The organism is Pseudomonas sp. VE 267-6A, assembly GCF_024126555.1.
Taxonomy (GTDB): domain Bacteria; phylum Pseudomonadota; class Gammaproteobacteria; order Pseudomonadales; family Pseudomonadaceae; genus Aquipseudomonas; species Aquipseudomonas palmensis.
In genome coordinates this window covers 55,693-110,984 of the sequence record NZ_JAMYBY010000007.1, presented here as the reverse complement: position 1 = coordinate 110,984, position 55,292 = coordinate 55,693, and the positions used below count along the sequence as shown (strand labels likewise).

Here is a 55,292-nt window from a genome sequence, read left to right as displayed (position 1 = left end):
AGCACATCACCCTGATCGAAAAGTCGCAACGGATCGGCGGTCGGCACATGACCATCGTCGACCCTGGCCCAGGCGACAGGGAGCCTTCGACGCCGTTCGAAATGGGCGCCATGCGCATGCCGTTGTTCAATCGCAGTGGCGAAGCGCCGAAAGAGGGGCGCTCGTTGATGGCGTACTACGCCAGTCAGTTCGATCTGCGCTTGTCCGACTTTCCCAACCCGGGTACGCCTGCCGTACGCTCGACAGGCATCTACCTGCGTGAAGGCCTGCTGGACGGCGAGGGCGAGCCGACGCTGTTGATCTGGGACAACGCTGACGGCCGGACACCGCCACCTACGGCCACCTTGCAACAGGTACATGAAAAGTGGCGGGTGTTTGCCGACCGGATGACCGAAACCGTGGCGCAAGCCTATGGCGGCGAGCAGTGGGAAGACCTGTGGGCCGCCATTGTTGAACGCTATCAGGCAATGTCGTTTCGGGACCTGGTCAGGTTGCCGGCAATTGATGTGTGGAACCCCGAAACGCCCGGCGACTTCGGCGGCCTGGGCATGAGCGCGGCAGAGTCCGCGTTGTTCTATGCCATCGGTATCGGCGACGGCAGTTGGGGGGCTTTCTATGATGTCTGCAGCCTGTATCCGCTGCGAACGGCGATCTTCGGCTTCAGCAGCCACCTGCAACTGGTGCATGGCCGCGTGGACGAGCAGGGTGACCCGCTGGACGCGCCGCTGGTTGCCAATCAGCCTGTATACGACAGCAGAGGTCTGCCGTTCGCGTCACCTACCTACCTGGGGCTGGCCGCTCTGGATGAATGCCTGTTGTTCATGCCGGTGGCGCCAACCGGTGCATCTCCCTACCAGCACCTCAGTGCCCTGCCCAACGGGCTGCTTACCGACAGCCCGGTTACTGGCCTGCGCAAGCTGGCGAACCAGCAGATTCGCGTGCAGTACCAGTGGCATGCCAGCGACCTGCAGTCGAGCACGTTGCAGAGCGAAGACTTCGACGCAGTGATCGTCACCTTGCCTTCCTGGCTGATCGAGACATCGGTGCGTCTTGAAGGCTTCACTGCGGCAATGCTGCCTCAGCAGATCATCGATGCATACAAGACGGCGCACTGGGAAACCAGCTGCAAGGTGTATGCGCCATTGCAGAAAAGTTTTTTGCAACGTAATCAGGCCATCCCGCAAATTCTCGTTACTGACAGCTTTATCCACGATGTTTATGCCTATCGCTACAACGACCGCTATGCCAGCGACTGCATCCTGCTCAGCTACACCTGGGAGGACGACGCGACCAAGCTGGCCGCGTTCAGCGATGAGCAACTGGTGGAAAAGTGCGTGCAGGAGCTGGACCGGATCCTGTTGCGGTGCAGCAATGTGCAGGCACCGCTATCGCCGTATGTCGATACCCGCAATGCGCGGGTGCAGCGTTGGGTCACCGACCGCAATGCCCTGGGCTGCGCCAGGCTCTACCGGGCCGGCACCTACTACGATGCGCTGAGCCTGATGCGATACAGCCGTGAGCATGCCCGTCACAGCGGGTTGTACCTGGCAGGCGAGTCGTTCTCGGTGGATGCAGGCTGGACCGAGCCCTGCCTGCGTACCGCGATCGATGCCGTGATCAACCTGTGCAACGACACCGGGGCGCTGTTCAACGGCGGTTTCAGCATGGCGGTCTATCCGCACTATCGCATTCAGCCCCAGGCGTCCCGGTAGGCCTTTCCTACAGGCGCAGAGCGGCCTTGCAGCATTGTCGGAAGGGGCCGACTTGTCCCTCTTGAGGGTTGTTTTGTCCACTGGAAAGCCTCCAAACGACAACTCGAACAACAAAAAGGACACTTCCATGCCTGCACCCTCTGTCCCGGTCAGCCCCGTGCGTATTGCCGTGATCCAGTTCGACCCGCAGGTCGGGCTGGACCAGTGCGACAACAACTTGTGCAAAGGTCTGCAGCTCGCCGAAGAGGCGGTGCATGACGGCGCCAACCTGATCGTGCTGCCCGAGCTTGCCAACACCGGCTACACCTTCGAGACCCGAGCAGAAGCCTATGCGCATGCCGAAACCCTCGATGAAGGTCCCAGCATCAAGACCTGGCGCGCCTTCGCCCGGGAGCATCAGGTATACCTGGTGGCAGGATTTGCCGAGCGCGATGGCCTCAAGCTGTATGACAGCGCGGTGCTGTTCGGCCCCGACGGGGTGCTGGGGCATTACCGCAAGGCACACCTGTGGAACCAGGAAAAGCTCTGGTTCAGCCCCGGTGATCTGGGCTTTCCGGTGTTTGAAACCCCGATCGGCCGGATCGGCCTGATGATCTGCTGGGACGTATGGTTTCCCGAGGTGCCACGCCTGCTTGCGTTGCAGGGTGCAGACATCATCTGCAGCCTGAACAACTGGGTGTGGACACCGCCCCCGCTGTTCGATGCCAGCGGCAGGTGCATGGCCTCGTACCTCACCATCACCGCGGCCCACGTCAACAATGTCTACATTGCCGCCGCCAACCGCATCGGCAGCGAGCGTGGCGGGCGTTTTCTGGGGTGTTCGCTGATCGCGGGCACCAATGGCTGGCCGTTGGGCAAGGTGGGGGGCGCCGAGGACGAGTGCATCCTGTATGCCGATGTCGACCTCAGCACTGCACGCAGCGCGCCGGTCTGGAACAGCCTGAATGACCTGCCACGGGACCGTCGCACCGATTGCTATGGCGCGATGCTGGGTTATGACCAGCATCCAGCGCTGCCGCGCTGAGGAGTCGCCATGGACAAGTCAATCGACAAGGTAGAGGCGAGCTTTCTGCCTTTGCTGCTGATGTGCGTGTGTGTGTCGCTGGGCACCGGGGTGTTCATCGAGGTCATCAGCGGGCGTGCGGCATCCTGGGTCGGGGTATGGCCCGATTACGCGCACATGGTCGCCAACCTGCACGAGCCGCTGGCGCGGTTGCGCTGGATCGTCGGCGATATCAGCGAGGTAGCGTTCTACAAGCATGAGCTGCCGGCGATCGGGTTGCTGCTGGGCGCCGCGCTGGCCCATTGGGCGCACCGCACGGGCCGGGCATGGCAGGGCTTTGCGATCTGCTATGGCACCGGGTTGTGGCCCTGGCTGGTGACCAGTTCGCTGCTGGGGCTGGTGTTCAGCCATGTGCTGTGGGGCTGGACGCTCAGCGCCAGCACCTGGCAACCCACCTTCGTCGCGTTCGTCTCGCTGCCGGCGGCGATGGTGCTGCTGTTCGGCGGCGGCTGGAAGGTCGCGATCAATGGCGCGTTGCTGGGGGCACTGCTGGTGACGCCAGCGAGCCTGCTGCTGGTCAATTACCTGTGCTACCCACTGGGCTTGCCGGTGGTGATCGGCAATGTTGGCGGCATGGCCGTGGCGAGTGTGCTGGCGTTCATGCTGTGCCAGCGGTTTGCAGGCCTGGTGCGCTCGACGCCGCCTGTCGATGCGCCGCCACCGGCACCGGTCGTCGAGAGAGCGACACCGCACCACGGCGTTGGCTGGACGCTGCGACGGGTGCTGGCCGACTTCAGCGAGGCGCCGTTCTTCGGCAATGAGCTGGCCAGCCTGGGCTTGTTGCTCGGCGTGCTGGCGGCCTACCTGCTGTCGCCGGCCGGGCCGGCCTACGGCTCCCAGCTGGTGCTGGAGATGGTGGGCGGGCAGGCGCTGGCGTCGCTGATCGGCGTGCTGTTGTGGCGCAGGCAATGGATGCAGAGGGGGTGGTACCCGACCTATATCCCGATCGTGTCCGTGGTGCCGGCGGCGGTGCTGACATTGGGTGGCACGTGGGAGGTAGTGGTGCTCAGCGCCGGCCTGGGCGCGGTGATGGCCCCGCCATTGGCGGTCGCAATCAGCCAGCGCCTGCCCAGCCATCTGCATGGGTACATTGGCAACGTGCTGTCGATGGCTGCCTGCACGCTGATGATCCTGCCATTTGTGGGGTGGCTGACGGGCGCCGGGTAAGCGCTGAAGGGCGGGGTGATGTAGTGTTACGGCAGGATCCCGCCTTGAGGCTATGCCATGACAGCTTTTGTACAGCCTTTGAACGATAAGGAAATGACCCGTCTTGATGGTTTTCTGCTCAAGTACGGTAACGATGAAGCCATCCTCACGCTCTCGGAGCTGGATGGCTTTCTGGTGGCGCTGGCCAGTTCGCCCGTGTTGTTGACGCCCAACGAATGGCTGCCCGAAGTGACCGGCGGCAGAGCGCCGCGGTTCAAGAAGCCGGCCGAGGCCGAGGCGTTTTCGGCGTTGTTGATGCGCTACATGAACAACGTGGCGGGCGAGCTCAGTGAGGCGTGTGATGCCTTCGAACCGTTGTTTCTCGAAGACGAGTCCGAGCCTGATCCGCAGGTGGTGGTGGAGGAGTGGTGCTTCGGCTATTTGCGGGGTGTGCAGGTAGCGCGCTGGCCGGCGCTGCCGCCGGTGCAGGTGCGGCACCTGGAGGCGATTGCGCTGCATGGGCTGGACGAGAACATCGAAAAAGTCGAGGCGTTGCAGCCGCAGGAGCATGCGGCTTCGGTCGAGGCCGTCGTGATCGGTTTGCGGGCGTTGTATCGGTTTTTCGATTCGCAACGCGGGTAGCCATCGCGCGACCCTCTGATTTGCCGACGCCATCGCGGGTCAAGCCCGCTCCCACAAAGTGTTTGCGCCCTCCTGTGGGAGCGGGCTTGCCCCGCGATGGGCTGTCTGCCAACCCTAATCTTGTTGTAATTCCAGGTAATCAATGACACTGCATGTACTGTTCGTGTGTACTCAGAACCGCTTGCGCAGCCCCACGGCTGAACAGGTGTTTGCCGACTGGCCGGGGGTGGAGACGGCCTCTGCCGGTGTGGGCAATGATGCGGACGTGCCGGTGGGCAACGAGTTGCTGGCGTGGGCAGACCTGGTGATCGTGATGGAACAGGCGCACCGCAAGAAACTGTCGGCGCGATTCCGCTCGGTGCTGGGCGACAAGCGCATCGTTTGCCTGGGCATCCCGGACGACTATGGGTTCATGGCGCCGGAGTTGGTTGAACTGTTGAAGGCCAGGGTGCCGCAGTTTTTGCCGGATCAACTGTAGTAGTGCGCAAGGTCTGCTGGCCTCTTCGCCAGCAAGGCTGGCTCCTACCGGGTTCCAGCGTGACCCTGGCTGACTGACGCCAGCAGGCGCAGCGACCAACAGCATGCGAAAACCTCTGAAAAAAGCCAGGCACAAAAAAGGCCGCCTTGCGGCAGCCTCTTTTTGCAGCATCCACGCGCGGGAAATCAATCCCAGCTCAACGCGCCGCCAGTCTGATACTCGATAACCCGCGTCTCGAAGAAGTTCTTCTCTTTCTTCAAGTCCATGATTTCGCTCATCCATGGGAACGGGTTGGTGGTACCTGGGTACTCTTCCTTCAGGCCGATCTGCGACAGGCGACGGTTGGCGATGAACTTGAGGTAGTCCTCCATCATCGCCGCGTTCATGCCCAGCACGCCGCGTGGCATGGTGTCGCGTGCGTATTCGATTTCCAGCTGAGTACCCTGCAGGATCATCTGCGAGGCCTCTTCCTTCATCTCGGCATCCCACAGGTGCGGGTTTTCGATCTTGATCTGGTTGATCACGTCGATACCGAAGTTCAGGTGCATCGACTCGTCACGCAGGATGTACTGGAACTGCTCGGCAACGCCGGTCATCTTGTTGCGACGACCCATCGACAGGATCTGGGTGAAGCCGCAGTAGAAGAAGATGCCTTCGAGTACGCAGTAGTAGGCGATCAGGTTGCGCAGCAGCTCCTTGTCGGTCTCGACGGTGCCGGTGTCGAACTCCGGGTCCGAGATGGCACGGGTGTAGCGCAGGCCCCAGGCGGCCTTTTTCGCGACCGAAGGGATCTCGTGGTACATGTTGAAGATCTCGCCTTCATCCATGCCCAGCGATTCGATGCAGTACTGGTACGCGTGGGTGTGGATCGCCTCTTCGAACGCCTGGCGCAGGATGTACTGGCGGCACTCGGGGTTGGTGATCAAGCGGTACACGGCCAGTGCCAGGTTGTTGGCAACCAGCGAGTCGGCGGTGGAGAAGAAGCCCAGGTTGCGCATGACGATGCGACGCTCGTCGTCGGTCAGGCCTTCGGGGGTCTTCCACAGGGCGATGTCCGCGGTCATGTTGACCTCTTGCGGCATCCAGTGGTTGGCACAGCCATCCAGGTACTTCTGCCAGGCCCAGTCGTACTTGAACGGTACCAGCTGGTTGAGGTCGGCGCGGCAGTTGATCATGCGCTTCTCGTCGACCGCTACACGGGCAGCAGAGCCTTCCAGCTCGGCCAGGCCTTCGGCGATGTCGAGATCGTCCAGGGCCGCCTTGGCGCGCTTGACCGCGTCGGAGTCGGCGGCGGTCACTGCACGGGCTTCCTGCGCGGCCACACCGCCAGCGCTGTCGAGCTTGTCGATGCCCGCTTCAGCCACCTGAGAGGCGGTTTGACCTTTGGCGGCGACTTCGCCGTCTTCGTTTTCGAATTCGTCCCAGCTCAGCATGATGGGTCTCCTGCTTGAGGGCCATGAAAGAGTATGGCCGGTTGGATCTAGGGTTGCGCTGCTCGCGGTTAAGGTGTGCACGCAAAATCTTGGAATGCTTCCGGGGGCGCAGCCCCTCGGGGAGGGCGGGGTGACCCGCACCTGGGTGTTCGGCGATAGAGGCCGGTGGTTGTGCCGACCTCTTCGCTGGCAAGGCCAGCGCCTACAGGGTAGGCGCAAGGCACCGCTTGCAAGCGGCGCCTTCAGGCCTTACTGGCAGGCTTCGCAGTCTGGCTCGTCGATCGCGCAGGCTTTTGGCACTGGGGCAGGGCCGGCTGGCGCTGCTGCCTGGACCGGGGCGCTGTCGCCACCGCTGGACACGGCGTTGAGCTTGCCGGTGCTGATGGTCGACTTCTCGGTGCTGGTGGCGGCCAGGGCACGGAGGTAGTAGGTGGTTTTCAGGCCACGGTACCAGGCCATGCGGTAGGTCACGTCCAGCTTCTTGCCCGAAGCGCCGGCAATGTACAGGTTCAGCGACTGGGCCTGGTCGATCCACTTCTGGCGACGGCTGGCTGCATCGACGATCCATTTGGTCTCGACTTCGAACGCGGTGGCGTACAGGTCCTTGAGCTCCTGCGGAATACGCTCGATCTGCTGCACCGAACCATCGTAGTACTTCAGGTCGTTGATCATGACCGAGTCCCACAGGCCGCGGGCCTTCAGGTCGTGGACCAGGTACGGGTTGATCACGGTGAACTCGCCCGACAGGTTCGATTTCACGTACAGGTTCTGGTAGGTCGGCTCGATCGACTGCGAAACGCCGGTGATGTTGGCGATGGTCGCGGTCGGTGCGATGGCCATGATGTTCGAGTTGCGAATGCCTTTCTGCACGCGGGCACGCACCGGTGCCCAGTCCAGGCTCTCGTTCAGGTCGACATCGATGTACTGCTGGCCACGTTGCTCGATCAGGATCTGTTGCGAGTCCAGCGGCAGGATGCCCTTGGACCACAGCGAACCCTGGAACGTCTCGTAGGCGCCACGCTCATCGGCCAGGTCGCAGGAGGCCTGGATCGCGTAGTAGCTGACCGCTTCCATCGACTTGTCGGCGAACTCGACCGCAGCGTCCGAACCGTACGGGATGTGCTGCAGGTACAGCGCGTCCTGGAAGCCCATGATGCCCAGGCCCACAGGGCGGTGCTTGAGGTTCGAGTTGCGCGCCTGCGGCACGGAGTAGTAGTTGATGTCGATCACGTTGTCGAGCATGCGCACGGCAGTGTTCACGGTGCGTTGCAGCTTGGCGGTGTCCAGCTTGCCGTCGACGATGTGGTTCGGCAGGTTGATCGAGCCCAGGTTGCAGACCGCGATCTCGTCCTTGTTGGTGTTCAGGGTGATCTCGGTGCACAGGTTCGAGCTGTGGACCACGCCCACGTGCTGCTGCGGCGAACGCAGGTTGCACGGGTCCTTGAAGGTCAGCCAAGGGTGGCCGGTCTCGAACAGCATCGACAGCATCTTGCGCCACAGGTCTTTGGCCTGGACGGTCTTGAACACCTTGATCTTGTTGTACTCGGTCAGGGCTTCGTAGTACTCGTAGCGCTCTTCGAAGGCCTTGCCGGTCAGGTCGTGCAGGTCTGGTACTTCGCTTGGCGAGAACAGGGTCCACTTGCCGTCATCGAAGACACGCTTCATGAACAGGTCGGGGATCCAGTTGGCGGTGTTCATGTCGTGGGTACGACGACGGTCATCACCGGTGTTCTTGCGCAGCTCGATGAATTCTTCGATATCCAGGTGCCAGGTTTCCAGGTAGGCACAGACCGCGCCCTTGCGCTTGCCGCCCTGGTTGACCGCAACAGCGGTGTCGTTGACCACCTTGAGGAAGGGCACGACGCCCTGGGACTTGCCGTTGGTGCCCTTGATGTAGGAGCCCAGTGCACGCACAGGGGTCCAGTCGTTGCCCAGGCCACCGGCGAATTTCGACAGCATGGCGTTGTCGTGGATCGCGTGGTAGATGCCCGACAGGTCGTCCGGCACGGTGGTCAGGTAGCAGCTCGACAGCTGCGGACGCAGGGTGCCGGCGTTGAACAGGGTCGGGGTCGAGGCCATGTAGTCGAACGACGACAACAGGTTGTAGAACTCGATCGCACGGGCTTCCTTGTCTTTCTCTTCCAGCGCCAGGCCCATGGCCACGCGCATGAAGAACACCTGTGGCAGCTCGAAGCGCACGCCATCCTTGTGGATGAAGTAGCGGTCGTAGAGGGTCTGCAGGCCCAGGTAGGTGAACTGCTGGTCGCGCTCGTGATTGATCGCCTTGCCCAGACGCTCCAGGTCGAAGTCGGCCAGGGCAGGGTTGAGCAGTTCGAACTGCACGCCCTTGGCCACGTAGGCAGGCAGCGCCTTGGCGTACAGCTCGGCCATTTCGTGGTGGGTGGCGCTGTCGGCCACTTCGAGGAAGCTCAGGCCTTCGGCACGCAGGGTGTCCATCAGCAGGCGGGCGGTGACGAACGAGTAGTTCGGCTCGCGCTCTACCAGGGTACGGGCGGTCATCACCAGGGCGGTGTTGACGTCCTTGATGGCCACGCCGTCGTACAGGTTCTTCAGGGTTTCGCGCTGGATCAGCTCGCCATCGACTTCGGCCAGGCCTTCGCAGGCCTCGGTGATGATGGTGTTCAGGCGGTTCATGTCCAGCGGCGCGAAGCTGCCGTCGGCCAGGCTGATGCGGATGCTCGGGTGCGGCTGTACCGAGGCGTCGGCCGGAGTGCGGGTGGCACGCTCCTTGGCACGCTGGTCACGGTAGATCACGTAGTCACGGGCGACTTTCTGCTCGCCGGCGCGCATCAGGGCCAGTTCGACCTGGTCCTGGATCTCTTCGATATGTATGGTGCCGCCCGAAGGCATGCGACGCTTGAAGGTGGCGGTGACCTGCTCGGTCAGGCGGGCGACGGTGTCGTGGATGCGCGACGAGGCGGCAGCGGTACCGCCTTCAACTGCGAGGAACGCTTTGGTGATGGCCACGGTGATCTTGTCGTCGGTGTAGGCGACGACAGTGCCGTTACGCTTGATCACGCGCAGTTGGCCGGGGGCGGTGGCAGCCAGATCCTGGTTCGAATCAGCGGCCTGCGGCGCCAGCGCCTGCGGGTTCTCGCGAGTTGTGTCGGTTTGCATGGGTGTCTCCACGTTCTCTATGTTTGTTCAGATGCCTTTTGGGCACCTACCGTTCCGTCCGAAAGCTCGCCAACTTGCCCACCGGCGCATGCGCGCCTGGCCGGGCAGGGTCTACCGACTTCGGGACAGATCAGGAAAAAAAGGGGCAATCGCTTGCCGCTCCCTGGCCGAAGTCAAAGGTTCTGGGCCACGGCCCAAAAACTGTTGCTGACGGGGTTGCACTTGCAACACCCGTACCCGAAACAAGGCCCATCGCGGGCTTGCACCGGTCGCCTTCCGCAGGAGCGGTTTGGCTGCGAATTTCAATCAAAGTTCAAGCAAAAAAAGCGCCTCTGAAGGCTTGAGTTCTCTGCTCCACTTGTGCTTGGATTTTTGTTCAAAACCCAACATGTAGTGTTTTGTCGCGCTGGGGATACAAGATAATGCGGTATCGGGGGTATTGCAAGGCAGTGGCCTGTGGATAACGTGTGGGTAGATTGTGCGTGATTATGGGCAAAGCCTTGTAGGCCGCGTCCCACCGCCATTCCACCGCTCGTCACTCTTTTTTTGCCCGGGCAAAGCGTCGCAGGGGCATTTTTGAGGGCGCGAACGCTATCACAAAAAACGCACTTGTCCAGCGACTTTGGCGCGGCTTTTTCCGGCGCCCGGCAGTGGTAGTATCGCGGGCCAATGTTGCCCTTTATTGAAGGGCTTCACTCCAACAATAAAAAGCCCAGCCGAGGTGATCCGTGCAGCAGCCCAACAGTCAGGTGTTGATCGTCGAGGATGACGAGCGTCTAGCCGAGCTGACCCGTGACTACCTGCAAGCCAATGGCTTCGACGTGGCGGTGGAGGGCGATGGAGCGAAGGCGGCGGCGCGCATCGTGGCCGAGCAGCCAGACCTGGTGATCCTCGACCTGATGCTGCCCGGCGAGGACGGCCTGAGCATCTGCCGCAAGGTGCGCACGCAGTACAACGGGGTCATCCTGATGCTCACCGCGCGCAGCGAGGACCTGGACCAGGTGCAGGGCCTGGACCTGGGCGCCGACGATTACGTGTGCAAGCCGGTGCGCCCGCGCCTGTTGCTGGCGCGGATCAACGCCTTGCTGCGCCGCACCGAGGTGCCGGCCACCACGGGCGAGCGCCAGAGCCTGCAGTTCGGCCCGCTGCGGGTGGACAACACCCTGCGCGAAGCCTGGCTTGGCGACAACGGCATCGAGCTGACCGCTGCCGAGTTCGACCTGCTGTGGCTGCTGGTGAGCAACGCGGGGCGCATCCTGTCCCGCGAAGAGATCTTTACCTCCCTGCGCGGGGTGGGCTATGACGGCCAGGACCGCTCCATCGATGTGCGCATCTCGCGCATCCGCCCCAAGATAGGCGACGACCCCGACCACCCGCGCATGATCAAGACGGTGCGCAGCAAAGGCTACCTGTTCGTGGGCGAGGCTGCCCAGGCGCTGGGCCTGGTTGAATGAACTCGATATTCCTGCGCATCTACGGCGGCATGCTGGCCGCCCTGGTGCTGGTGGCGTTGCTGGGCGCGCTCAGCCTGCACCTGCTCAACGAGGTGCGTGCCGAGCAGTACCGCGAGCGCCTGGCCCACGGCACCTTTACCCTGATGGCCGACAACCTGGCCCCCATGAGCGATGTGGAGCGTACCCGGGCGCTGGCGATATGGGGGCGCCTGCTGGGCATTCCGCTGGCCCTCGCCTCGATCGATCAGGCCGCCCTCGACGGCAGCCAGCGCACCCGCCTGCAACGCGGGCATGTGCTGGTGCAGCGCACCGGCCCCCATGCGGCGCGGGTGCTGCGCCAGGTGCGCGGGCAGAACCTGTTGCTGACCGGCGAGGTGCAGCAGATCAGCGAGCAACTGGCCCGCGCCACCATCTACCTGCTGGCCGACGAACTGGTGCGTTACCCGGTGGGCGAGCAGCCGCAGCGCCTGGCCGAACTCAAGCAGAGCAAGGGGTTTGGCTTCGACCTGCGCCTGCTCAGCCTCGACCAGACCGACATGGACGGCGACCAGCGCCGTCGCGTCGACGAAGGCGACACCGTGATGGCGCTGGGCAAGGACGGCAACTCGATCCGCGTGTTCGCCGGCATGGTGGCCACGCCCTGGGTGCTGGAGATCGGGCCGCTGTATCAGATGAACCCGTATCCACCGCAGATGCTGCTGGTGATCGCGGCGCTGGGGCTGTGCCTGATCGGCCTGATCGTGTACCTGCTGGTACGCCAGCTGGAGCGGCGTCTGTCGGGCCTGGAGGCGGCAGCCACGCAGATTGCCCAGGGTAGCCTGGACGTGCGGGTGGCAGCGGACGACGCCGACTCGGTGGGGCGCCTGGCCGCGGCGTTCAACCATATGGCCGGGCACCTGCAGCAATCGCTGAACATGCAGCGCGAACTGGTGCGGGCGGTGTCCCATGAGCTGCGCACCCCGGTGGCGCGCCTGCGCTTTGGCCTGGAGATGGTCGAGAACGCCAGCAGCGAGCACGCCCGCGAGAAATACCTGCTGGGCATGGACAACGACATTCAGGACCTCGACCGACTGGTCGACGAGATGCTCACCTACGCACGTCTTGAGCAAGGGGCGCCGGCCCTGAACTTCCAGCGTATCGACCTGGACGCCTTGCTCGACCAGGTGATTGCCGAACTGGCGCCGCTGCGCCGCGAGGTGCGGGTGCTGCGCGGGCCGTGCCAGGGCGGCGAGCAGGGGGCGTGGGTCGAGGCCGAGCCGCGCTACCTGCACCGCGCCCTGCAGAACCTGGTGAGCAATGCGATGCGCCACGCCGAGTCGCAGGTCAGCCTGAGCTATCAACTGGGCGCCCAGCGCTGTCGCATCGACGTCGAGGACGATGGGCCGGGGGTGCCGCAAAGCGCCTGGTCGCGCATCTTCACGCCCTTTACCCGCCTGGACGACAGCCGTACCCGCGCCTCTGGCGGGCACGGGCTGGGCTTGTCGATCGTGCGGCGGATCATCTACTGGCATGCCGGGCGCGCCCTGATCGGCAAGAGCGAGCGCCTGGGTGGTGCCTGCTTCAGCCTGAGCTGGCCACGCGCGCATGACGCGGAGCAGGCGCAGGAGGACGGCCTTGAGGCTCGCTGAGCTGTTGCGCCCCGACGCCTTCGATGCCCTGCTGCTGGGGCTGTACGGCCCCGAGCTGATGCCGGCGCAACGGCCGGTGCTGGTGTCGCAATGGTCCAAGTACTATTTCGCCGTGCTGTGGCGTGCGGCCCTGGTCGGGCGCGCCCCGTTGCAGATTCAGGCGCTGGCGGTGACGCTGGATGGGCGCGGCCTGCCAACCGACCTGTCGACGTCCGCGGCGGTGGGCGGTGTGGTGGCGGTACTGGAACGGCACCTGCCAGCCATCGTCGATCAACTGGCCGTGCTGGGCAGCGTGCCGGCGGCGGTGTTGTGGGGCAATGCCGGTGACTGCCTGGAGCAGATTGCAGGTGAGCGGCCCGAGGTCCAGCGGTTGCTGGATACGCCCGGCAACCCGCTGTACGGCGCGGTGCGCTACACCCCTGACGGGCGGCGGGTCAGGCGCACCTGTTGCCTGAGCTACAAGGTCGAGTGGGTAGGGCGCTGCGCGCAGTGCCCGCTGTAAGCCTGCGGCTCACACGCTGACCAGGCTCAGCAGCTGATCGCCCTGCAGGCTGAACTGCCCCTGGATTTCCCGGCCGTGGCACCACAGCGGCGACAGGTCGGTGAGCAGGCGCAGGCGGGCGTGGCCATCGGCGGACCACTCCAGCAGTTCGGCGTGCTCGAAATAGAAGCGCTTGCGCACTATGGGGTACAGCGCCTTGAACAGGCTTTCCTTGAGGGAGAAGGTCAGCGTGGTGGTCAGGCTCAGCTGGCTGCGGTCCATGCGCTGCAGCTCATCGGCAGTGAGGATTTCGCCCATCAGGCGTTCGGCGCGTTCGGCCTCCAGCAGGTTTTCCTGGTCCAGGCCCAGGCCCTGGCAGTCGCTGCTGCGGGCCACCACGGCGGCCGCCCAGCCCTTGCCGTGGGTGATCGAGCCACTGATGCCGGCCGGCCATAGGGGGGCGCGGTCGTCGCCGGTGGCGGGCAGGTAGTCGCGCCCGTCCAGGCGCTGCAGGGCGGCGCGGGCGCACACGCGGCCGGCCAGATACTCGGCCTGGCGCTTGGCCACCGAGCGTTGCAGGCTGGGGGTGGGTTCGATGGCGGCGCGCCGGAAGTCATCGGCGGCGAGGTTGGCCGGGTCGAAGGCGCAGCTGACCAGCACCGCACCGGGGACCGGGTGGGGCAGGGGCCAGTGGTGCTGGAGCGGGGCGCAGCAGTGCGGGAGTCGATTCATGGGCGCTATTGTGCCGTGGCCCACGAGCCTTCGCCAGCAACGCTGGCACCTACAGGTTCACGCGGCCTGCCGCAGGAGCCAGCGTTGCCGCCAAGCGGGCTTCAGTCAAACACCTTCTTCAAGAACACCTGCAGGTCTGCCCACGAGCTTTCATCGGCGGCCTTGTCATAGCCGATATCCGGCCCGCCGTGCTCGCCGTGGCTCAGGCGGTCGGCATCCGGGTTGGTGAAGCCATGCTTGGCCCCCGGGATGCTCACGAACTTCAGGTCGGCGCCGGCTGCCTCCATCTCCTTCCTGAACGCAGCCACCTGCTCGGGCGTGACCATGCTGTCGCTGGCGCCATGCTCCACCAGCAACGGCGCCTTCACACTGCCGCTGGTTGCCGGCGTGGCCGTCACCAGCGCTCCGTGAAAGCTCGCCACCCCCGCCAGCGGCTCACTGCGCCGCGCAGCGTCCAGCACCACCTTGCCGCCGAAGCAGTAGCCGATGGCGGCGATCTTGTCGGGGTTGGTCTGCGGTTGGATCTTCAGCAACTCGACCCCGGCATCGAAGCGTGTTGCCGCCGTCTTCGGGTCTTTCAGGGCCGCCGCCATGAACGCCTGCGCATCGGCCGGGTGCTCGGTGTTCTTGCCGTCGCCATACATGTCGATGGCCAGCGCGCTGTAGCCCAGCCCGGCCAGGTCGCGGGCACGGCGCTTGGCATAGTCGTTCAGCCCCCACCATTCGTGCACCACCACCACCCCGGGACGTTCGCCCTTCACGGCGTCGTCATAGGCGTAGTAGCCCACCAGGCGCTTGCCGTCGGCGTCCTGGTAGTCGATCTGGCGGGTTTGCACCGAGGCCTGGGCCAGGCCAGTGGCGCCGATCAGGGCAAGTGCGAGCAGGTAACGCATGGTCAGTCTCCTTTTTTCCGTTGATGCCCGCTCGTTCAGCCGGGGTTCAGCCAGCATTCAGCGGCGGTTCAGGGCGCCCTGCTTACTCTAGCTCCCACACAAACACCGCGCATCACTCTGGAGTACACACTCATGAAAAGCCTCAATACCGTACTGATCGCCATCACCATGCTGGGTGCCAGCTCCCTGGTACAGGCTGCCGACACCACCTTCGCCGGCCTCACCTACGGCCAGACCAGCGACAAGATCAAGAAGTCCGGCTTGCTCAGCAGCAACACCGACCACCTCAACACCGACGGCATCATCAGCAAGGACGGCACCTGGGGTGCGCGCATTGGTCAGCAGAACGACCAGGGCCGCTACTACCTCACCTACGACAACGTCTCCAACAACCACAGCGGCCTGAAAATGCGCCAGGAAAACCTGCTGGGCAGCTACGACGTGTTCTATCCGCTGGGTAGCAGCACCAAGGCATTCGGCGGTGCGAGCCTGGGCGTGACCAAGCTCAGCCAGGAATCCTCCGGCTACAGCCGCGACACCGACACCGGCTACGCCTACGGCCTGCAGGCTGGCGTACTGCAACAGGTCAGCAGCAATGCTTCGGTCGAGTTGGGCTACCGCTACCTGCGCAGCAACGCCACCACCGAACTGTCCGAGCACGACGGCGACAAGCTCGGTGCCCTGCGCCTGAAAAGCAGCGCGCAAACCTACCTGTCGGCCAACTACCTGTTCTGAACCCCCGCGCAATACCCGAACCGGCCTTCACTCTGGCCGGTTCGCTGTTATTCTGCCGTTATGTAGCGAGATGCCCGGCCAAGCAGGCCGGGCCTGGTTATGGAGGAGCGTATGAAACTGCTGGTGGTCGAGGATGAAGCCCTGTTGCGGCATCACCTGTTCAGCCGTCTGAGCGAAAGCGGGCATGTGGTCGAAGCGGTGGCCAATGCCGAGGAGGCGCTGTACCAGGCCGAACAGTTCAATCACGACCTGGCCATCGTCGACCTGGGCCTGCCGGGCATGAGCGGGCTGGACCTGATCCGCCAACTGCGCAGCCAGGGCAAGACATTTCCTATCCTGATTCTCACCGCCCGTGGCAACTGGCAGGACAAGGTCGAAGGCCTGGCCGCCGGTGCCGACGACTACGTGGTCAAGCCGTTCCAGTTCGAAGAGCTGGAGGCGCGACTGAATGCGCTGCTGCGCCGCTCCAGCGGCTTCACCCAGTCGACCATCATCGCCGGCCCCCTGCGCCTGGACCTCAACCGCAAGCAGGCGCTGCTCGACGACCAGCCCCTGGCATTGACCGCCTACGAATACCGCATCCTCGAATACCTGATGCGCCATCACCAGCAGGTGGTGGCCAAGGACCGTCTGATGGAGCAGCTGTACCCCGACGACGGCGAGCGTGACCCCAACGTGATAGAAGTGCTGATCGGCCGCCTGCGCCGCAAGCTCGAGGGCGACAACGGCTTCAAGCCCATCGACACGGTACGTGGCCTGGGCTACCTGTTCACCGAGCGCTGCCTGTGATTCGTTCGCTGCGCCTGCGTCTGATGCTGGCCGCAGCGGTGCTGGCGCTGCTGTTCATGCTGGCCCTGTTGCCGGCCCTGCAGAAGGCCTTCAGCCTGGCCCTGCAGGAGTCCATCGAGCAGCGCCTGGCCTCGGACGTGACCACGCTGATCTCGGCGGCGCGCATAGACGGCGGCAAGCTGCAGATGCCAGATCTGCTGCCGGACGAGAAATTCAACCTGCCCGACAGCCGCCTGCTCGGCTACATCTACGACCGCCAGGGCAACCTGGTGTGGCGTTCGCGTGCCACCAACGACGAGAACATCAACTACACACCCCGCTACGACGGACGCGGCAACGAGTTCGCGCGCATCCGCCAGGACCACGGCGAGGAGTTCTTCGTCTATGACGTGGAGGTCAAGCTGCTGGGCGGCAAGAGCGCGGCCTTCAGCATCGTTGCCCTGCAACCGGTGCGCGAGTACCAGCAAACCCTCAACGGCCTGCAAGAGAAGCTCTACCTGGGCTTTGGCGCGGCGCTGCTGGCCCTGATGCTGCTGCTCTGGGCCGGGCTGACCTGGGGCCTGCGCTCGCTGCGGCGCATGAGCGTGGAGCTGGACGACGTGGAGTCCGGCGCCCGCGAGGGCCTCAGTGCCGAACACCCGCGCGAGCTGTTGCGCCTGACCGGCTCGCTCAACCGCCTGCTGCGCAGCGAGCGCGAGCAGCGCGGGCGCTACCGCGACTCGCTGGATGACCTGGCGCATAGCCTCAAGACCCCGCTGGCGGTGCTGCAAGGGGTCAGCGAAAGCATGGCCCAGCGCGAAGGCGAGCGCGAGCAGGCGCGGGTGCTGCAGAGCCAGATCGAGCGCATGAGCCAGCAGATCGACTACCAGTTGCAGCGCGCCAGCCTGCGCAAGAGCGGCCTGGTGCGCCACCAGGTGGCCTTGCACCCGCTGCTCGACAGCCTGTGCAGCACCCTGGCCAAGGTCTACCGCGACAAGCAGGTGCACATCACCTATGCAGTGCCCGACCAGGCACTGGTACCCATGGAGCAGGGCGCATTGCTCGAACTGCTCGGCAACCTGCTGGAAAACGCCTACCGTCTGTGCCTGGGGCAGATCCGCATCAGCCTGCGGGTCAGCGACACGGCGCTGGAGCTGTGTGTCGAGGACGACGGCCCGGGCGTACCGGTGCACCAGCGCGAACGTATCCTGCAGCGGGGCGAGCGCCTCGATCGCCAGTACCCGGGGCAGGGCATCGGCCTGGCGGTGGTCAAGGACATCATCGAGAGCTACGACGCCACCCTCACTCTCGACGATTCGCCCCTGGGCGGCGCAGCCTTCCGTATCCGCTTTCCGCTCGACTGAGCGCCTGTCACATTCCGCCCAGTGGGCGGATTACCGCCATCATCGGGTCTATTCTTTGAGTGCCGGGCGGAAATCCGCCAACTGGCGCGTCCTGCCTTGCTGCCTTGCGGTGCACGAAATGCCCTGAAACAGGGTGTTTGCACCGCCTTGGCACATCCTGGCATCAGCCTTGCTATTGACTCCGCAGAGCATTGCCACGCAGCTCGACACAACAAATCCCTCCAATGCAGGAGGGTTCGCGCTTTAGGTGCCGATCGCCTCCTGGGAAGGATGGGCCGGCACATTGAGGAAAATAGCCATGACGACGCGTCAGCCGCTGTACAAATCGCTGTATATCCAGGTGATCATCGCCATCACCATCGGTATCTTGCTGGGTCACTTCTATCCCGACACCGGTGTGGCGCTCAAGCCGCTGGGTGACGGTTTCGTCAAACTGATCAAGATGGTCATCGCCCCCATCATCTTCTGCACCGTGGTCAGCGGCATCGCCGGCATGCAAAGCATGAAATCGGTCGGCAAGACCGGCGGCTACGCGCTGCTCTACTTCGAAATCGTCTCGACCATCGCGCTGATCATCGGCCTGGTCGTGGTCAACGTGGTAAAGCCGGGTGCCGGCATGCACATCGACGTGACCACCCTCAACGCCAGCAGCGTGGCTGCCTATGCCGCCGCCGGTGCGCAGCAGACCACCGTCGGCTTCCTGCTCAACATCATCCCCAACACCGTGGTCGGTGCCTTCGCCAACGGCGACATCCTGCAGGTGCTGATGTTCTCGGTGATCTTCGGTTTCGCCCTGCACCGCCTGGGTGCCTACGGCAAGCCGCTGCTGGACCTGATCGACCGCTTCGCCCACGTCATGTTCAACATCATCAACATGATCATGAAGCTGGCCCCGATCGGTGCCTTCGGTGCCATGGCCTTCACCATCGGCCAGTACGGCGTGGGTTCGCTGGTGCAGCTGGGCTACCTGATGGCCTGCTTCTACATCACCTGCCTGCTGTTCATCCTGGTGATTCTGGGCGGCATCGCCCGTGCCCACGGTTTCAGCGTACTCAAGCTGATCCGCTACATCCGTGAAGAGCTGATGATCGTGCTCGGCACCTCGTCGTCCGAGTCGGCCCTGCCACGCATGCTGGCCAAGATGGAGCGTCTGGGCGCGAAGAAATCGGTGGTTGGCCTGGTGATCCCGACCGGCTACTCGTTCAACCTGGACGGCACCTCGATCTACCTGACCATGGCTGCGGTGTTCATCGCCCAGGCCACCGACACCACCATGGACATCACCCACCAGATCACCCTGCTGCTGGTGCTGCTGGTGGCCTCCAAGGGTGCTGCAGGCGTTACCGGCAGCGGCTTCATCGTGCTGGCCGCGACCCTGTCGGCGGTCGGCCACCTGCCGGTTGCCGGCCTGGCGCTGATCCTGGGTATCGACCGCTTCATGTCCGAAGCCCGCGCCCTGACCAACCTGATCGGCAACGCGGTGGCAACCGTGGTGGTGGCCAAGTGGGTCAACGAACTGGACGAAGACAAGCTGCAAGCTGAGCTGGCTTCGGGTGGTTCGCCGCTGGTCGACACCCGTCCTACCGACGACCTGGGTGTCGCCGAAGGTGCGGTACGCCAGGGCTGAGGTTAGCCAAACGCAAAAAGCCCATCTTCGGATGGGCTTTTTTTTGTGCCTGTGCAGGCGTCTTCGCCGCAAGGCTGGCTCCTGCAGGGCGCTGGCTTGCCGGCGAAGCGTCTACTCCACCCGCGTCTCGCCGGTGAACACCAGCGTCTGCCGACACCGCCGGCACAGATACCGCCGCCCCTGACGCACCAGCCCGTGGCGCTGCGCCGAGAACGGAAAGTCACTGCCCGCACATGGGCACTTGTAGATGTAGCGGGTCACGCTGCGGCGCTTGACTGCATAGTTGTGGCAGCGGTTGGGTGGCAGCTCGTACACCCCGCGCATGATCAGCTGCCACTCCTCGCCATGGGGCTGGATGCGGTCGCCGAACAGTTGATGCGCCACCAGGTGCGCGACTTCGTGGGGTACGGTCTGGCGCAGGAAGTCTTCACTGTTCTCGCGGTACAGCTGCAGGTTGAAGCGCAGCAGGTTTTCGTGCAGGTGCGCGACACCGGCCTTCTGCCCGCGCAGCTTGAAGCTCACCTCGGGACGCAGGAAGGGGCGCTTGAAAAAACTTTCGGCTTGCTGGTAACAGCTTTCGACGCGGGAATTGAGCAGCTCTGGCATATCGGTTGGACACTCCTGGCCGGCAATTATGCCGCAACCCGGGCGGCGCTGCCGAGACCGCTGGTCCGCACAGCATCAAGCCGCCTTGCGGCGGCCTGATGGGTACAGCCCCTAGGTTGGCGTATTGTCTAGCTGGTATAGACGGGCCCCACGCCCAGTCCCCAGACGATCACGGTGAAGGCCATGATGGCAACCAGCACCACCAGCCCCACCGCCAGCACCGAACTCGAGAACAGAAAGCCCTCGTCGGACGGGATGTTCATGAAGGTCGGCAGGCCCACGTACAGCAGGTACACCGTGTAGCAGATGGCTGCCGTGCCGACGATCATTCCCAGCCACAGGTGCGGGTACAGCGCCGCCAGGCCGCCGATGAACAGCGGGGTGGCGGTGTAGGTGGCGAACGCGATGCATTGGGCCATGCTCGGGGTGGCGTCGTAGGTGCGCGCCATCCAGTGGATGAAGGCGCCCATCACCGCGACGCCGCCCAGCATGGCCAGGTAGGACATCACGGTCATCCAGATCGCACTGTCGACGGTGAGCATGACCGGTGCGCGGTTGCCGATCACCCAGCCCACCTGGGTGGTGCCGATGAACGCGGAAACGGCGGGTATCGCCGCCAGTATCAAGGTGTGGGTCAGGTACATGTGGCTGATGGTTTCGTCTTCGCCACGGATTTCTTTCCATTCCTGGTCAGGATGGGTGAACAGCCCCAGAACGTGATGGATCATGCCAGTCACTCCCTCGTTGTTGCCATCGCCCCCCAGCGGAGCGCTTGCGCGGCCCAGTGGCTGGGCCTGACGGGATCAGGTCACGCTTGCTGTGGCCTTATGACGCAGTATAGGAAGGGGTTCGCTGCACAAATCCGCTTTTTTAGAGCAAATTGCGCTGTAAGCGCGGCGCTTCATTTCCTTGCAGTCTTTATCGGATGGGCTACGCGAGCGTCAGGTTTGTGCGTAAAATGTGCCGCTTTTGTCACACCTTGCGGATTCAATCGCCATGGGCACCCTTTCGGTCAACCAGAACAAACTGCAAAAACGCCTGCGTCGCCTTGCCGGCGAAGCCGTCGCCGACTTCAACATGATCGAAGAGGGCGACAAGGTCATGGTCTGCCTGTCGGGCGGCAAAGACAGCTACACCATGCTCGATGTTCTGCTGCACCTGCAGAAAGTGGCGCCGATCAAGTTCGACATCGTCGCGGTCAACATGGACCAGAAGCAGCCAGGCTTCCCCGAGCACATCCTGCCGGCCTACCTCGCGACCCTGGGCATCGAGTACCACATCGTCGAGAAGGACACCTATTCGGTGGTCAAGGAACTGATCCCGGAAGGCAAGACCACCTGCTCGCTGTGCTCGCGCCTGCGTCGCGGCACGCTGTACACCTTCGCCGACGAGATCGGTGCGACCAAGATGGCCCTGGGGCATCACCGCGACGATATCGTCGAGACCTTCTTTCTCAACATGTTCTTCAACGGCACGCTCAAGGCCATGCCGCCCAAGCTGCGCGCCGACGACGGTCGCAACGTGGTGATCCGTCCGCTGGCCTACTGCGCCGAGAAGGACATCCAGGCCTACTCGGACATGAAGCAATTCCCGATCATCCCGTGCAACCTGTGCGGCTCGCAGGAAAACCTGCAGCGCCAGGTGGTCAAGGACATGCTGGTGGAGTGGGAGCGCAAGACCCCGGGACGCACCGAGAGCATCTTCCGCGGCCTGCAGAACGTGGTGCCGTCGCAGCTGGCGGACCGCAACCTGTTCGACTTCACCAACCTGCGCATCGATGAAACCGCCACCCCACGGTTCGTCGATGTTCTGAACCTCTGACCGGCATGCGCGATTATCAGTGGCTGCATGAATTCTGCCTGAACCGCTTCGGTTCGGCGGCGGCGCTCGAGGCGCACCTGCCCGAGCCGTTGAGCCCGGCGCAGCTGCGCCAGATCAGCGACGACCGCTACCTCTCGACCATGGCCCTGCGGGTGTTTCGCGCCGGGCTCAAGCACAGCCTGGTGGACGCCAAGTGGCCGGCGTTCGAGCAGGTGTTCTTTGGCTTCGACCCAGAGAAGGTGGTGCTGATGGGCGCCGAGCACCTGGAGCGGCTGATGCAGGACACCCGCATCATCCGCTACCTGGGCAAGCTCAAGAGCGTGCCGCGCAATGCGCAGTTCATGCTCGACGTGGCCAGGGAGAAGGGCAGTTTCGGTGCGTTGATCGCCGACTGGCCGGTGACCGACATCGTCGGCCTGTGGAAGTACCTGGCCAAGCAGGGCAACCAGATGGGCGGGCTGTCGGCGCCGCGTTTTCTGCGCATGGTCGGCAAGGACACCTTCGTGCCGAGCAATGACGTGGTGGCGGCGCTGGTGGCGCAGGATGTGATCGACCGGCAGCCGACCAGCCAGCGCGACCTGGCCACCGTGCAGCAGGCGTTCAACCAGTGGCATGCCCAGAGCGGGCGGCCGATGTGCCAGTTGTCGATGATGCTGGCGTATACCGTCAACCATTGAGATCGACGGTGTCGCAATCGCCTGTAGGAGCTGGCCTTGCCAGCGAAGGCCGCAACGCGATTCAGTCTGATGCTACAGGGCTGCGTTGCAGCCCTTCGCCGGCAATGCCGGCTCCTACATTGCCACCCGCCGCTCATACTGAAAGCGCCAGCGCACAAACAGCAGCGCACTCACGAACAGCACCAGGCTGATCCCCACTTCCAGCCACCCCAGCAGCGCCCGCGCCGGGTCGAACGCGGCCAGCACGCCCTTGATGAAGTACAGGTTCACCACGAAGCACGTCCACGCATGGGCCCGTGCACTGCCCATCAGCATGCCCGGCAGCACCAGCAGCAACGGCACCAGCTCGATGGCCAGGATTACCCCCACGCGCGCGCCGTGCAGGTTGGCGAACCACAGGTTGTTCACCGTCAGCAACGCCATCAGGCTGAAAAACGCCACCAGGCTCAGCACCCGGGTAGCGCGCACACGTGGCTCCAGCCACTCCAGCGGCGGCAGCACCTTGGGCTTCTTAGCCACGGCCGTTCTCCAGCAGTTTGGCAGTGCTCGCCAGGCGCTGGCCCAGGGCACGGCACAGGGCGATCTCGTCGGCGTCCAGGTCGCGCTTGCCATCGGCCCCGGCATGGTGGCTGGCGCCATACGGCGTGCCGCCGCCCCGGGTGTCGAGCAACGCCGATTCGCTGTAGGGCAGCCCCATGATCAGCATGCCGTGGTGCATCAGCGGCAGCAGCATCGACAGCAGGGTCGACTCCTGGCCGCCATGCAGGCTGGCCGTGGAGGTGAACGCCGCCGCTGGCTTGCCCACCAGCCCGCCACTCAGCCACAGGCTGCTGGTGCCGTCGATGAAATACTTGAGCGGCGCGGCCATGTTGCCGAAGCGCGTCGGGCTGCCCAGGGCCAGGCCCGAGCAATGGCGCAGGTCGTCGAGGGTGGCATACAGCGCGCCGTTCTCGGGGATGTCGGGGGCCACCGCTTCACACTCGGTGGAAATCGCCGGCACCGTGCGCAGGCGCGCCTCCAGCCCACCCAGTTCGACGCCACGGGCAATCTGCCGGGCCATTTCGCTGGTGGAGCCGTGGCGGCTGTAGAACAGGATCAGGATATAGGGCGCGCTCACGGCAGAATCTCCAGCACCTTCTCGGGCGGCCGGCCAATCACGGCCTTGTTGCCCGCCACCAGGATCGGGCGTTCGATCAGCTTGGGGTGCCGGGCCATGGCGTCGATCAACTGGTCGTCGCTCAGGGCCGGGTCGGCCAGGCCCAGGGTCTTGTATTCGTCTTCGCCACTGCGCAGCAGCTGGCGTGCGCCGATGCCCAGCTTGCCGAGCAGGGCCTTGAGGGTGGCGGCGTCGGGTGGGGTTTCCAGGTAGCGCACCACCTCCGGGGTCAGGCCACGGGCTTCGAGCAATTCCAGCGCGCCACGGGACTTGGAGCAGCGCGGGTTGTGATACAGGGTCAGTTCGGTCATGTTCGGGGTCGCATCCGGCAGGGGGTGGCGGCTATTCTAACCGCAGCGAATTGGCATTTTGCCTGAATCTTGAAGAAGGATTGACCCATGACAAGGCGATTGGCAGCAGCCCTGGCCATCACCGCGAGCCTGTTGCTCGGCGGATGCGGTGTGGACTACGGCCTCGACCAGAACGGCAATGCGGTGAAAGCCGAGCAGATCGAAGGGCGCTGGGTGGTGCTCAACTACTGGGCCGAATGGTGCGGGCCGTGCCGCACCGAGATCCCCGAACTGAACGCAGCCGCCAAGGACTGGCAGGCGCAGGGGATCACCGTACTGGGGGTGAATTTCGACGGCTTGCGCGGCGATGAGCTGAAAAAGGCCAGCCAGGCGCTGGGCATCGACTTCACCGTGCTGGCCGACGACCCGGCCGAGCGCTACGACCTGCCGCGCAGCGAGGCACTGCCGGTGACCTACATCATCGACGACAAGGGCAAGGTGCGTGAGCAGTTGATGGGCGAGCAGACAGCCGAGGGGCTGGCCGAGAAGATCAAGGTGCTAAAGGGCGCCTGATCGGCGGTGCGCCCATCGCGGGTCAAGCCCGCTCCCACAGCGTTGTGGGGGCGGGCCTGGCCCGCGATGCAGGCGATGCGGGCTGTCAGCCTTCCTCAGGCCAGAAGCGCAGCGGCTTGCCCTGTTCGGGCCAGAAGCGCACCTGCTCGATCGGCGAGATGTCCCAGCGCTGCACGGTCTCCAGCGCCTTCAGAAAGCGCTTTTCCTGCTCCATCAGCGCCGGCGCGCACTGCTTGCGCGTGCTGCCCACCGGGCCAAAGCTGAGTTTCTCGCCGTCCAGCGTGTACGGCGCAAACCAGTGGTTGCAGCCGGCATTGCCATACGCCCGGCCATCCTCGGCCAGCGTCAGGGTCAGGTGGCTGTAGTCGATCAGCGGACGTTCGCCAATCCACTCCAGCACGTAGCTCTGTTCCTGTTGCAGCTTCATCGGCTCGGCTGCGCAACCGGCCAGGGTCGCGACCACCGCTGCACAGACCATCACGGGTTTCACTTTGCAGCCTCCTGGCATTTCGGGCACAGGTGCTTGTCGCCCTGTGTGCACCAACCCAATTCGGCGATGCGCGCCACGGCCGCCGGCTTCTGCGCCTTGGTGCCCAGTTTGGCATCCACGGCGAATTCGAAGTCCAGGGTGGCCTGGCAGCCATCGCAGTTGACCTGCCATGCATGAATCGCCAGCTCGCCGAACACCGGGCCCGCCGCTACCGCCACCCACTGGCCGGTGGGGTTGATCAGGTGGCGCACGGTCTCGACCGTCAGGCGCATCGACAGGGTCTTGCTGCCCTTGAGGGTCACCAGCAGTACGTCGCCTTTCTGGATCGAGCCACCGTTGCCGGTGACCTGATAGCGACCGGGTACCAGCGAGCGGCATTCGATCAGGGTGTGTTGCGGATTGAACAGGGTGTAGCGGAAATCGTGTTCGACCATGGGTCCTCCAAATATGGCGCGTATCCTAGCATCATCCCTCGACCAGATTCTGCGGATTGCCTGCCGCCCAGCGGGCAATGTTCTCCAGCGTGGTGGCGGCGATCGCCGCCAGTGCCTCGCGGGTCAGGAAGGCCTGGTGCGCGGTCACGATCACGTTGGGGAAGGTCAGCAGCCGCGCCAGCACGTCGTCCTGCAACGGCAGGTCGGAGCGGTCCTCGAAAAAGATCTGCGCCTCTTCCTCGTACACGTCCAGCCCCAGGTAGCCGAGCTGGCCGCTCTTGAGCGCGTCGATCAGCGCCGGTGTGTCGACCAGCGCGCCGCGCCCGGTATTGATCAGCATGGCGCCCGGCTGCAGGCTGGCCAGGCTCTGCGGGTTGATCAGGTGCCGGGTCTGCGGCGTGAGCGGGCAGTGCAGGCTGATGATGCGCGATTCGCGCAGCAGCTCCGGCAGGTCCAGGTAACGTGCACCCAGCGCCTCCACCTCGGGGTTGGGGTAGGGGTCGTACGCCAGCAGCTGGCAGCCGAAGCCTGCCATGATCCGCGCAAACGCCAGGCCGATCTGGCCGGTGCCGACCACGCCGACGGTCTTGCCGTGCAGGTCGAAACCGGTCAGCCCGTGCAGGCTGAAATCGCCCTCGCGAGTGCGGTTGTAGGCACGGTGCAGGCGGCGATTGAGGGCAAGAATCAGGGCCACGGCGTGTTCGGCCACCGCATGCGGCGAGTAGGCCGGCACCCGCACCACCGTCAGCCCAAGGCGCTTGGCGGCGGCCAGGTCGACATGGTTGTAGCCGGCCGAGCGCAGCGCGATCAGGCGCGTGCCGCCGGCCTTGAGGCGGCTCAGCACCGGCGCCGAGAGGTCGTCGTTGATGAACGCGCACACCACCTCGTAGCCTTCGGCCAGTGCCGCGGTGTCTTCGGTCAGGCGCGCGCCTTGAAAGTGCAGCGCCAGTTGCGTGGCCCCTGGCGCGCTGCTGAAGCTGTCCTGGTCATAGTGTTGGCTGCTGAAGAGCAAGGCTTGCATGGCATGGTTCCCAAGGGTCGGATGCCGTCAGTGTAACCAACCGGCAAGGCCCGGGCCTTGCCAGAGATCAGGCGCTCTGGCGGGCCACGGTCGTCAGGCGGTTGATGGCCTGGTCCAGTTCGTCGAGGGCACGCTGGGCCTCGGGGTCGTCCTGCTTGAGCAGGGTTTCGCTGCGCTGGCAGGCGGCGCGCAGCTGCGGTACGCCGCAATAGCGCGTGGCGCCATTGAGGCGGTGCACGCGCTCGATGGTGGCGTGGCGGTCGTCGGCCTCGCGGGCGCAGCGGATCGCGTCGCGGTCGGCATCCAGCGAAGCCAGCAGCATGGCCAGCATGTCGGCGGCCAGGTCCGGCTTGCCTGCCGCCAGGCGCAGGCCTTCCTCAGGGTCCAGCACCTTCAGGTCGTTGCCGTCGACCGGCAGTTCGGCGCCGCGCTCGTTGGTCGGGCTGCCCAGTTGCAGGCCGGTCCACTTCAGCACCACCTGGGCCAGCTGGCGCTCACTGATCGGCTTGGTCAGGTAGTCGTCCATGCCGCTGTGCAGCAGGGCGCGCTTCTCGTTGGCCATGGCATGCGCGGTCAAGGCCACGATCGGCAAGGCCGGGGCGCTGCGCGTGGCCTCCCACTGGCGGATCTGTTCGGTGCATTCGCGCCCGTCCATCACCGGCATCTGTACGTCCATCAGCACCAGGTCGAAGTGCTCGTCCTGCACTGCGCTGATCGCCGCATGGCCGCTGTCCACCGCCAGCACATCGGCGCCGAGGTCTTCGAGCAGGGTCTGCACCAGCAGCAGGTTGGCCGGGTTGTCGTCCACGCACAGCACGCGGGGTTGGCGCTGGCCGCTGGGCACCTTGTATTCGCCGCTGGTACGCCTGGGCTGCACCAGCTCGAGCAGGGCCCGGCGCACCTTGCGCGTACACGCAGGCTTGGCGTGCAACTGGCCGTGGGCATTGGGCAGGTGCGGGTGGTACAGCGCCTGTTCGGTTGTGGGGCACAGCACCAGGGCCTGACAGGCAAAGTGCTCCAGGCGCTGGATGTACTGGCCCAGGCGCTCGGGCGCCAGCGATTGCAGGTTGACCCCCATGATCGCCAGCTCGAACGGCTGGCCGGCAAGGAAGGCGGCCTCGATGCCCTTGAGCAGCTGCTCGCTGGTGGTGAAGGTGGTCACGTCCAGGCCGCAGTCCTGCATCTGGTGCGCCAATGCCTGGCGGGCCAGTTCGTGGTCGTCCACGATTGCCATGCGCCGGCCTTGCAGCGCCTGGGGTGGCAGGTCCTCGGCGTCGTCGCGGGCCTTGGGCAGGTTGAGGCTGATCCAGAACTGCGACCCCTCGCCCGGGGTACTGTCGACGCCGATCTCGCCGCCCATCTGTTCGATCAGGCGCTTGGAGATCACCAGCCCCAGGCCGGTGCCGCCGGGCTGGCGCGACAGCGAGTTGTCGGCCTGACTGAAGGCCTGGAACAGGGCACGCACATCCTGGCTGGACAGGCCGATGCCGGTGTCCTGCACGCAGATGCGCAATTGCACGCTGTCTTCGGTTTCGTCATCGAGCATGGCGCGGGCAACGATGGTGCCTTCGCGGGTGAACTTGATCGCGTTGCTCACCAGGTTGGTGAGGATCTGCTTGAGCCGCAGCGGGTCGCCCACCAGCGACAGCGGGGTGTCGCGGTACACCAGGCTGACCAGTTCGAGCTGCTTGGCGTGGGCCGCCGGGGCGAGGATGGTCAGGGTGTCCTGGATCAGGTCGCGCAGGTTGAACGGGATGCTGTCGAGCACCAGCTTGCCTGCCTCGATCTTGGAGAAGTCGAGGATCTCGTTGATGATTCCCAGCAGGCTGTCGGCGGATTTTTCGATGGTACCCAGGTAGTCGAGCTGGCGCGGGGTCAGTTCGCTTTTCTGCAGCAGGTGGGTAAAGCCCAGGATGCCGTTGAGCGGCGTGCGGATCTCGTGGCTCATGTTGGCCAGGAATTCGGACTTGATGCGGCTGGCTTCCAGGGCTTCCTTGCGCGCCATGTCCAGCTCGATGTTCTGGATCTCGATGGTCTCAAGGTTCTGGCGCACGTCCTCGGTGGCCTGGTCGATGCTGTGCTGCAGCTCTTCATGGGCGTTGTGCAGGGTTTCGGCCATGCGGTTGATGCCATTGGCCAGTTCATCCAGCTCATGGCTGCCCAGGCTCGGCAGGCGCTGTTCGAGGTTGCCGTCCTTGAGCTGGTTGACCGCGAACTTGATCTGCCCGATGGGGCCGTTGATGGTGCGGCTCATGCGCAGCGCCAGCAGGGCGGTCGCGCCCAGGCCCACCAGAATCAGCAGCAGGCTGGCGAACAGGCTGCGGTAGCCGCGCAGCAGCGTGCCATCGTGGGACAGCTCGATCTCGACCCAGCCCAGCAGGCGGTCGGCTTCACCGGGAACCCGTTCGCCGGCCAGCTCGCGATGGCGGCCGAACACCGGCAACAGGTAGCGCGTGGCATCGTTGCCGCTGCGTTGCAGCAACTGGGTGCCGCCACCGCTGGGCTGCTGGTTGAGCATGCTCGGGCCGGCGTGGGCCAGGTGGCTGCGGTCGGGGTGCAGAAACGACACGGCGCGCACGTCGGCCTGCTCCAGCGCCTCGGCGGCGATGCGCTCGAGCTGCGCCGAATCGTTGCGGGCCAGCACCGGGGCCACCAGGGGCGCCAGTTGCTCGGCGATCATGCGACCGCGTTGCAGCAGCTGGGCCTGCAGTTCGCTTTGCTGCAACCAGGTGAAGTAACCACCCAGCACCAGCGCCATCATGCTGGCCGGGAGCAGGGCGAGCAGCAGTACGCGGCTTCTGATTCCCAATCGATTCAGCACGCCCACTCTCCTGTGCTCGGTTAGCGCTGTAGGACCTTCGTCGGCATGTTCCGACGACCCAACTCTGAAAATTACCGCGACTGTGTATCTAATGCACTCATTTGTATCTGTTTTTGTCGATTGTAGGAGGCGCAGGTGCTTTTGTCGGCGCGTGTTGCTTGCATGGGGGGAATGCTCAATAATCGAGCGATTGAGAATTGCTAGCACCCGCCAATGAATCCCGTCGCCATTAACGCCTCAAACATACTTGCCATCGAGGACGATCCGGTCCTGGGTGCCCACCTGCACGAGCAGCTCGAGCGCAGCGGGTTTCTGGTGACCTGGTGCCGCGATGGCCGCGAAGGGCTGCAGATGGCTCGCCAGCGCAGCTTCGATGTGGTGCTGATGGATATCCTGCTGCCCGGCCTGAACGGGCTGGATGCCCTGGCGCGGCTGCGCGAGAAGAGCTCGATACCGGTGATCCTGATGTCGGCGCTGGGCGCCGAAGGCGATCGCATCACCGGCTTCCAGCGCGGCGCCGACGACTACCTGCCCAAACCGTTCAGCATGGTCGAGCTGCGCGTGCGGATCGAGGCGATCCTGCGGCGGGTGGCGCTGGAGCGCCGGCACCAGCCGGGGGAGGGCACGCCCGCAGGCGAACTGGTGTTCGATGAACTGGCCTGCGATGTGCTCCACGGGCAGCAGCGGGCCGGCCTGACCTTAAGCGAGTACCGCCTGCTCGACACCCTGCACCGCAGCCATGAAGAGGTGTTGAGCAAGGCATTCCTTTATCAGCACGTATTGCAGCGCGGCTATGCCCGGCATGACCGCAGCCTGGACATGCACGTGAGCCAGATCCGCCGCAAGCTCAAGGCCATCGGTTACCTGGAGCGCCAGGTGCGCACGGTGTGGGGCAAGGGCTATGTGCTCAGCGCCAGCGAGGACCTGTAGGTGCTCAGCCGTCATTCCCTGTTCTGGAAGCTGGCCTTGCTGCTGGTGGTGTTCTGCCTGCTGATGATTGCCCTGAGCTGGCAGTGGGGCCGGCACATGGAGATCCGCAACGCCTACCTGTCGCCCAAGGCGCGCGCCACCCTGGAAGACTACGCCCGCGAGGCCGAAAACGCCGTGCGCCGCGGCGGGCAGGCCGGCGTGGATGCGTGGCTGACGCAGATGCACGAGCGCGAGCGCGGTTTCGTGGGCGTGATCGGCAGCGATCTGCAATCGCTGGGCAGCGTGCCGCTGACCGACGCCCAGAGCCAGCGCCTGACGTTTCTGCGCGGCACCGACTGGCCGGTAAGCCGGCATTCGGCGCGCTCGCCGTGGATGCTCGTGCCGTTCCCGGACGACTCCAGCCTGGGCAGCCTGGTGATCGAACTGCCGCAGCGGCTGATGCCGGGGCGCCTGAACATGCTGTTCTGGCGAATGGTCACCAACGGCCTGATCCCCGGCTTGCTGACCCTGGTGTTCTGCGTGGGCCTGTATCGCATGCTGATTCGCCCGCTGAGCCAGTTGCGCGAGCAGGCCAATGCCTGGCGCGCCGACCGGCTCACCGCGCGGGTGGCCAGCGACACCACCAGCCGCAAGGACGAGTTCGGCGAGCTGGGGCGCGCCTTCGACGACATGGCCGAGCGCCTGCAGGGCACGGTGGCCCTGCAGCAGCAGTTGCTGCGCGACCTGTCCCATGAAATGCGCACGCCGCTGAGCCGCCTGCGGGTGGCCAGCGAGGGCGAGACCGACCTGGAGGCGCTGCGCGAACGCCTGGGCCGGGAAGTGGACAACATGCAGCGCCTGGTGGAAGACGCCCTGCAGCTGGCCTGGCTGGACGCCGAGCGCACGCAGTTGGTCAGCGAACCGATCCAGGTGCAGGCGTTGTGGGAGATGCTGGCGGAGGATGCCTGCTTCGAAAGTGGCTGGCCGCGGGAGCAACTGGTGTGCACGCTGGGGGCCGACTGCTGGGTGCAGGGCAACCTCAACAGCCTGGCCCAGGCGTTGGAGAACATTCTGCGCAATGCCATTCGCCACTCGCCGCCGGGCGGGGTGATACGCCTGGCGGGAAGCCGCCAGGGGGGCCAGTGGCTGCTGTGGCTGGAGGACGAAGGCGGAGGCGTGGACGAGGCCCAGCTGGAACACATCTTTGCGCCGTTCACCCGCCTGGACGACTCGCGGCCGGGGAACGGCGGCTTCGGCCTGGGCCTGAGCATTGCGCGCAATGCCCTGCAGCGTCAGAGCGGGCAGCTGTGGGCGCAGAACAATGCCAAGGGCTTGCGGGTGAACATGCAGCTGCCAGCGGTGATCTAGCACCGCTGCGGCTGTAGGCGCCGGCCTTGCCGGCCAATGCACCACCACCGTTTCAAGTTGCTGCGCGCGGGCTGCTTATATCCCTCGGCTATAACCCTCAACCATTGCGTGATATGGGCCAAAGCCGTTTGCCGGTATGATAGGCGCCCCCGCAGTCTGGATTGCGAAATACGCCATGACCTTGCAGTACCCTACCATCGCCGATTGCGTCGGCAACACGCCCCTGGTTCGCCTGCAGCGCATGGCCGGCGAGACCAGCAATACCCTCCTGCTCAAGCTCGAAGGCAACAATCCGGCAGGCTCGGTCAAGGACCGGCCGGCGTTGTCGATGATCACCCGTGCCGAACTGCGCGGGCAGATCAAGCCAGGCGCCACGCTGATCGAGGCAACCTCCGGCAACACCGGTATCGCCCTGGCGATGGCAGCGGCGATCAAGGGCTACAAGATGATCCTGATCATGCCCGACAACTCCAGCGCCGAACGCAAGGCCGCCATGACCGCCTACGGCGCCGAGCTGATCCTGGTCAGCAAGGAAGAAGGCATGGAGGGCGCCCGCGACCTCGCCGAGCGCCTGCAGGCCGAAGGCCGTGGCCAGGTGCTCGATCAGTTCGGCAACGGTGACAACCCCGAAGCCCACTACGTCAGCACCGGCCCGGAAATCTGGCAGCAGACCGGCGGCAGCATCACCCATTTCGTCAGCTCCATGGGCACCACGGGCACCATCATGGGCTGCTCGCGCTACCTCAAGGAGCAGAACCCCAACGTGCAGATCGTCGGCCTGCAACCGATGGAAGGCTCGGCGATCCCCGGGATCCGCCGCTGGCCCCACGAGTACCTGCCGAAGATCTTCGACGCCAGCCGCGTCGACCGTGTGGTCGACATGGCCCAGAGCGAAGCCGAAGAAACCACCCGCCGGCTGGCCCGCGAAGAGGGCATTTTCTGTGGCGTGTCCTCCGGTGGTGCGGTGGCGGCCATGCTGCGCCTGTCGCGCGAGCTGGAAAACGCGGTAATGGTGGCGATCATCTGTGACCGTGGCGACCGTTACCTGTCGACCGGCATCTTCGACGCGGCCAACTGATGTCCAAGGCCAAACGCAATGGCGGTCTGCGCTTCCAGCCGACCGGTGGTACCCGTGCGCCCCAGGTGCCAACGGGCAAGAAGCAGCGCCTGAGCATCGAGCGCCTGGCCGGTGACGGCCGCGGCATCGCCTTCTTCGAAGGGCGCACCTGGTTCGTCAGCGGCGCCCTGGCCGGTGAAGAGGTCGAGGCACGGGTGCTCAATGCCCACGGCAAGGTGGTCGAGGCACGCCTGGAGCGTGTGTTCAGCGCCAGCGAGGCGCGGCGCCCGGCGCCGTGCAAGCACTTCGATCGCTGTGGCGGCTGCAACCTGCAGCACCTGCCCCATGCCGCTCAGCTCGAACTCAAGCAGCGCCTGCTGGCCGAGCAGTTGCAGCGGGTGGCCGGCGTGGTGCCCGAGCAGTGGGCCGCGCCGTTGTCCGGCCCCGAATTCGGTTACCGCCGGCGCGCCCGCGTGGCGGTGCGCTGGGACGCCAAGGCCCGGAAGCTCGACGTGGGCTTTCGCGCCGAAGCCAGCCAGGACATCGTCGCCATCGACGACTGCCCGGTGCTGGTACAACCCTTGCAGTCGATACTGCGTCACCTGCCGCTGCTGTTGCAGAGCCTGAGCAAGCCACAGGTGGTGGGGCACGTGGAGCTGTTCAGCGGTACCGCCCTGGCACTGCTGCTGCGCCATACCGCGCCACTGGTCGAGGCCGACCTGGCACGTTTGCAGGCGTTCTGCAGCGAGGCGGGTGTACAACTCTGGTTACAAGGTGAGGGGCAACCGGCCCCGGCCAATCCAGCGGACACGCTAGGGTTTACCCTGGAACCGTGGAACCTGGAATTGGCCTACAGGCCAGGTGACTTCGTGCAGGTCAATGCCCAGGTCAACACCGCGATGATCGAGCAGGCCCTGGCATGGCTTGCGCCACAGGCCGACGAGCGTGTGCTGGACCTGTTCTGCGGCCTTGGCAACTTTGCCCTGCCGCTGGCCCGGCAGGCCCGCGAAGTGGTGGCGGTGGAAGGGGTGCAGGCCATGGTCGACCGGGCCGCGGCCAATGCCCAACGCAACAAACTGCATAACACGCAGTTTTTTCAGGCCGATTTATCCCAGCCTCTGGCGACTTCAGGCTGGGCGGCAGGAGGCTTTTGTGCGGTACTCTTGGACCCACCGCGCGACGGTGCCTTCGAGGTGGTGCGCAACATCGCCGCACTTGGCGCCCGACGTCTGGTCTACGTGTCGTGCAACCCGGCGACGCTGGCCCGCGACACCGTCGAGCTGGTCAAGCAGGGGTACCGGTTAAAATGTGCCGGGATCCTCGACATGTTTCCGCAGACTGCGCATGTCGAGGCCATGGCGTTATTCGAGGTGGGTTAGCGACGCTGGCCCGCCCGGTGTCGCCCCTTCGATCTGGCAGGGGCGACACCCGTGTTTTCAAGCGCATGAGCATGCGCTGTAGGGAAAGGTAAACAAAGATGGTACAGGTGAGAGTGCACCAGCCGGTCAACACCGACGGCAGTATCAATCTCGAAGCATGGCTGGATCATGTGGTCAGCGTCGACCTGGCGCTGGACCGGGAAGCCCTCAAGGCGGCCTGCGAGTTCGCTCAGGACATAGAGAAAAAAGGTAACCCGGCCAAGCATTCCTGGGCCGACGGTACCTCGAGCTTCCAGGCGGGCCTGGAGATCGCCGAGATTCTCGCCGACCTCAAGCTCGACCAGGACTCCCTCGTGGCGGCGGTCATCTACCGTGCGGTGCGTGAAGGCAAGGTGACCCTGGCCGAGGTGGGCCAGCGTTTCGGCCCGGTGGTGTCCAAGCTGATCGACGGCGTGCTGCGCATGGCGGCCATCAGTGCCAGCCTCAGTCCGCGCCATTCGCTGGTGCTGGGCTCGCAGGCGCAGGTCGAGAACCTGCGCAAGATGCTCGTGGCGATGGTCGACGACGTGCGCGTGGCGCTGATCAAGCTGGCCGAACGAACCTGCGCCATTCGTGCGGTGAAGGGCGCCGACGACGAGAAGCGCAACCGCGTGGCCCGCGAGGTGTTCGACATCTACGCGCCGCTGGCCCACCGCCTGGGCATCGGCCACATCAAGTGGGAGCTTGAAGACCTCTCGTTCCGCTACCTGGAACCCGACCAGTACAAACAGATCGCCAAGCTGCTGCACGAGCGCCGGCTCGACCGCGAGCGCTTCATCAGCGACGTGATGAACCAGCTGCAGAACGAGCTGCTGGCCACGGGCGTCAAGGCCGACATCAGCGGCCGGGCCAAACATATCTATTCGATCTGGCGCAAGATGCAGCGCAAGGGCCTGGAGTTCAGCCAGATCTACGACGTGCGCGCCGTGCGCGTGCTGGTGCCCGAGATGCGCGACTGCTACACCGCGCTGGGCATCGTGCATACCCTGTGGCGGCACATCCCCAAGGAGTTCGACGACTACATCGCCAACCCCAAGGAGAACGGCTACCGCTCGCTGCACACCGCGGTGATCGGCCCCGAGGGCAAGGTGCTGGAGGTGCAGATCCGCACCCATGCCATGCACGAGGAGGCCGAACTGGGCGTTTGCGCGCACTGGCGCTACAAGGGCACCGACGTCAAGCCCAGCTCCAACCACTACGAAGAGAAGATATCGTGGCTGCGCCAGGTGCTGGAATGGCACGAGGAACTGGGGGACATCGGCGGCCTGGCCGAACAGCTGCGCGTGGATATCGAGCCGGACCGGGTGTACGTGTTCACACCCGACGGCCACGCCATCGACCTGCCCAAGGGCGCCACGCCGCTGGACTTCGCCTACCGCGTGCACACCGAGATCGGCCACAACTGCCGGGGCGCCAAGATCAACGGGCGCATCGTGCCGCTCAACTACAGCCTGCAGACCGGCGAGCAGGTGGAGATCATCACCAGCAAGCACGGCAACCCGAGCCGTGACTGGCTGAACTCGAACCTGGGCTACGTCACCACCTCGCGGGCGCGGGCCAAGATCGTGCACTGGTTCAAGCTGCAGGCCCGCGACCAGAACGTCGCCGCCGGCAAGACCTTGCTCGAGCGCGAACTCAACCGCCTGGGCCTGCCGCAGGTGGACTTCGAGCGCCTGGCCGAAAAGGCCAACCTCAAGACTGCCGAAGACATGTTCGCCTCGCTGGGCGCCGGCGACCTGCGCCTGGCGCACCTGGTCAACGCCGCGCAGCAACTGGTGGAGCCGGACCGCATCGACCACATCGAGCTGGTGCCGCGCAAGGCCACCGGCTACAAGCCGGGCAAGCGCGGGGATATCCAGATCCAGGGCGTGGGCAACCTGCTGACGCAGATGGCCGGGTGCTGCCAGCCGCTGCCGGGCGATGCCATCGTCGGCTACATCACCGTGGGCCGTGGGGTGACCATTCACCGCCAGGACTGCGCCTCGGTGCTGCAACTGGCCGGTCGCGAGCCGGAGCGCATCATCCAGGTCAGCTGGGGCCCGGTGCCGGTGCAGACCTACCCGGTGGACATCATCGTGCGTGCGTATGACCGCCCGGGCCTGCTGCGCGACGTGTCGCAGGTGCTGCTCAACGAGCGCATCAACGTGCTGGCGGTGAACACCCGTTCGAACAAGGAGGACAACACTGCGCTGATGTCGCTGACCATCGAGATCCCGGGCCTGGACGCCCTGGGGCGCTTGCTGGGGCGCATTTCGCAGTTGCCCAACATCATCGAGACGCGGCGCAACCGTACGCCTTGAGGGCGCCATTGCGGGCAGGCCCGCTCCTGCAGGATCCTTGTGGGAGCGGGCTTGACCCGCGATGTGGCCAGACCTGCCGAACAGAGAGCACACGATGTACACCCTAGACGACCTGCTCCACCTCATGGCCCGCCTGCGCGACCCGCAGTACGGCTGCCCGTGGGACCTCAGGCAGACCTACGCCACGATCATCCCGCACACCCTCGAAGAAGCCTACGAGGTGGCCGACGCCATCGAGCGCAGCGACTTCGAACACTTGCAGGGCGAACTGGGCGACCTGCTGTTCCAGGTGGTGTATTACGCCCAGCTGGCCCGTGAAGAGGGCCGTTTCGAATTCGCCGGAGTGATCGACAGCATCACCCGCAAGCTGATCCGTCGCCACCCGCACGTGTTCCCCACCGGCGAGCTCCATGCGCCGCTGGATCTGCCACGGCTCGATGAAGAGCAGGTCAAGCAGCGCTGGGAAGAGATCAAGGCCCAGGAGCGCGCCGAAAAGGGCGAGCCCGAACAACTGTCGCTGCTCGACGACGTGCCGGCGGCCTTGCCGGCCCTGTCGCGTGCGGCCAAACTGCAAAAGCGTGCGGCCCAGGTCGGATTCGACTGGGACGACCCGTTGCCGGTGCTGGACAAGGTGCGCGAGGAGCTGGACGAAGTACTCCAGGCCATGGCCGACAACGACCCGGCGGCGCTGGCCGACGAGGTGGGCGATTTGCTGTTCGCCACCGTCAACCTGGCCCGTCACCTCAAGCTGGACCCGGAAAACGCCCTGCGTGGCGCCAATCGCAAGTTCGAACGACGTTTCCGTTTTATCGAACAGGCATTGCGCGACATGGGGCGTCCGATTGAAGATTGCACCCTCGAAGACTTGGACGCGCTCTGGGGCGAAGCCAAACGTCAGGAAAAGAACCTGCCCAGCTGCGGCTGAGCTGTTGCATAAGTGAGTGAACACCGATGAGCCTTTCCCTTCGTGACCAACTGCTCAAAGCCGGCCTGGTCAACCAGAAGCAGGTCAAGCAGGTCAGCAAAGAACAGAAGAAACAGAAACGCCTGGAGCACAAAGGCCAGGTCGAAGTCGACGACACCCAGCAGCGCCTGGCCAAGGAAGCCATGGCCGAGAAGGCCAAGCGTGACCAGGAGCTCAACCGCCAGCAGCAGGAAAAGGCCGAGCAGAAGGCCCGTGCCGCCCAGGTCAAGCAGTTGATCGAGGTGTCGCGCCTGCCCAAGCTGACCACCGAGGACTACTACAACTTCGTCGACGACAAGAAGGTCAAGCGCCTGTCGGTCAACGCGTTGATGCGCAGCAAGCTGAGCAGCGGCTCGCTGGCGATCGTGCAGCATGGCGGTGGCTACGAGGTGATCCCGCGTGAGGCCGCGCTGAAGATCCAGGAGCGCGACCCGCAGCGCATCGTGCTGCTCAACACCCAGGTCGAAGCGCCGGATGCGGACGACCCGTACGCCGCCTACGTCATCCCGGATGACCTGATGTGGTAAGCCTGCTGGGCTAGACACGACAAACCCCGCCTCGGCGGGGTTTGCTGTTTCTGAAGACGGGGAATTACTGGGGTTGGCGCTTGGCTTCGAGGTACTCCAGTTCGATCCGGTAGCTGTGGGCTTCCTGTTCGTTGTGGAACATGCCGACCAGCTGGTCCTGCTGATGCACATCCCAGATACGCACGCCTGCGGCCAGGCCTTCGTGGGACAGTTTCGATTCATCGCGCTCAGTTACTTTGACAGTCATCTGCTAACTCCAAATCCAGTTAACTGCGGCACCGTGTCGCAGGTCTCTTTTATAGAATTTGTTAGCAGCCTAAGTAAATGCTTGGCGCATGAAACATCTTTCATGCCGCACGGTCGAGGCGACTCCTTCGCCAGCAAGGCTGGTGTCTGCAGGGAGGGCCACGCCACAAAAACAAAACCCCGCACAAGGCGGGGTTTCGGGTAATGCACGCTAGCGGCCTGTCAGCTGCCCTTGACCGACTTGCCGTCGACCGTGCCGTCCTGCAGCACGATCACGTACTCCTTGCCGTCGGTCTCGACCTGGCGCAGTTGCACCAGCAGGTAGTCCCAGTCCTTGGCGAACCACAGCTCGGTGACGCGCTTGCTCTGGCTCGGGTCGCGCACGCGCTCGACCTTGATCGCATCGACCTGGCCGGTCTTGGTGCTGACCTTTTCGGTACCCAGCACGCGGAAGTCGTAGGTGTCGATCTCGTCGCCATCCACCACCTGGTAGGTCATGCTCTTCTTGCCGGCTGCCACGTCATGCTGCAGGGCCAGCTGGTAGGACGACTTGTCCAGCACGCCGCGGTTGAGCGGCAGGTTGACCGCGTCGCCACGGTCGGAGCCGGTGATCTTCTTGCTCGACCAGTCGAAGTCCAGGTCGACCTTCTTGGCCTTGCCCAGGCCGCCACGTTCGAAGTGGTAGGTCTGCGGCAGCAGGGTGTCCTTGTCCAGGCGCAGGGTACTTTGTTCGGTCAGGCTGGCAATCATCATCGAGGCCTTGAAGTTGAGGCTCCAGGTCCCGTTGGCGTTCTTGGCCAGGCTGCGCTCGGCGGTGCCGCTCATGGGCAGTTGCTTCCAGTCGGCGGTGTAGCTGGCCGAAAAAGGCTTCAGATCGGCTGCCTGAAGCGGCAGTGCAAGCACGGCAAGTGCGAAGAGCAGGGCACGACGCATAAAATCTCCTAGGGTCGAATCAAGTGGCCGCTGGCCGCCAAGGGCTGGCCATCCAGTAGAGCACCGTGCTCGCCAAGGCGCAAACGGCCTTCGGCGAACCAGCGCACCGCCAGCGGATAAATCAGGTGCTCCTGGCTGTGAACCCTCTGGGCCAGTTGCGCCGGCGTGTCATCCGAGACTACCGGTATCACAGCCTGTACGACCAGTGGCCCGCCATCGAGTTCCTCGGTGACGAAGTGCACACTGCAGCCATGCTCGGCATCCCCGGCTTCCAGCGCCCGCTGGTGGGTATGCAGGCCCTTGTACTTGGGCAGCAGGGAAGGGTGGATATTGAGCAGGCGGCCGTGGTAATGGCGCACGAAACCGGCACTGAGGATACGCATGAAGCCGGCCAGCACCACCAGCTGCGGGGCAAAGCCGTCGATCAGCTCGACCAGCGCCGCGTCGAAGGCCTCGCGGCCGTCGAAGGCCTTGTGGTCGAGCACGGCGGTGTCGATGCCCGCATCGCGGGCGCGCTGCAGGCCGTAGGCATCGGCGCGGTTGGAGATCACCGCGCGGATCCGCACCGGGCTGTCGCCGGTGCGGGTACTGTCGATCAGGGCCTGCAGGTTGCTGCCGGTGCCGGACAGCAGCACCACTACATCACAAGACGTGCTCGGCATCAGTGCGCCTTGAGGTTCTTCAGCTCGACCTGGGCGGCGCCTTCGGCAGCGGTGGCGATCTGGCCGATCACCCAAGGCTGCTCGCCGGCTTCGCGCAGCACGTTCAGGGCGTTGTCGACCTGATCCTGACCCACGCAGATCACCATGCCCACGCCGCAGTTGAGTACGCGGTGCATTTCGGTCTCGTCGACGTTGCCCTGCTGCTGCAGCCAGTCGAATACCGCCGGGCGCTGCCAGCTGGCCACGTCGACCACGGCCTGGGCGCCTTTTGGCAGCACGCGCGGGATGTTGTCGAGCAGGCCGCCACCGGTGATGTGGGCCATGGCCTTGACCGCGCCGGTGTCCTTGATCAGCTTGAGCAGCGGCTTGACGTAGATGCGGGTCGGGGCCATCAGCAGTTCGGTCAGCGGCTTGCCGCCGAGCTGGACGTTCTGGATGTCGGCGCCGGCCACTTCGATGATCTTGCGGATCAGCGAGTAACCGTTGGAGTGCGGGCCCGACGATGGCAGGGCGATCAGGGCGTCACCGGCAGCCACCTTGGAGCCGTCGATGATCTCGGCCTTTTCCACCACGCCGACGCAGAAGCCGGCCAGGTCGTAGTCTTCGCCTTCGTACATGCCCGGCATTTCAGCGGTTTCGCCGCCTACCAGCGAGCAGCCTGCCAGTTCGCAGCCGGCGCCGATGCCGGTGACCACGTCAGCCGCGGTGTCGACGTTGAGCTTGCCGGTGGCGTAGTAGTCGAGGAAGAACAGCGGCTCGGCGCCACACACCACCAGGTCGTTGACGCACATGGCGACCAGGTCCTGGCCGATGGTGTCGTGCTTGTTCAGGTTCAGTGCCAGGCGCAGCTTGGTGCCCACGCCGTCGGTGCCCGAAACCAGCACCGGCTGCTTGTAGCCGGCCGGAATTTCGCAGAGGGCGCCGAAGCCCCCCAGGCCGCCCATGACTTCCGGGCGCGCCGTGCGCTTGGCGACGCCTTTGATGCGTTCGACCAATGCTTCACCGGCGTCGATGTCTACACCGGCGTCCTTGTAGCTCAGGGAGGGTTGCTTGCTCATGATCCAGGCCTTTAGGGGGAGGGATTCGGGGGAATCGACCGGCATCTGCCAGGCATTGCGAGGGTTTTCCTGCTGCCTGAGCGTCGCCGGTCTGCGAAGGCGCGCGATTTTATCAGGGTTACCCGGTAGCGGCCATCCTCAGGCCGACGGGCAGGGCCTCATTCGACATAAAAACATTGATTCGGTATGGCCGCTGGTTGCCGCGCCATGGGCTGTATAAGGTATAGGTAATGAAATTTGACCGCAGGGCTGAATGTTTTACCCGCGGGGGTGGTCAGAGCTTCACTTTTCACTGACCGCGCTTTCTATTTACCTGGACAGGAATCCTCCATGCGTTTGCGTTCATACCTGGCCGTTGGCTGCCTTGCCCTGTTTGGCCTGAGCGTTCAGGCCGAAACCCTCACTGGCCTTTATCAGGTGCGCGAGCCGGTCAGCGGCGAGGGCACCGAAGCCCGCGCCCAGGCCACCCAGAACGCCCTGAGCACCCTGGTGGTGCGCCTCACGGGCGACCCCAAGGCGCCGCAGAGTGCGGGCCTGGCAGGGCTACGCAAGGACCCGCAGCAAATCATCAGCCAGTTCGGTTTCGAGGCCGGCCCGCCGGAAACCGTGCTGGTGGATTTCGACCCCGGCAGCACCGACCGGGCGCTGCGCCAGGCCGGGCTGGCCCTGTGGGGCAGCAACCGGCCGGCCATCCTCGGCTGGTGGTTGAACGACAGCGTGGGCGGTTCGAGCCTGGTGGGCGATGGCCAGAGCAGCGCCGAACCGCTGCGCCGCGCCGCGCAACACCGTGGCTTGCCGCTGCGCCTGCCCATGGGCGACCTGAACGAGCAACTGGTGGCCACTACCAAGAACCTCGAAGGCACCGACCCCGCGCCCCTGCGCGAGGCCTCCGAGCGCTACGCGGCCGATGCGTTGCTGGCGGTGCATGCCACCGAGGGCGAGGGCAAATGGCAGGGTACCTGGCGCCTGTGGCTGGGCGACCAGCGTGAGCAGGGCAAGGTCGAAGGCGCCGATCAGGCCGCCCTGGCCGATGCGGTGATGCTGGCCGTCAGCACGCGCCTGGCGCCGCGCTTTGTCGCGCGGCCGGGCACCGGTGGCGAAAACCAGATACAGGTGCAGGGCATGACCCTGGAGCGCTATGCGCAGCTTTTGCAGACCCTTGAGCCGCTGGGCGGGCGCCTGACCTATGTGGACGGCGATACCCTGACCTACACCGTCAGCGGCACCCCCGAACAGGTGCGTGCGCAACTGGGCCTGGCCAGGCTGCAGGAGGTGCCGGCAGAGGCCGCCGCCCCAGCGCCGGTCGCACCCGCAGCCCCAGGCGAGGCCCAGGTGGCTGCGCCCGCACCGTTCACCGGTTTGCGGTTTCGTTGGCAGGGAGCGTGACTGAATGATGGATACACGCCGTTGGGTATGGGTGTTGGGGGTGCTGGTAATCGGCACGCTGCTGTACTTCTTGCACGGGATCCTCTCGCCCTTCCTCATAGGTATCGGCCTGGCGTACCTGGCCGACCCGCTGGTGGACCGGCTGGAGCGCGCCGGGCTGTCACGCACCTGGGGCGTGGTGGTGGTGTTCGCCCTGTTCACCCTGGTGTTCATGGCGATGCTGCTGGTGCTGATCCCGATGCTGGCCAAGCAGTTGGTGCGCCTGTACGAGCTGGCACCACAGATGCTCGACTGGTTGCAGCACGTGGCGCTGCCGTGGGTGCAGACGCGCCTGGGGCTGGCCGATGGCTTCTGGAAGTTCGACAAGATCAAGTCGGCGATCAGCGAGCACATGGGCCAGACCACCGACATCGTCGGCATCGTGCTCAGCCAGGCTACCGCGTCCGGGCTGGCGCTGATCGGCTGGTTGGCCAACATGGTGCTGATCCCGGTGGTGGGCTTCTACCTGCTGCGCGACTGGGACCTGATGATGGCCAAGCTGCGCCGCCTGTTGCCGCGCCAGCGCGAAGAGCAGGTGGTGTCGCTGGCCCTGGAATGCCACGAGGTGCTCGGTGCGTTCGTGCGCGGGCAGTTGCTGGTGATGCTGGCGCTGGGGGTGATCTACGCCGCCGGGTTGATGCTGGTGGGCCTCGAACTGGGCCTGCTGATCGGTATCATGGCCGGGCTTGCGGCCATCGTGCCGTACATGGGTTTCATCATCGGCATCGGCGCGGCATTGATCGCCGGCATGTTCCAGTTCGGCGGCGACCTGTACCCGATGCTGGGCATCGTCGCGGTGTTCATGGTGGGCCAGGCCCTTGAAGGCATGGTGCTCACGCCGTTGCTGGTGGGCGACCGCATCGGTCTGCACCCGGTGGCGGTGATCTTCGCGATCCTGGCCGGCGGCGAGCTGTTCGGGTTCACCGGGGTGTTGCTGGCGCTGCCGGTGGCGGCGGTGATCATGGTGTTGCTGCGGCACATGCACGACCTCTATAAAGAGTCGGACATGTATGCTGGTGAAATCGACCCGGACCTTTGAAGGACACCCTGAGTGATGGAACATGAAACCGACCACGCCTGTGCATTGGCAGGCGTGATGGATGCATTGCCGCTGCTGGCCGATGACCTCGACGAGGATGAGGTGGCAGCGGCCCTGCAGCAGCAGGGCTACTCGCGGCACGCGGCCGAGAAGCTCACGATGTTCGTACCCTCGGCATTTTCCTGGGTGGTGCTCAAGCGTCTGGGGCTCAAGGCGCTGCCCAGTCATTTCACGGCCTATGACCAGGACGACAATGCGGTGCGGATCCCGGTCGCCAATCAGCACTACTTCACCGCGGCGCTGACCCTGGCCTACAACACCTTCGAGAATGGCTGGAGCGCCGCACTACCGCGCAGCACCTTCCAGCGCGTTGCCGGGCGCAGTTCGGAGATGAACGCGGCCAACCAGGTACTGGATAAGGAAGGCTCGCTCGAAGGGGCGAGCATCAACACCGTGGAGCTGTTTCGCCTGAGTGCAGAGGAACTGCTGGAGGATTGACCCATGCCTGCCCCATATGCCGCGCAAGCCTTTGATTTTGCTAACGCATTGTGCGGTTGGCGTCACGGGTATAGACTTTGCGGACTTTTCACCAAAGGCCCCTTGCGGTTCCTCGGGACTGCCCAGCCAGCATGAAACCGATCCAGTTGCCCCTGGGTGTGCGTCTGCGTGATGACGCCACCTTCATCAACTACTATCCGGGTGCCAACGCCGCCGCATTGGGCTACGTCGAGCGACTCTGCGAAGCCGACGCCGGCTGGACCGAAAGCCTGATCTACCTGTGGGGCAAGCAGGGCGTAGGGCGTACCCACCTGCTGCAGGCCGCGTGCCTGCGCTTCGAGCAACTGGGCGAGCCTGCGGTGTACCTGCCTCTGGCGCAACTGCTCGATCGCGGCGTGGAACTGCTCGACAACCTTGAACAGTACGAACTGGTGTGCCTGGACGACCTGCATGTGATTGCCGGCAAGCCGGACTGGGAAGAGGCCATGTTCCACCTGTTCAATCGCCTGCGCGACAGCGGCCGCCGCTTGCTGCTGGCAGCGTCCAGCTCCCCCCGGGAATTGCCGATCAAGCTGGCCGACCTGAAGTCGCGCCTGACCCTGGCGCTGATCTTCCAGATGCGCGCCCTGTCGGATGAAGACAAGCTGCGTGCCCTGCAATTGCGCGCCTCGCGCCGGGGCCTGCACCTCACCGACGAAGTCGGGCATTTCATCCTGACCCGAGGCACGCGCAGCATGAGCGCACTGTTCGACCTGCTCGAACGCCTCGACCAGGCTTCACTGCAGGCGCAGCGCAAGCTGACCATCCCGTTTTTGAAAGAGACATTGGGCTGGTAGGGCCGGCCCAGAGCCTCGGCACATAAAAGTCACATTTTTTTCGATTGAATTTGCAAATCGATCCGATAGAAGGCATAGTCTCGGCTTCATCAAATTCAAGCCACGGTCGTGCCCATGCTAAATCGCTTCGCACCCCTCGTGCCCCTCGCACTTGTGACCTTGCTGTTCGGCTGCGCGACCACCGGTCCCGTCACCCACCAGCAGGCTCCCGCTCCAGTTGCTGCCCAGGCTGCCGCCAAGCCTTCCACCGCTGCGTCGGTGTTCGAAGAAGAGCTGGCCACCGAGCAGGACCTGGAAGCGTTCTCCTCCAGCACCAAGCCCTACGAACTGCCAGCCCTGGCCGACAACATTCTCGAACGTGGCATGTCCCTGATCGGTACCCGCTACCGTTTCGGCGGCACCTCGGAGAAGTCCGGCTTCGACTGCAGCGGCTTCATCGGCTACCTGTTCCGCGAAGAGGCCGGCATGAACCTGCCGCGCTCCACCCGCGAAATGATCAACGTGAAAGCCCCGCTGGTTGCGCGCAACAAGCTCAAGCCAGGCGACCTGCTGTTCTTCAGCACCAATGGTCGCGGCCGCGTCAGCCACGCCGGCATCTATCTGGGCGACGATCAGTTCATCCACTCCAGCAGCCGCCGCAGCGGTGGCGTGCGCATCGACAATCTCGGTGACCGCTACTGGAGCAAGACCTTCATCGAAGCCAAGCGCGCGCTGGCCATGGCACCGACTACCCTGTCGCGTAACTGAGTCTGCGCGTGATGTCCCGCACGGCGGCGTAGCTGAAAAGCTCGCCGCCGTGCGTGTTTACAGAAAACGTCTAATCTAAATTCTCACCTATTTCCGACTTGGGGTCGGGCGGCTTCAGACAGGATGTTCTGACTATGTCGATACTCGCGCGCGTTGCTGTACTTTCCCTGGCGGCCCTGCTGGGTGCCTGCTCCAGCCATGCCCCGCAGAAACCTCAGGTGGTCGAGCCGAAGGTGATGGCGCCCCAGGTGTATTTCTCGCCAGTGGCCGAGGATGTGCTGTTCCGGGCTCTGGGCCTGGTGGGCACGCCTTACCGCTGGGGCGGCAATACCCCGGACTCGGGGTTCGATTGCAGCGGGCTGATTGGCTACGTGTACCGGGACGCGGCGGGTATCGCCCTGCCGCGCTCAACCCGCGAGATGATCGGCATTCGTGCCCCGGACATCGACAAGGGTGCGTTGCAGTCGGGCGACCTGGTGTTCTTCGCCACCAATGGCGGTACCCAGGTGAGCCATGCCGGTATCTACGTGGGCGAGGGGCGTTTCGTGCATGCACCGTCAACGGGCGGTACGGTGCGCCTGGACTACCTGTCCAACAGCTACTGGCAGAAGACCTACCTCAACGCCAAGCGCGTGCTGCAGCCGGCACACCTGGCGCGCAATCCCTGACAGCGTGGCCTGCAAAGCCGGCTCCAGCAGGAGCCGACCTTGCCGGCGAACACGTCAGCGCAGTGCTACTGCGCCTTGCTCACCCGCCAGATCACATTGCCCACGTCGTCGGCCACCAGCACCCCGCCACGCTGATCGTTCACCACGCCGACCGGGCGCCCCATGGCCTTGCCGTCCTCGTCGAGAAACCCGGTCAGCAGATCGATGGGCTTGCCCGACGGTTTGCCCGCCGTGCTGAACGGCACGAAGATCACCTTGTAGCCACTGTGCGGCTTGCGGTTCCATGAGCCGTGCTGGCCGATGAACGCGCCCTGGTCGAACGGCGCCGGCAAGGCATTCGGCACGGTAAACGCCAGCCCCAGCGAGGCGGTGTGCGGCCCCACCGCATAGTCCGGCGCAATCGCGCTGGCCACCAGTTTTGCATCCTGCGGTTGTACGCGTTCATCCACATGCTGCCCGTAATAGCTGTAGGGCCAGCCATAGAAGGCGCCGTCCTTCACCGACGTGATGTAGTCCGGCACCAGGTCGCTGCCGATCTCGTCACGTTCGTTCACCGCCGTCCACAGCTGCTGGCTATGGGGTTCCCAGGCCAGGCCGTTGGGGTTGCGCAGGCCGGTGGCGAACAGGCGCTGGCTGCCGGTGGCCGGGTCGACCTCCCAGATCGCGGCGCGGCCTTTCTCCTGCTCCATGCCGTTTTCGGCCACGTTGCTGTTGGAGCCCACGGTCACGTACAGCTTCTTGCCGTCGGGGCTGGCGATCACGTTCTTGGTCCAGTGGTGGTTGAGCGTGCCGCCCGGCAGGTCGACCACCTTGGTGCCGCTGCCCTGCAGGCGGGTGGCGCCTGGCTCGTAGGTGAAGCGCAACAGCCGATCGGTGTCGGCCACATAGAAGTCGTTGCCCACCAGGGCCATGCCGAACGGCGAGTTCAGCCCCTCGATGAAGGTGGTGCGGGTGTCGGCCACGCCGTCCTTGTCGCTGTCACGCAGCAGGGTGATGCGGTTGGGGCTGGGCACTCCGGCGCCGGCGCGGCCCATCACCTTGCCCATCACCCAGCCCTTGATGCCCTTGCCGTCATCGGGCTTGGGCGGCGCGTTGGTCTCGGCCACCAGCACGTCGCCGTTGGGCAGCACGTACAGCCAGCGCGGGTGGTCGAGCTTGTCGGCGAAGGCCACCACCTGGGTGCCTGCCGCAGCCTTGGGTTTGCCGCCCTCTGGCCAGCCGATGGCCGGCGCGATGTTTACCGTGGGGATCAGGGTCTTGTTCGGTTCGGGCAGGCGCGGCGACGGGCCGGTGCCATCGGTGACGTCCAGGCGGGCGTTCTCGCCGCAGGCCACCAGCCCGGTGGTGAGTGCCAGCAGTACAGCAATGCGCATGTTGCCCATGATCGGTGTCCCTCGCGAAGTTGGCCGTGTCCAGTAAGGTAGAGGCGGGCACGTCGGCGAGGTTCCCTCGACAGGGGCTCAGGCCTGCTTGAGCAGCAGCGCGATGCCGGGGTGGTAGCGGCCCACGTCGTCGTGCAGCTTGCGGTAGCCATAGGGGAACACCCAGGCGATGGCGCATGCATTGTGCTTTTGCAGGTCGTCGACCAGGTCCTGAAGCTCTTCGGGGCTGGCGTGTTGCCCGGCCTTGTACGGGCTGACGAACAGCGCGGCGACCTTGAGCTGGCTGGCATAGCCCACCAGGCGAGCCTGGGCGACGCTCTCCTGCAGGGCATCGGTGAGGTCGAGCTTGCCGACCCGTGGCCAGCGCTGGGTGGCTTGCAGGTAGGCGGTCTCTTCCTTGCTGGCGATCACCAGGTCGCAGTGCGCCGCACGCTCGCCTTCGTCGCGCTGTTTCTTGGTCTGCGCACCCTGCAAGGTCACCAGCTCCGCCTGCCAGGCCGCCGCGCTCAGCACGCCAAGGTTGCTTTGCACGCCTTGCCAGTAGGGGGCGTCGCTGTCGCCCAGGGTCTGGTTGTAGCGCTCCAGGCACTCGGCCCAACGTTCCAGGGCGGGGCGCAGGAACTCCAGACGCGGGTTGTTGATGATCAGACCTTGCATGCCGTGCTCCATTGTTATTGTGGATCGGAGAGGTGCGGATAATGGCTATGTGATATCACTGCAGTGAGTGTGACACAAGATGACATAAATGCCATTGATCCAGACCGCTTCGCAGCGCCTTTGATTGACGCTCATGGCCCAACCCTCTAACCTTCGCGACTTGTTTCAGGTGCTCTGCGGCCAAGGTGCCGGCAGGGTGAAACAGGGAAGCCGGTGGGCACGTGCAACGTGCGATTCCGGCGCTGCCCCCGCAACGGTAAATGAGTCGGGATCGCGCAGGGCCACTGGGTGCAACAGCCCGGGAAGGCGCGCGATCCGGGTCGATCAGACCCGCCCATGAGCCCGGAGACCGGCCTGTCACAGATCAACGGCATCACGGAGGGTGATGCGCGGTTCTCCCGGCCAGTGGCAGGGCCTGCGCGTTTTCCGTGTGCCATCGCCAACCTGCTGTCGCGCCGACTCGATCCCCCCGGTCCCTGTGCGCGCCAGTTGCCCACGGAGCCTCCGATGACCGACACCACCGATCGCGACGAACGCCATCTGGCGCGCATGCTGCGCAAAAAAGCGGTAATCGACGAACGCATTGCCAACTCGCCCAATGAATGCGGCCTGCTGCTGGTACTCAGCGGCAACGGCAAGGGCAAGAGCAGCTCGGCCTTCGGCATGCTGGCGCGGGCCCTGGGCCACGGCATGCAATGCGGCGTGGTGCAGTTCATCAAGGGCCGCAACAGCACCGGCGAGGAGCTGTTCTTCCGCCGCTTCCCCGAACAGGTGCGCTACCACGTGATGGGCGAGGGCTTTACCTGGGAAACCCAGGACCGCCAGCGCGACATCGCCGCCGCCGAGGCTGCCTGGGCGGTTTCGCGCCAGTTGCTGCAGAACCCGGCCATCGGTTTTGTAGTGCTCGATGAGCTCAACATCGCCCTCAAGCACGGCTACCTCGACCTCGACCAGGTGCTCGGCGACCTGCAGGCACGCCCACCGATGCAGCATGTGATCGTCACCGGCCGCGGCGCCAAGCCCGAGATGATCGAGCTGGCCGACACCGTGACCGAGATGGGCATGGTCAAGCATGCCTTCCAGGCCGGCATCCGTGCCCAGAAGGGCGTGGAACTATGAGGCAAACCCGTCATTGCCCGGCGGTGCTGATCGCGGCACCTGCATCTGGCCAGGGCAAGACCACGGTGACGGCCGCACTGGCGCGCCTGCACCGCAACCAGGGGCGCAAGGTCCGGGTGTTCAAGTGTGGCCCGGACTTTCTCGACCCGATGATTCTGGAGCGCGCCAGTGGCGCACCGGTGTACCAGCTGGACCTGTGGATGGTCGGCGCCGAGGAAAGCCGGCGCCTGCTGTGGGAAGCCGCCGCCGACGCCGACCTGATCCTGATCGAAGGGGTGATGGGGCTGTTCGACGGTACGCCGTCCAGCGCCGACCTGGCGCGGCATTTCGGCGTGCCGGTGCTGGCGGTGATCGACGGTACGGCCATGGCCCAGACCTTCGGCGCGCTGGCCCTGGGCCTGGCGCGCTACCAGCCCGACCTGCCGTTTGCCGGCGTGCTGGCCAACCGGGTGGGCTCGCTGCGTCACGCGCAACTGCTCGAAGGCAGCCTGACCGAAGGCCTGCGCTGGTACGGCGGGCTGTCGCGGGAAACCGGCATCGAACTGCCCAGCCGCCACCTGGGCCTGGTGCAGGCCAGCGAACTGACCGACCTGGACCTGCGCCTGGACGCCGCCGCCAACGCCCTGGGCGACAGCTGCGAGTCGGCCCTGCCGCCGGCGGTGGCCTTCGATGCGCCGCAGCCGCGCAGCGTCGAGCCACTGCTGGCCGGCGTGCGGATCGGCGTGGCGCGCGACGAAGCCTTCGCATTCACCTATGGCGCCAGCCTGGACCTGTTGCGCGAGATGGGCGCACAGCTGAGCTTCTTCTCGCCGATCCACGACCGCCTGCTGCCAGACTGCGACAGCCTGTACCTGCCCGGCGGCTACCCTGAGCTGCACCACCATGCGCTGGCCGCCAACACGCCGATGCTGGCGGCGATCCGGGCCCATCACCAGGCAGGCAAGCCCTTGCTGGCCGAATGCGGCGGCATGCTCTACCTGCTCGATGCACTGACCGATGTGGCCGGCGAACGGGCCGAACTGGCCGGCCTGCTGCCGGGCGAGGCGGTGATGCAGAAGCGCCTGGCGGCCCTGGCCCTGCAAGCGGTAGAGCTGCCCGAGGGCACCCTGCGCGGGCATACCTATCACCATTCGCTGACCAGCACCGCGCTCGAACCCATCGCCCGCGGGCAAAGCCCCAACGGCGGGCGCGGCGCCGAGGCGGTGTACCGTTGCGGCCGGCTGACGGCCTCGTATGTGCATTTCTACTTCCCGTCCAACCCGTCTGCGCTGGCGGCGCTGCTGGCACCATGAGCGACCAGGCCTTCAACGACGCCGAGCGCGCGGCGGTCTACCGCGCCATCGGCGAACGTCGCGACATGCGCCATTTCAGCGGCGGCGAGGTGGGCCCCGAGCTGCTGGCACGCCTGCTGCAGGCGGCGCACCAAGCCCCGAGCGTGGGTCTGATGCAGCCCTGGCGTTTCATCCGCATCACCCGTCGCGAGCTGCGCCAGCAGATCCAGGCGCTGGTGGAGCAGGAGCGGGTGCGCACCGCCGAGGCACTGGGGCAGCGTTCTGACGATTTCATGCGGCTCAAGGTCGAGGGCATCAACGATTGCGCCGAGGTGCTGGTGGCGGCGCTGATGGACGGGCGCGAGGCGCACATCTTCGGCCGTCGCACCTTGCCGGAAATGGACCTGGCCTCGCTGTCGTGCGCCATCCAGAACCTGTGGCTGGCGGCCCGTGCCGAGGGCCTGGGCATGGGCTGGGTGTCGCTGTTCGAACCGCAGGCACTGGCCGACCTGCTGGGCATGCCGGCCGGTGCCAAACCGCTGGCGGTACTGTGCCTGGGCCCGGTCGAGGCGTTCTACGAGGCGCCCATGCTGGTGCTCGAAGGCTGGGCCCGCGAGCGGCCATTGAGCGAGATGCTCTACGAAAACCATTGGGGAGAGCGTTGATGAGTGTGGCCTTGCTGAGTGTGGCCGGGGTGGCGCTGGATGCCTTGCTGGGCGAGCCCCGGCGTGCGCACCCGCTGGTCGCATTCGGCCGTTATGCCGGACGCCTGGAACAACGCTTCAATGCCGGCGGTCGTGGCTGGCGCAGCCATGGCGTCACCGCGTGGTTTCTGGCGGTGGTGCCCCTGACCCTGCTGGTCACTGTGCTGTCGTGGCTGCCCTACATCGGCTGGCTGGTGGAGATACTGGCGCTGTACTGCGCGCTGGGCCTGCGCAGCCTTGGCGAACATGTACGGCCCGTGGCCGAGGCGCTGCGTGGCGGCGACCTGGACGAAGCGCGCCGCCGCGTGGGCTACCTGGTCAGCCGTGAAACCGGCGAACTGGATGACACCGCCGTGGCGCGTGCCGCCACCGAATCGGTGCTGGAGAACGGTAGCGATGCAGTGTTCGCCGCCCTGTTCTGGTTCGTGGTGGCGGGGGCGCCAGGTGTGGTGCTGTATCGCCTGAGCAATACCCTGGATGCCATGTGGGGCTATCGCAACGAGCGCTTCGAGCGCTTTGGCTGGGCCGCAGCGCGCATCGACGATTTGCTCAACTATATTCCGGCGCGGCTGGTGGCCCTGACCTACGCGGTGCTGGGCAGGACGCGCCTGGCACTGAGCTGCTGGCGTCGCCAGGCGCCGTTGTGGGACAGCCCCAACGCCGGCCCGGTGATGGCAGCTGGCGCCGGTGCGCTGGGTGTCGAACTGGGCGGCGCGGCGGTGTACCACGGCGAGCTGCACCAGCGCCCGCAACTGGGCGAAGGCCCGCCGGCCGATGCCGACGCCATCGAGCGTGGTTGGCAACTGGTGTGCAAGGGCGTGTGGTTGTGGTTGCTGCTGTTGTGCGTGGGGGCGCAATTCTATGCTTGAACACGGTGGTCGTTTGCAACGGGCGGTGCTGGAGTACGGCATCGCGGTGCAGGACTGGGTCGACCTGTCCAGCGGCATCGCGCCGTGGCCCTTCGCGATCCCCGAGATCCCGTTGCGCGCCTGGGCACGCCTGCCCGAAACCGACGATGGCCTGGAGCAGGCGGCCCGCGAGTACTACGGCGTGCCGCAACTGCTGCCGGTGGCCGGGTCCCAGGCCGCCATCCAGGCCCTGCCGCGCTTGCGTCGCAGTGGCAAGGTCGGTGTGCTGTCGCCGTGCTACGCCGAACATGCCGAGGGCTGGCGGCGCGCCGGGCACCGCGTGCGTGAAGTCGGCGAGGCCGAGGTGGAGTTCTTTCTCGACAGCCTCGATGTGCTGGTGGTGGTCAACCCCAACAACCCCACCGGGCGCCTGTTGAGCGCCGAGTGCCTGCTGGGCTGGCACGCCCGCCTGGCCCAGCGCGGTGGCTGGCTGGTGGTGGATGAAGCGTTCATGGACAACACCCCGCAACACAGCATCGCCGCCGAAACCTGGCGCAACGGGCTGATCGTGCTGCGCTCGTTCGGCAAGTTCTTCGGCCTGGCCGGTGTACGCCTGGGCTTCGTGCTGGCCGAACGCCAACTGCTGCAGCTGCTGGCCGAACAACTGGGGCCCTGGTCGATCGCCGGGCCTACGCGGGTGCTGGGCCAGGCCTGCCTGCTCGACCATGGCGCCCAGCAGCGCCAGATCACCCGCTGCGCCGAGGCCAGCACACGCCTGGCGCAGGTACTCGATGCTGCCGGTTTCACGCCGGCCGGCGGCTGCGACCTGTTCCAGTACCTGGAGCTTGCCCACGCCGCGCAGTTGCACCAGTTCATGGCGCGGCGCGGCATCCTGCTGCGCCTGTTCGAGCACCTGGGCAGCCTGCGTTTCGGCCTGCCGGCCACCGACACCGATTGGCAGCGCCTGGTCCAGGCGCTGGACGACTACCGCAAGGAACACCCATGACCACCCTGATGGTGCAAGGCACCACCTCCGATGCCGGCAAGAGCACGCTGGTGACCGCGCTGTGCCGCTGGCTGGCGCGCCAGGGCGTGGGTGTCGTGCCGTTCAAGCCGCAGAACATGGCACTCAACAGTGCGGTGACGGCCGACGGCGGCGAAATCGGCCGCGCCCAGGCGGTGCAGGCCCAGGCCGCCGGGCTGGCGCCGCACACCGACATGAACCCGGTACTGCTCAAGCCCAACAGCGAGACCGGAGCCCAGGTGATCGTGCATGGCCGCGCGGTCACCAGCATGAACGCGGTGGCCTATCACGACTACAAGGCCATCGCCATGCAGGCGGTACTGGCCTCGCACCAGCGCCTGAGCGACGCCTACCCGGTGGTGATGGTGGAGGGCGCGGGCTCGCCGGCCGAAATCAATCTGCGGGCCGGGGACATCGCCAACATGGGGTTTGCCGAGGCGGTCGACTGCCCGGTGATCCTGATCGCCGATATCAACCGCGGCGGGGTGTTCGCACACCTGGTCGGCACCCTGGAGCTGCTGTCGCCCAGCGAGCAGGCGCGGGTCAAGGGCTTCGTGATCAACCGCTTTCGTGGCGACATCGCCCTTCTGCAGCCCGGCCTGGACTGGCTCGAGGCGCGTACCGGCAAGCCGGTGCTGGGCGTGCTGCCGTATGTGCTGGACCTGCATCTGGAGGCCGAGGATGGCCTGGACCGACGCCAGGGCCAGAAAGCCGCGCAGGTGCTCAAGGTGATCGTGCCGGTGCTGCCGCGCATCAGCAACCATACCGACTTCGATCCGCTGCGCCTGCATCCGCAGGTGGATCTGCAGTTCATCGGGCCGGGCGACGCGATACCGCCGGCCGACCTGATCATCCTGCCGGGCTCCAAGAGCGTGCGCAGCGACCTGGCACACCTGCGCGAGCGCGGCTGGGAGGAGGCGATAACCCGCCACCTGCGCTACGGCGGCAAACTGCTGGGCATCTGTGGTGGCCTGCAGATGCTCGGGACCCACGTGCATGATCCACTGGGCCTGGAAGGCGCCGCCGGCAGCAGCGCGGGCCTGGGCTGGCTGGACTACAGCACGCAGCTGGAGGCCGAGAAGCAGCTGCGCAATGTCAGCGGCACGCTGAACCTGGAGCAGGCGCCCGTCAGTGGCTACGAGATCCATGCCGGGGTCACCTGCGGGCCGGCGCTGGCGCAGCCCGCCGTACAGTTGGCCGACGGTCGCAGCGATGGCGCGGTCAGCGCCGATGGGCAGATCCTGGCCACCTACCTGCACGGCCTGTTCGAGTCGCCGCATTCGTGCACGGCGCTGCTGCGCTGGGCTGGCCTGAACGATGTGCAGCAGGTGGACTACCATGCTCTGCGTGAACTGGACATCGAACGCCTGGCCGACCTGGTGGACACGCACCTGGACGGCGCCCGGCTTCGTCAACTCTGCGGGCTGGACTGACATGCTCAAGCTGATTCTTGGCGGCGCCCGATCGGGCAAGAGCCGCCTGGCCGAACAATACGCCGTCGACAGCGCGCTGGCGGTGACCTATATCGCCACCAGCGAGCCGCTGGACGGTGAAATGAATGCCCGCGTGCAACTGCACCGTGCGCGTCGCCCTGCCGAGTGGGCGCTGATCGAGGAGCCGCTGGCGCTGGCGCGGGTGCTGCGCGAAACCGCCGCGCCCGAGCGTTGCCTGCTGGTGGACTGCCTGACCCTGTGGCTGACCAACCTGCTGATGCTCGAAGACCCCGAGCGCCTGGCCGCCGAGCGCGATGCACTGCTGGACTGCCTGGCGCAGTTGCCGGGTGAAATCATCCTGGTCAGCAACGAGACCGGCCTGGGCGTGGTGCCCATGGGCGAGCTGACCCGTCGTTACGTCGATGAAGCCGGCTGGCTGCATCAGGCCATTGCCGAACGTTGCCAGCACGTGGTGCTGACCGTTGCCGGCCTGCCGCTTACGCTCAAGGGAGCCTGAACATGAGTCAAAACTGGTGGCAGAACGCGTGTCAGCCGATCAACCTGGCTGTGCGCGAACAGGCGCTGGAGCGCCAGCGCGAGCTGACCAAACCAGCCGGCTCACTGGGCCGGCTGGAGCAGGTTGCGGTGGAGCTGGCCGGCTTGCAGGGCAAGCTCAAGCCTGGCGTGCGGCAGGTATGGATCGCGATTTTCGCGGGCGATCACGGCGTGGTGGCCGAGGGGGTTTCGGCCTATCCGCAGGTGGTCACGCGGCAGATGCTGCAGAACTTCGTCGGCGGCGGCGCAGCCATCAGCGTGCTGGCGCGCCAGTTGGGTGCGCAGCTGGAGGTGGTCGACCTGGGGACGGTCGACCTGACCCTTGAACTTGCCGGTGTACGCCATCTGCGCATCGGGGCGGGCACCGCCAACTTCGCCCAGGTGCCGGCAATGACCACCGAGCAGGGGCGCCTGGCGCTGCAGGCCGGGCGCGAGAGCGCCTTGCGTGCGCGTGATGCCGG

Annotated in this window: 55 protein-coding genes and 1 riboswitch (2 of these 56 only partly in view); of the genes, 36 read left to right on the top strand and 19 right to left on the bottom strand. The window is 65.3% G+C overall.

Going from position 1 to position 55,292, the window contains the following annotated elements:
- From NJH59_RS09930 to NJH59_RS09910, 5 genes are all read left to right on the top strand, one after another.
- On the top strand, positions 1-1,712 hold the 3' portion of the coding sequence (locus NJH59_RS09930) for an FAD-dependent oxidoreductase (protein ID WP_253086729.1). It extends 238 nt beyond the left edge of the window; only the last 1,712 of its 1,950 coding nucleotides appear in the window; its start codon lies beyond the left edge, outside the window; it ends in the stop codon at positions 1,710-1,712.
- Between the two features lie 127 nt (positions 1,713-1,839).
- Positions 1,840-2,736 (top strand): nitrilase family protein, encoded by an 897-nt coding sequence (locus NJH59_RS09925; protein WP_253086728.1) that lies wholly within the window; start codon positions 1,840-1,842, stop codon positions 2,734-2,736.
- Between the two features lie 9 nt (positions 2,737-2,745).
- Positions 2,746-3,942 (top strand): hypothetical protein, encoded by a 1,197-nt coding sequence (locus tag NJH59_RS09920; protein ID WP_253086727.1) that lies wholly within the window; start codon positions 2,746-2,748, stop codon positions 3,940-3,942.
- Positions 3,943-3,999: 57 nt separating this feature from the next.
- Positions 4,000-4,563 carry a UPF0149 family protein gene (locus tag NJH59_RS09915; RefSeq protein WP_116052140.1) on the top strand — a complete coding sequence of 188 codons (564 nt, stop codon included), beginning with the start codon at positions 4,000-4,002 and terminating at the stop codon, positions 4,561-4,563.
- Positions 4,564-4,711: 148 nt separating this feature from the next.
- Complete coding sequence (locus NJH59_RS09910) at positions 4,712-5,041, top strand: low molecular weight protein tyrosine phosphatase family protein (protein WP_229590066.1); 330 nt, start codon at positions 4,712-4,714, stop codon at positions 5,039-5,041.
- 185 nt (positions 5,042-5,226) lie between these two features.
- Here the strand turns inward: NJH59_RS09910 and NJH59_RS09905 are convergent, their stop codons facing one another.
- The gene (locus tag NJH59_RS09905) at positions 5,227-6,474 is read right to left on the bottom strand and encodes a ribonucleotide-diphosphate reductase subunit beta (RefSeq protein ID WP_043862583.1); all 1,248 of its coding nucleotides are present in this window, start codon (positions 6,472-6,474) and stop codon (positions 5,227-5,229) included.
- Positions 6,475-6,723: 249 nt separating this feature from the next.
- Positions 6,724-9,612, bottom strand: coding sequence for a ribonucleoside-diphosphate reductase subunit alpha (locus tag NJH59_RS09900; RefSeq protein WP_043862582.1), 2,889 nt, complete (start codon positions 9,610-9,612; stop codon positions 6,724-6,726).
- A gap of 728 nt (positions 9,613-10,340) precedes the next feature.
- Between NJH59_RS09900 and NJH59_RS09895 the strand changes: the two genes are divergently transcribed.
- The 3 genes from NJH59_RS09895 to fhuF are packed head-to-tail and all read left to right on the top strand — an operon-like array spanning position 10,341 to position 13,196.
- Entirely contained in the window at positions 10,341-11,066 is a 726-nt protein-coding gene (locus NJH59_RS09895; protein WP_054914711.1) for a response regulator transcription factor, read from the top strand.
- A complete protein-coding gene (locus NJH59_RS09890; RefSeq protein WP_054914710.1) occupies positions 11,063-12,694 on the top strand; it encodes an ATP-binding protein in 1,632 nt (543 codons plus the stop codon). The genes NJH59_RS09895 and NJH59_RS09890 overlap by 4 nt, the downstream gene beginning before the upstream one ends.
- Positions 12,681-13,196: a siderophore-iron reductase FhuF gene (gene fhuF, locus NJH59_RS09885; RefSeq protein WP_253086726.1), complete on the top strand. Its 516-nt coding sequence runs from the start codon at positions 12,681-12,683 to the stop codon at positions 13,194-13,196. Before NJH59_RS09890 ends, fhuF begins: the two co-directional genes overlap by 14 nt.
- Positions 13,197-13,205: 9 nt before the next feature.
- Here fhuF and NJH59_RS09880 read toward each other — a convergent pair whose 3' ends face one another.
- Both NJH59_RS09880 and NJH59_RS09875 read right to left on the bottom strand, forming a co-directional pair.
- Positions 13,206-13,907, bottom strand: coding sequence for a 4'-phosphopantetheinyl transferase (locus tag NJH59_RS09880; RefSeq protein WP_078479803.1), 702 nt, complete (start codon positions 13,905-13,907; stop codon positions 13,206-13,208).
- A gap of 101 nt (positions 13,908-14,008) precedes the next feature.
- Entirely contained in the window at positions 14,009-14,800 is a 792-nt protein-coding gene (locus NJH59_RS09875) for a dienelactone hydrolase family protein (RefSeq protein ID WP_253086725.1), read from the bottom strand.
- Between the two features lie 132 nt (positions 14,801-14,932).
- Here NJH59_RS09875 and NJH59_RS09870 point away from each other — a divergent pair, with 132 nt between their 5' ends.
- The 4 genes from NJH59_RS09870 to NJH59_RS09855 all read left to right on the top strand — a co-directional run bounded on the left by NJH59_RS09870 (position 14,933) and on the right by NJH59_RS09855 (position 19,294).
- Entirely contained in the window at positions 14,933-15,535 is a 603-nt protein-coding gene (locus tag NJH59_RS09870; protein ID WP_043862576.1) for a membrane protein, read from the top strand.
- Between the two features lie 111 nt (positions 15,536-15,646).
- Complete coding sequence (locus NJH59_RS09865; RefSeq protein WP_043862575.1) at positions 15,647-16,324, top strand: response regulator; 678 nt, start codon at positions 15,647-15,649, stop codon at positions 16,322-16,324.
- Positions 16,321-17,667 carry an ATP-binding protein gene (locus NJH59_RS09860; protein ID WP_043862574.1) on the top strand — a complete coding sequence of 449 codons (1,347 nt, stop codon included), beginning with the start codon at positions 16,321-16,323 and terminating at the stop codon, positions 17,665-17,667. The genes NJH59_RS09865 and NJH59_RS09860 overlap by 4 nt, the downstream gene beginning before the upstream one ends.
- Before the next feature lie 298 nt (positions 17,668-17,965).
- Positions 17,966-19,294 carry a dicarboxylate/amino acid:cation symporter gene (locus NJH59_RS09855; protein WP_054914705.1) on the top strand — a complete coding sequence of 443 codons (1,329 nt, stop codon included), beginning with the start codon at positions 17,966-17,968 and terminating at the stop codon, positions 19,292-19,294.
- A 111-nt stretch (positions 19,295-19,405) separates the two neighbouring features.
- Here NJH59_RS09855 and NJH59_RS09850 read toward each other — a convergent pair whose 3' ends face one another.
- Entirely contained in the window at positions 19,406-19,900 is a 495-nt protein-coding gene (locus tag NJH59_RS09850) for a SprT family zinc-dependent metalloprotease (protein WP_043862572.1), read from the bottom strand.
- Between the two features lie 128 nt (positions 19,901-20,028).
- The gene (locus NJH59_RS09845; RefSeq protein WP_043862571.1) at positions 20,029-20,628 is read right to left on the bottom strand and encodes a Yip1 family protein; all 600 of its coding nucleotides are present in this window, start codon (positions 20,626-20,628) and stop codon (positions 20,029-20,031) included.
- 268 nt (positions 20,629-20,896) lie between these two features.
- Between NJH59_RS09845 and ttcA the strand changes: the two genes are divergently transcribed.
- Together ttcA and NJH59_RS09835 are read left to right on the top strand one after the other, a co-directional pair.
- Positions 20,897-21,721 (top strand): tRNA 2-thiocytidine(32) synthetase TtcA, encoded by an 825-nt coding sequence (gene ttcA, locus NJH59_RS09840; protein ID WP_054914704.1) that lies wholly within the window; start codon positions 20,897-20,899, stop codon positions 21,719-21,721.
- A 5-nt stretch (positions 21,722-21,726) separates the two neighbouring features.
- Positions 21,727-22,398: a DNA-3-methyladenine glycosylase I gene (locus NJH59_RS09835; RefSeq protein WP_253086724.1), complete on the top strand. Its 672-nt coding sequence runs from the start codon at positions 21,727-21,729 to the stop codon at positions 22,396-22,398.
- Between the two features lie 114 nt (positions 22,399-22,512).
- Here the strand turns inward: NJH59_RS09835 and NJH59_RS09830 are convergent, their stop codons facing one another.
- From NJH59_RS09830 to arsC, 3 genes are read right to left on the bottom strand one after another with little or no spacing between them, the layout of a single operon-like run.
- The gene (locus NJH59_RS09830) at positions 22,513-22,917 is read right to left on the bottom strand and encodes a DUF2069 domain-containing protein (protein ID WP_058540998.1); all 405 of its coding nucleotides are present in this window, start codon (positions 22,915-22,917) and stop codon (positions 22,513-22,515) included.
- Positions 22,910-23,515: an NAD(P)H:quinone oxidoreductase gene (gene wrbA / locus NJH59_RS09825; protein ID WP_043862567.1), complete on the bottom strand. Its 606-nt coding sequence runs from the start codon at positions 23,513-23,515 to the stop codon at positions 22,910-22,912. Before wrbA ends, NJH59_RS09830 begins: the two co-directional genes overlap by 8 nt.
- Complete coding sequence (gene arsC / locus NJH59_RS09820) at positions 23,512-23,865, bottom strand: arsenate reductase (glutaredoxin) (protein ID WP_054914702.1); 354 nt, start codon at positions 23,863-23,865, stop codon at positions 23,512-23,514. Before arsC ends, wrbA begins: the two co-directional genes overlap by 4 nt.
- An 87-nt stretch (positions 23,866-23,952) precedes the next feature.
- On the opposite strand from arsC, the gene NJH59_RS09815 reads away from it, so the two are divergent.
- On the top strand, positions 23,953-24,417 hold the full coding sequence (locus tag NJH59_RS09815; protein WP_043862565.1) for a TlpA disulfide reductase family protein: 465 nt from the start codon (positions 23,953-23,955) through the stop codon (positions 24,415-24,417).
- Between the two features lie 85 nt (positions 24,418-24,502).
- Here the strand turns inward: NJH59_RS09815 and NJH59_RS09810 are convergent, their stop codons facing one another.
- The 4 genes from NJH59_RS09810 to NJH59_RS09795 form a co-directional block, all read right to left on the bottom strand.
- Positions 24,503-24,895 carry an META domain-containing protein gene (locus tag NJH59_RS09810; RefSeq protein WP_078479811.1) on the bottom strand — a complete coding sequence of 131 codons (393 nt, stop codon included), beginning with the start codon at positions 24,893-24,895 and terminating at the stop codon, positions 24,503-24,505.
- 8 nt (positions 24,896-24,903) lie between these two features.
- A complete protein-coding gene (locus NJH59_RS09805) occupies positions 24,904-25,341 on the bottom strand; it encodes a hypothetical protein (RefSeq protein WP_058541001.1) in 438 nt (145 codons plus the stop codon).
- A 31-nt stretch (positions 25,342-25,372) separates the two neighbouring features.
- Positions 25,373-26,362: a 2-hydroxyacid dehydrogenase gene (locus NJH59_RS09800; RefSeq protein ID WP_043862562.1), complete on the bottom strand. Its 990-nt coding sequence runs from the start codon at positions 26,360-26,362 to the stop codon at positions 25,373-25,375.
- 67 nt (positions 26,363-26,429) lie between these two features.
- Positions 26,430-29,183 (bottom strand): response regulator, encoded by a 2,754-nt coding sequence (locus NJH59_RS09795; protein ID WP_043862561.1) that lies wholly within the window; start codon positions 29,181-29,183, stop codon positions 26,430-26,432.
- Between the two features lie 213 nt (positions 29,184-29,396).
- Here NJH59_RS09795 and NJH59_RS09790 point away from each other — a divergent pair, with 213 nt between their 5' ends.
- The 7 genes from NJH59_RS09790 to NJH59_RS09760 all read left to right on the top strand — a co-directional run bounded on the left by NJH59_RS09790 (position 29,397) and on the right by NJH59_RS09760 (position 37,726).
- Entirely contained in the window at positions 29,397-30,113 is a 717-nt protein-coding gene (locus tag NJH59_RS09790) for a response regulator transcription factor (protein ID WP_043862560.1), read from the top strand.
- Entirely contained in the window at positions 30,114-31,460 is a 1,347-nt protein-coding gene (locus NJH59_RS09785) for a sensor histidine kinase (RefSeq protein ID WP_043862559.1), read from the top strand.
- Between the two features lie 175 nt (positions 31,461-31,635).
- On the top strand, positions 31,636-32,538 hold the full coding sequence (gene cysM / locus NJH59_RS09780) for a cysteine synthase CysM (RefSeq protein WP_162484876.1): 903 nt from the start codon (positions 31,636-31,638) through the stop codon (positions 32,536-32,538).
- The gene (rlmD, locus tag NJH59_RS09775) at positions 32,538-33,896 is read left to right on the top strand and encodes a 23S rRNA (uracil(1939)-C(5))-methyltransferase RlmD (protein ID WP_043862557.1); all 1,359 of its coding nucleotides are present in this window, start codon (positions 32,538-32,540) and stop codon (positions 33,894-33,896) included. Before cysM ends, rlmD begins: the two co-directional genes overlap by 1 nt.
- Positions 33,897-33,994: 98 nt before the next feature.
- Entirely contained in the window at positions 33,995-36,235 is a 2,241-nt protein-coding gene (gene relA / locus NJH59_RS09770) for a GTP diphosphokinase (protein ID WP_054914700.1), read from the top strand.
- Positions 36,236-36,329: 94 nt separating this feature from the next.
- Positions 36,330-37,160, top strand: a complete 831-nt coding sequence (gene mazG, locus NJH59_RS09765) for a nucleoside triphosphate pyrophosphohydrolase (RefSeq protein ID WP_043862555.1) — start codon at positions 36,330-36,332, stop codon at positions 37,158-37,160.
- 26 nt (positions 37,161-37,186) lie between these two features.
- Positions 37,187-37,726, top strand: coding sequence for a DUF2058 domain-containing protein (locus tag NJH59_RS09760; protein WP_043862554.1), 540 nt, complete (start codon positions 37,187-37,189; stop codon positions 37,724-37,726).
- A 64-nt stretch (positions 37,727-37,790) separates the two neighbouring features.
- Here the strand turns inward: NJH59_RS09760 and NJH59_RS09755 are convergent, their stop codons facing one another.
- The 4 genes from NJH59_RS09755 to purM all read right to left on the bottom strand — a co-directional run bounded on the left by NJH59_RS09755 (position 37,791) and on the right by purM (position 40,625).
- A complete protein-coding gene (locus NJH59_RS09755) occupies positions 37,791-37,973 on the bottom strand; it encodes a hypothetical protein (protein WP_043862553.1) in 183 nt (60 codons plus the stop codon).
- Positions 37,974-38,194: 221 nt separating this feature from the next.
- Positions 38,195-38,905 carry a DUF3108 domain-containing protein gene (locus NJH59_RS09750; RefSeq protein WP_043862552.1) on the bottom strand — a complete coding sequence of 237 codons (711 nt, stop codon included), beginning with the start codon at positions 38,903-38,905 and terminating at the stop codon, positions 38,195-38,197.
- A gap of 8 nt (positions 38,906-38,913) precedes the next feature.
- Positions 38,914-39,567: a phosphoribosylglycinamide formyltransferase gene (gene purN, locus NJH59_RS09745; RefSeq protein ID WP_054914698.1), complete on the bottom strand. Its 654-nt coding sequence runs from the start codon at positions 39,565-39,567 to the stop codon at positions 38,914-38,916.
- The gene (purM, locus tag NJH59_RS09740) at positions 39,567-40,625 is read right to left on the bottom strand and encodes a phosphoribosylformylglycinamidine cyclo-ligase (RefSeq protein ID WP_253086723.1); all 1,059 of its coding nucleotides are present in this window, start codon (positions 40,623-40,625) and stop codon (positions 39,567-39,569) included. The genes purN and purM overlap by 1 nt, the downstream gene beginning before the upstream one ends.
- A gap of 330 nt (positions 40,626-40,955) precedes the next feature.
- Here purM and NJH59_RS09735 point away from each other — a divergent pair, with 330 nt between their 5' ends.
- The 6 genes from NJH59_RS09735 (at position 40,956) to NJH59_RS09710 (ending at position 45,838) form a co-directional block, all read left to right on the top strand.
- Positions 40,956-42,011: a DUF2066 domain-containing protein gene (locus tag NJH59_RS09735; RefSeq protein WP_078479799.1), complete on the top strand. Its 1,056-nt coding sequence runs from the start codon at positions 40,956-40,958 to the stop codon at positions 42,009-42,011.
- Positions 42,012-42,015: 4 nt separating this feature from the next.
- Positions 42,016-43,089 carry an AI-2E family transporter gene (locus NJH59_RS09730; RefSeq protein WP_043862548.1) on the top strand — a complete coding sequence of 358 codons (1,074 nt, stop codon included), beginning with the start codon at positions 42,016-42,018 and terminating at the stop codon, positions 43,087-43,089.
- Positions 43,090-43,104: 15 nt separating this feature from the next.
- Positions 43,105-43,587 (top strand): hypothetical protein, encoded by a 483-nt coding sequence (locus NJH59_RS09725; RefSeq protein ID WP_043862547.1) that lies wholly within the window; start codon positions 43,105-43,107, stop codon positions 43,585-43,587.
- A 131-nt stretch (positions 43,588-43,718) separates the two neighbouring features.
- Complete coding sequence (gene hda, locus NJH59_RS09720; RefSeq protein WP_043862546.1) at positions 43,719-44,423, top strand: DnaA regulatory inactivator Hda; 705 nt, start codon at positions 43,719-43,721, stop codon at positions 44,421-44,423.
- Positions 44,424-44,537: 114 nt separating this feature from the next.
- Positions 44,538-45,170, top strand: a complete 633-nt coding sequence (locus tag NJH59_RS09715) for an NlpC/P60 family protein (RefSeq protein WP_043862545.1) — start codon at positions 44,538-44,540, stop codon at positions 45,168-45,170.
- A gap of 134 nt (positions 45,171-45,304) precedes the next feature.
- Positions 45,305-45,838 carry a C40 family peptidase gene (locus NJH59_RS09710; protein ID WP_054914695.1) on the top strand — a complete coding sequence of 178 codons (534 nt, stop codon included), beginning with the start codon at positions 45,305-45,307 and terminating at the stop codon, positions 45,836-45,838.
- A gap of 65 nt (positions 45,839-45,903) precedes the next feature.
- Here NJH59_RS09710 and NJH59_RS09705 read toward each other — a convergent pair whose 3' ends face one another.
- Together NJH59_RS09705 and NJH59_RS09700 are read right to left on the bottom strand one after the other, a co-directional pair.
- The gene (locus tag NJH59_RS09705) at positions 45,904-47,220 is read right to left on the bottom strand and encodes a sorbosone dehydrogenase family protein (RefSeq protein ID WP_058541004.1); all 1,317 of its coding nucleotides are present in this window, start codon (positions 47,218-47,220) and stop codon (positions 45,904-45,906) included.
- 78 nt (positions 47,221-47,298) lie between these two features.
- Positions 47,299-47,877: a hypothetical protein gene (locus NJH59_RS09700; RefSeq protein ID WP_058541005.1), complete on the bottom strand. Its 579-nt coding sequence runs from the start codon at positions 47,875-47,877 to the stop codon at positions 47,299-47,301.
- Between the two features lie 150 nt (positions 47,878-48,027).
- Positions 48,028-48,250, top strand: a riboswitch (cobalamin riboswitch).
- 134 nt (positions 48,251-48,384) lie between these two features.
- On the opposite strand from NJH59_RS09700, the gene cobO reads away from it, so the two are divergent.
- The 8 genes in view from cobO to cobT are tightly spaced (at most 2 nt apart) and all read left to right on the top strand, a layout consistent with a single transcriptional unit that may run on beyond the window.
- Positions 48,385-48,996, top strand: coding sequence for a cob(I)yrinic acid a,c-diamide adenosyltransferase (gene cobO / locus NJH59_RS09695; protein WP_043862541.1), 612 nt, complete (start codon positions 48,385-48,387; stop codon positions 48,994-48,996).
- Positions 48,993-50,288, top strand: coding sequence for a cobyrinate a,c-diamide synthase (locus NJH59_RS09690; RefSeq protein WP_253086722.1), 1,296 nt, complete (start codon positions 48,993-48,995; stop codon positions 50,286-50,288). The genes cobO and NJH59_RS09690 overlap by 4 nt, the downstream gene beginning before the upstream one ends.
- Positions 50,285-50,932 (top strand): 5,6-dimethylbenzimidazole synthase, encoded by a 648-nt coding sequence (gene bluB / locus NJH59_RS09685; RefSeq protein ID WP_253086721.1) that lies wholly within the window; start codon positions 50,285-50,287, stop codon positions 50,930-50,932. The genes NJH59_RS09690 and bluB overlap by 4 nt, the downstream gene beginning before the upstream one ends.
- Positions 50,932-51,840, top strand: a complete 909-nt coding sequence (gene cbiB, locus NJH59_RS09680) for an adenosylcobinamide-phosphate synthase CbiB (RefSeq protein WP_043862538.1) — start codon at positions 50,932-50,934, stop codon at positions 51,838-51,840. Before bluB ends, cbiB begins: the two co-directional genes overlap by 1 nt.
- Positions 51,833-52,825, top strand: coding sequence for a threonine-phosphate decarboxylase CobD (gene cobD, locus NJH59_RS09675; protein ID WP_253086720.1), 993 nt, complete (start codon positions 51,833-51,835; stop codon positions 52,823-52,825). Before cbiB ends, cobD begins: the two co-directional genes overlap by 8 nt.
- On the top strand, positions 52,822-54,276 hold the full coding sequence (locus tag NJH59_RS09670; RefSeq protein WP_078479796.1) for a cobyric acid synthase: 1,455 nt from the start codon (positions 52,822-52,824) through the stop codon (positions 54,274-54,276). Before cobD ends, NJH59_RS09670 begins: the two co-directional genes overlap by 4 nt.
- Before the next feature lies 1 nt (position 54,277).
- Positions 54,278-54,793 carry a bifunctional adenosylcobinamide kinase/adenosylcobinamide-phosphate guanylyltransferase gene (cobU, locus tag NJH59_RS09665; RefSeq protein WP_054914690.1) on the top strand — a complete coding sequence of 172 codons (516 nt, stop codon included), beginning with the start codon at positions 54,278-54,280 and terminating at the stop codon, positions 54,791-54,793.
- A gap of 2 nt (positions 54,794-54,795) precedes the next feature.
- Positions 54,796-55,292, top strand: partial view of a nicotinate-nucleotide--dimethylbenzimidazole phosphoribosyltransferase gene (gene cobT, locus NJH59_RS09660; protein ID WP_104572056.1) — the beginning only. Its footprint extends 559 nt past the window's final position; 497 of the gene's 1,056 nt are visible here — the first part of the coding sequence; the start codon lies at positions 54,796-54,798; its stop codon lies off the right edge, out of view.

What these genes read in the sequence shown, in the direction of transcription:
- NJH59_RS09715 (WP_043862545.1), top strand. Translation starts at nt 44,538, where the DNA reads ATGCTAAATCGCTTCGCACCCCTCGTGCCCCTCGCACTTGTGACCTTG.
- purM (WP_253086723.1), bottom strand. Translation starts at nt 40,625, where the DNA reads ATGAGCAAGCAACCCTCCCTGAGCTACAAGGACGCCGGTGTAGACATC.
- NJH59_RS09710 (WP_054914695.1), top strand. Translation starts at nt 45,305, where the DNA reads ATGTCGATACTCGCGCGCGTTGCTGTACTTTCCCTGGCGGCCCTGCTG.
- NJH59_RS09730 (WP_043862548.1), top strand. Translation starts at nt 42,016, where the DNA reads ATGATGGATACACGCCGTTGGGTATGGGTGTTGGGGGTGCTGGTAATC.
- NJH59_RS09705 (WP_058541004.1), bottom strand. Translation starts at nt 47,220, where the DNA reads ATGGGCAACATGCGCATTGCTGTACTGCTGGCACTCACCACCGGGCTG.
- cobD (WP_253086720.1), top strand. Translation starts at nt 51,833, where the DNA reads ATGCTTGAACACGGTGGTCGTTTGCAACGGGCGGTGCTGGAGTACGGC.
- NJH59_RS09760 (WP_043862554.1), top strand. Translation starts at nt 37,187, where the DNA reads ATGAGCCTTTCCCTTCGTGACCAACTGCTCAAAGCCGGCCTGGTCAAC.
- NJH59_RS09915 (WP_116052140.1), top strand. Translation starts at nt 4,000, where the DNA reads ATGACAGCTTTTGTACAGCCTTTGAACGATAAGGAAATGACCCGTCTT.
- bluB (WP_253086721.1), top strand. Translation starts at nt 50,285, where the DNA reads ATGAGCGACCAGGCCTTCAACGACGCCGAGCGCGCGGCGGTCTACCGC.
- NJH59_RS09815 (WP_043862565.1), top strand. Translation starts at nt 23,953, where the DNA reads ATGACAAGGCGATTGGCAGCAGCCCTGGCCATCACCGCGAGCCTGTTG.
- NJH59_RS09700 (WP_058541005.1), bottom strand. Translation starts at nt 47,877, where the DNA reads ATGCAAGGTCTGATCATCAACAACCCGCGTCTGGAGTTCCTGCGCCCC.
- cbiB (WP_043862538.1), top strand. Translation starts at nt 50,932, where the DNA reads ATGAGTGTGGCCTTGCTGAGTGTGGCCGGGGTGGCGCTGGATGCCTTG.
- NJH59_RS09755 (WP_043862553.1), bottom strand. Translation starts at nt 37,973, where the DNA reads ATGACTGTCAAAGTAACTGAGCGCGATGAATCGAAACTGTCCCACGAA.
- NJH59_RS09850 (WP_043862572.1), bottom strand. Translation starts at nt 19,900, where the DNA reads ATGCCAGAGCTGCTCAATTCCCGCGTCGAAAGCTGTTACCAGCAAGCC.
- purN (WP_054914698.1), bottom strand. Translation starts at nt 39,567, where the DNA reads ATGCCGAGCACGTCTTGTGATGTAGTGGTGCTGCTGTCCGGCACCGGC.
- cysM (WP_162484876.1), top strand. Translation starts at nt 31,636, where the DNA reads ATGACCTTGCAGTACCCTACCATCGCCGATTGCGTCGGCAACACGCCC.
- NJH59_RS09905 (WP_043862583.1), bottom strand. Translation starts at nt 6,474, where the DNA reads ATGCTGAGCTGGGACGAATTCGAAAACGAAGACGGCGAAGTCGCCGCC.
- NJH59_RS09845 (WP_043862571.1), bottom strand. Translation starts at nt 20,628, where the DNA reads ATGATCCATCACGTTCTGGGGCTGTTCACCCATCCTGACCAGGAATGG.
- NJH59_RS09690 (WP_253086722.1), top strand. Translation starts at nt 48,993, where the DNA reads ATGAGGCAAACCCGTCATTGCCCGGCGGTGCTGATCGCGGCACCTGCA.
- hda (WP_043862546.1), top strand. Translation starts at nt 43,719, where the DNA reads ATGAAACCGATCCAGTTGCCCCTGGGTGTGCGTCTGCGTGATGACGCC.
- arsC (WP_054914702.1), bottom strand. Translation starts at nt 23,865, where the DNA reads ATGACCGAACTGACCCTGTATCACAACCCGCGCTGCTCCAAGTCCCGT.
- NJH59_RS09875 (WP_253086725.1), bottom strand. Translation starts at nt 14,800, where the DNA reads ATGCGTTACCTGCTCGCACTTGCCCTGATCGGCGCCACTGGCCTGGCC.
- NJH59_RS09900 (WP_043862582.1), bottom strand. Translation starts at nt 9,612, where the DNA reads ATGCAAACCGACACAACTCGCGAGAACCCGCAGGCGCTGGCGCCGCAG.
- NJH59_RS09835 (WP_253086724.1), top strand. Translation starts at nt 21,727, where the DNA reads ATGCGCGATTATCAGTGGCTGCATGAATTCTGCCTGAACCGCTTCGGT.
- cobO (WP_043862541.1), top strand. Translation starts at nt 48,385, where the DNA reads ATGACCGACACCACCGATCGCGACGAACGCCATCTGGCGCGCATGCTG.
- NJH59_RS09800 (WP_043862562.1), bottom strand. Translation starts at nt 26,362, where the DNA reads ATGCAAGCCTTGCTCTTCAGCAGCCAACACTATGACCAGGACAGCTTC.
- relA (WP_054914700.1), top strand. Translation starts at nt 33,995, where the DNA reads ATGGTACAGGTGAGAGTGCACCAGCCGGTCAACACCGACGGCAGTATC.
- ttcA (WP_054914704.1), top strand. Translation starts at nt 20,897, where the DNA reads ATGGGCACCCTTTCGGTCAACCAGAACAAACTGCAAAAACGCCTGCGT.
- NJH59_RS09925 (WP_253086728.1), top strand. Translation starts at nt 1,840, where the DNA reads ATGCCTGCACCCTCTGTCCCGGTCAGCCCCGTGCGTATTGCCGTGATC.
- NJH59_RS09790 (WP_043862560.1), top strand. Translation starts at nt 29,397, where the DNA reads ATGAATCCCGTCGCCATTAACGCCTCAAACATACTTGCCATCGAGGAC.
- cobU (WP_054914690.1), top strand. Translation starts at nt 54,278, where the DNA reads ATGCTCAAGCTGATTCTTGGCGGCGCCCGATCGGGCAAGAGCCGCCTG.
- NJH59_RS09750 (WP_043862552.1), bottom strand. Translation starts at nt 38,905, where the DNA reads ATGCGTCGTGCCCTGCTCTTCGCACTTGCCGTGCTTGCACTGCCGCTT.
- NJH59_RS09870 (WP_043862576.1), top strand. Translation starts at nt 14,933, where the DNA reads ATGAAAAGCCTCAATACCGTACTGATCGCCATCACCATGCTGGGTGCC.
- NJH59_RS09670 (WP_078479796.1), top strand. Translation starts at nt 52,822, where the DNA reads ATGACCACCCTGATGGTGCAAGGCACCACCTCCGATGCCGGCAAGAGC.
- NJH59_RS09805 (WP_058541001.1), bottom strand. Translation starts at nt 25,341, where the DNA reads ATGGTCGAACACGATTTCCGCTACACCCTGTTCAATCCGCAACACACC.
- NJH59_RS09920 (WP_253086727.1), top strand. Translation starts at nt 2,746, where the DNA reads ATGGACAAGTCAATCGACAAGGTAGAGGCGAGCTTTCTGCCTTTGCTG.
- rlmD (WP_043862557.1), top strand. Translation starts at nt 32,538, where the DNA reads ATGTCCAAGGCCAAACGCAATGGCGGTCTGCGCTTCCAGCCGACCGGT.
- NJH59_RS09855 (WP_054914705.1), top strand. Translation starts at nt 17,966, where the DNA reads ATGACGACGCGTCAGCCGCTGTACAAATCGCTGTATATCCAGGTGATC.
- NJH59_RS09865 (WP_043862575.1), top strand. Translation starts at nt 15,647, where the DNA reads ATGAAACTGCTGGTGGTCGAGGATGAAGCCCTGTTGCGGCATCACCTG.
- NJH59_RS09735 (WP_078479799.1), top strand. Translation starts at nt 40,956, where the DNA reads ATGCGTTTGCGTTCATACCTGGCCGTTGGCTGCCTTGCCCTGTTTGGC.
- mazG (WP_043862555.1), top strand. Translation starts at nt 36,330, where the DNA reads ATGTACACCCTAGACGACCTGCTCCACCTCATGGCCCGCCTGCGCGAC.
- NJH59_RS09725 (WP_043862547.1), top strand. Translation starts at nt 43,105, where the DNA reads ATGGAACATGAAACCGACCACGCCTGTGCATTGGCAGGCGTGATGGAT.
- NJH59_RS09810 (WP_078479811.1), bottom strand. Translation starts at nt 24,895, where the DNA reads ATGGTCTGTGCAGCGGTGGTCGCGACCCTGGCCGGTTGCGCAGCCGAG.
- NJH59_RS09880 (WP_078479803.1), bottom strand. Translation starts at nt 13,907, where the DNA reads ATGAATCGACTCCCGCACTGCTGCGCCCCGCTCCAGCACCACTGGCCC.
- NJH59_RS09890 (WP_054914710.1), top strand. Translation starts at nt 11,063, where the DNA reads ATGAACTCGATATTCCTGCGCATCTACGGCGGCATGCTGGCCGCCCTG.